Origin of the sequence: Streptococcus sp. 263_SSPC, from assembly GCF_001071995.1 — a bacterium.
Classification (GTDB): domain Bacteria; phylum Bacillota; class Bacilli; order Lactobacillales; family Aerococcaceae; genus Granulicatella.
The window spans coordinates 1-41,750 of sequence record NZ_JVNU01000060.1; the positions used below are offsets into that span (position 1 = coordinate 1).

Consider the following 41,750-nt stretch of genomic DNA (forward strand, 5'->3'; position numbering starts at 1 on the left):
CTCGATAACGGTTGGAGAAAAGTCTTTCTTTTTCCATCGGTAGTAAGTAGATATGGGTACATTAAGGCAAAAACAGATTAAATGAACTGTATATTTACCTTTCAATTCTTCTACTAATTTTACAACTGCTTGAGGCGACACTTCCTTTCCAATTCCTTGTATTTTTTTAATATTTCTAATTCAACTTCTTTTCTTTGTAATTCTAATTTTAATTGATCGATTTCTGAAAGTTCAGCTATTCCTTTATTATAGGAATATTGTTTCCCCACCTGTTGGTGGAAACGATGAGTTTCTCCATTTTTATACCATCTAAACCATGTTTTTACTTGAGTTTCATTTTTAATGTTTAACTCCTGCATCACTTGTTTTGTAGTATATCCCTGTAATTTCATTTCTACGGCTTTATTCTTTGTATCGACAGAATAAGCCACACGTTTTTTTGCCATAAAAATACACCTCCATGAGCATTTGATAATATTGTATCAAATCCAACTTGGAGGTGTTTTTATTTAATTCTCATTTACGGGGGTCAGTGCCAAAAAATGCGCTGTGTGATTTCAGTCCATTTAGCGCACCGCTAGGCAACGGGCAAAATGCTCTCCTCCTTGGAAAGGGAACAGTCTTGGCAAAGAAAAAAGTTCGCCACGACTGTAGCGAACTTCACATTGTTTTATAACGGGATAATGGCGTCATTATCACTAGTCGCGGGCTCGGTTGAGACAATCTCAATCATCAACCCATGTGGCAAGCAGATACTGGTCTGTCCCGGCTGGGAAATCCATCCCGTTTGTACTGCGATTTGGTCTGGACTATTATCTTCCTTGTCACGAATACGCGTTCCATCGACTTAAATAATATTATATTGGTCGTCGTGCGGGAAGTAGATGAACTCTTCATGTGGTGCATTTTCACTGAGTTCAAAGCGCTCGATTTCTTCTCCGTCAATTGTGAGAATCGCGTAAATTTTTGCTTCTTCTTTACTCGTTGCTTATTGATAAGCAAAGATGGCATTTGGTAAAAATGATAGCGCCAATAACACAAGCACAATAATAATGTCGAATGGCTTTATCAAATGGGAATACTTCTTAAATATCGTTCTCATCCTTTAACTCTAATAATGTTCTACGTACTTCTGAGGCAATTTTTGAACCAATCACGAGTAATTCATACAAAGTGAAAGTTTCAAATGGAGTTACACGGCCCACATAGCGAATAAAGAGCTCGCCGTCTGAATCCACGAGTAGCGTGTAGTATGCCACTAACTCTTGATTCAAGCGATTAATGGAATAGAGCACATCAAATAAATCTAAGCCTAAGTCTTTTCCATTGCCGATTCCTTCATAGGTAATTTGGTAATCGGTACGGTCCTCGCTATCATCGAATACGACGCTAAACGGAAACTCGGCTTCTCCTTCTGAATACAGACCAAGAAACGCCATTCCACCGTCGCCTAAATCCTTCTTATCCAGTTTCAAGTCACGGTTCTTTAAGACTGTTTCAAATGATTCACTAACCTTCATCTTGGCCACTCCTTTCGCCATTTGTATTCTCTATTTTACTAGATTACCTCCTATTTCACAACCTAATACCAAAATCCTAATTTTTCTTCTCTATTAGATACGAAAAAAATTTCAAATTGGATTTTTTAGCACAAAAAAAGAGACTGAAGTTTCCTTCAATCTCTTCTCTAATTTTAAAGATTAACCTAAACGTTGGCGAGAGTCCGCTGCACGTTGTAAGGCTTGACCAACATAGTTGATACATAACATCATGATTAAGATTAAGATTGTGGCTGGTAACCAAACCCATAATTTGTTTTCGATGATGTCCGCATTTTTCGCTGCAGAGATTAATGTACCAAGTGATGGTGTTGTAAATGGTAAACCGAACCCTAGGTAAGTTAACCCTGTTTCAATACCGATGTTCCCTGCTAAACGTAAGATTAAGTTAACGATAATTAATGAACTTAAGTTTGGCAAGATTTCACGGAACATGATACGGATATCACTTGAACCTAATGTCTTAGATGCATTTACATAGTCTAAGCTTGCTTCTTGAAGAGTACGTGTTCTGAATAAACGAGCAGAACCTACCCAATAGAAGGCTGTCATGATAAATACGAAGTGGAACATTGTGTAGTTTGGAATCACTGTTACGAACACGATGATGATCATCAATGTTGGTAAGATCATGATAAAGTCAACGACACGCATTAAAGTTGTGTCCACCCACTTACCGTAGTAACCAGAAATCAATCCAACGATGATACCAACGATACATGTCAAGATTGTAACTGAGAAGCCGATTAATACTGAGTTACGAGCCCCAATGATTAAGAGGGCTAAAACGTCACGACCACTTTCGTCAGTCCCTAAAATGTGCGCATTTGTTGGGGCTTTATAACGACCTAAGATATTTACTTTAAGAGCAGTTTCTTGGTCGATGAAGTATGGTCCAATAAAGATGATTAAGAAAATTAACGTTAGTAAGATTAACGCAAAAAGCGCTAATTTATCTTTTAAAAACTCCCGTACAATAACCTGAAAACCAGCAGGCGGTGTAGATACGGTGCTTTCTTCAACGACAGTTTCTTCAACTGTATTTACATTATTTTGCTCCATTTGCTACTCCTCCTTTTATTATTGTACACGAACACGTGGGTCTACAATACTCATGATAATATCAGATAATAGCGTACCTAGAAGAGTCGCTGTACCGAAGAGTAATAGTAACGCTAAGATTACTGAGTAGTCACGTCCTGTGATTGATGTTACGAATAAGTTCCCCATTCCAGGATATGAGAAGATGTTTTCAATGAACACTGAACCACCGATTAAACCAGTGAATTCATATCCTAAGAAGGCTGCGATTGGCAAGATTGAGTTACGGAAGATGTGGCGGTTGAACACAACATTTTCAGGAACCCCTTTCGCACGTGCTGTACGAACGTAGTCTTGGCTCTTCGCATCGATAACCCCAGTACGTAAGTATTGAATCGTACCAGTAGTTGAAAGAATCGCCATCGTAAACGCAGGTAAGATCATGTGATGGAATTTGTTTATATAATAGCCAAGTGTTCCAGCAACAACATCTGAATCGACAGATCCACGAGTTGGGAACCATCCTAATGTATAACCAAATAACCATAATAATACTAAGGCGAATACGAATACTGGGATTGAGTAAGTAATAAATGTATATACTACGATTGCTTTGTCAGCCCAAGTGTTTTGGTAACGACCTGCAATCATCCCTAATGGTAATGCAATTAAGTAAGTTAAAATCAATGTTAATAATGATAACCATACTGTGTTACCAATACGTTCACCAATTAATTTTGTTACTTCATATTTGTAAGTATAACTTTGACCGAAGTCTCCGCGGAATGCTTTTGAAATCCAGTTCCAATATTGAACAGGAAGTGGATCATAGAATCCGGCTTTCACACGTAGAGCTTCAATTGTATTTGGATCCGTTTCTGGAGTAATTAAACCTGTAAATGGATCCCCTGGCATCATCTTCGCGATTAAGAATGCTAGCACACTAAGGATGAAGATTTGTGGCAACATTAATAACACACGACGTAAAATGGTTTTCCACATAATTATTTTCCTCCTTTTGGATTTAATGCAACAAAGTGTGAGTCAGAGATTTTTTGTAAATCAAACACACGACCGTTTTCATCGTAGTAAAGTTGTTGATTTTCTTGGTAGAATTTCTCAGCTTCTTTACGACGTAGTTTGTTTGCTTCACGGTTTTCTGGATCGATTACCGGAATCGCAGACAATAGACGTTTTGTATAGATGTGTTGTGGGTTCGCGTAAATATCTTCCGCTTTCCCTGTTTCAACGAAACGTCCACGGTACATGATGAATAACTCATCACACATATGTTTCACAACCCCAAGGTCATGGGAAATGAATAAGTAACTTAAGTTGAACTCATCTTGGATGCGTTTCATGTAGTTTAACACTTGCGCTTGTACAGATAAGTCTAACGCTGATACTGGTTCGTCGGCGATGATTAAACGAGGGTTACTTGCTAAGGCACGAGCAACACCGATACGTTGTCTTTGGCCACCTGAGAACTGGTGTGGATATTTTAATAATGCTTCTTCAGATAATCCGATGATTTCCATTAATTCGATCACGCGTTTTCTCTCTTCATCTGGAGATAAACGTTCGAAGTTTCTTAATGGCTCAGCCACGATATCTAAGATACGTTTTTTAGGGTTAAAACTTGATAGTGAATCTTGGAAGATCATTTGTACGTTACGGTTATAGTCTGAAGTACGACGACGTGCTTTATTTGTTACGTCTTCACCTTCGTAAATTACTTTACCGCTTGTTACGTGTTCTAGACCAATAATCGATTTACCAATTGTTGATTTACCAGAACCTGATTCTCCAACAAGACCGTAAGTTTTACCTTCTTCAATTTCAAGTGATACTCCGTCTACCGCATAAACATGATCCGTTACTCGGTTAAAGAAGCCACTACGAATCGGATAGTGAACTTTTAAATCTTCAATGGTTACAAAACCGCTCATTATGCTTCCTCCCCTTCAAAATGGAAATGTTTATAACATGTACAACGAACGAAGTGGTTTGGACCGACTTCATGTAATGATGGATCCTCTTCGTGAGCGTCCGCTGAAATCCATGGAATACGTGGTGCGAAACGGCAACCTTTACGTGGTAATTTTGGTAACGGTGGCACTGTTCCTTGAATCACGTGTAACTCTTCGCCTTCAGATCCCGCTTGTGGGATTGATTGTAGTAATGAACGTGTATAAGGATGTTTAGGATTTGTGAATAGCTCTTCAACAGGTGCTACTTCCACAAATTGTCCAGCATACATCACGGCTACACGGTCCGCAGTTTCTGCTACTACCCCAAGGTCGTGAGTGATTAAGATGATACCTGATTCAGTTTCTTTTTGGATATCATTTAATAAGTCTAAGATTTGCGCTTGGATTGTTACGTCTAAGGCAGTTGTTGGTTCATCGGCAATGATGATTGGTGGTTTACATGATAAAGCAATCGCGATAACCACACGTTGACGCATCCCACCTGATAATTCGTGTGGATATTGTTTGTAAGTACGTTGTGGGTTTGGAATCCCTACTTGTCCTAACAATTCAAGTACGCGTTCAGTACGTTCTTTTTCATTTAATTCTGTATGATAATAAAGAGCTTCGTCGATTTGAGCACCAATTGTCATTAAAGGATTTAATGAAGCCAATGGATCTTGGAAGATCATACCGATATCATTTCCGCGAATTTTGTTATATAACGCTTCGTTTAAGTTTACTAAGTTCACATCGTTATAAATGATGTCCCCTGTAATCTTTGTATTATTTTTGTTATGCAAGCCCATGATGGTTGTCGCTAATGTAGATTTCCCACATCCTGATTCCCCAACGATGGCCAAAATTTCATTCTTTTCTAATGTTAATGACACATTATCTACTGCATCATAAAAATCATCTTTGATACGGAAACCAACGTGTAAGTTATTGATTTCTAATAGTGGCTTATCAATTGTCAAATCCGATTCCTCCTTATTTTCTTTGGTTAACTATTTCAATATATAAAATAATAAAACAACGTTTCTATTATACGTTGCATGCTCTCTGATTGCAAATTGTATGACAATTCGAGCGCAGATACAGCGTATTTTTAGTTTACCATGAATCCTGCGTGATTACCATTATTTATGAGCAAAAAATTAACTTTTCTCATGTTATTTTAATTTTGTTTTCAAATTCGTCTCTAATCGCGTCGTTAATGCGTTCTCATTTATTCTGTTAATATTGCGTAAACAAAAAGAGACGAGCCAAAGCTCATCTCCATTCAATTCTTATTTAGCAGCAGTGTCACTTGTTAATTCAACTTGGTAGAGCGCTGATTTTTGGCTACCCAAGTTAACATCGTAGTATTTCACACGTTTGTTTACTGCTGTAATAGATTCTCCGACTAACGTTGGGAAGATAAATGCTTTATCGTGAACGTATTGTTGCCATTCTTTATAGAACTCAACGTTTTTAGCTGAATCAAATGATTCTGTTGAACTAATTTTATCCATGATGGCAGTTCCTTCAGCATCCACATAACGTTCAAAGTTGAATTTCGCAGATTCTCCAAATAATCCTTCTGGATTTGGATCGTAACCTGTAGTCCAACCGCCCGCGAATACATCAATTTCTGGGTCATCCGCTTGAACTTTATCGTAGAATGAGTTCAATTCAATAGTACGTCCTGTATAAAGTTTTACATCTAACCCGATTTCTTTCCACCAGTTCAAGTATTGTTGAACAAGTGATTCATTGGCTTCATCACGAGTACGTGCTGCAAAGTTAATTTGTAGTTTTGAGCCATCTTTGTTCTCACGTAAACCGTCACCATCAACGTCTTTATATCCCGCTTCATCTAGCAATTGTTTTGCTTTTTCTGGGTTATAAGTGAATCCTTCTTGTTCTTTGTTATAGATATCGTTAAAGAACGGAATGATGATTGAGTTTGAAGAGTGTTGCAAGCCGTTATACAAGTTTTGACCTGCCGCATCAATATCGAGAGCGTATGCCATTGCTTGACGAAGTTTTACATCGGCCATTTTCGCATTTGGATCTGTTACGTTTTTACCAGCTTCTTTGTCATATTTTCCTAAGTGGAAACCTATATATTCATACGCTGACGCTTCAGAACTGATTAACGTTACATTAGTTAAATCTTTATAAGCTTCGTATTGTGAGTTTGGCATTGTTGCGATATCGTAGTTCCCAGCCTTCATTTCTGAAACGATGTTATCTGGAGATACAACTTCCATTACGACTTTATCAACTTTTGCTACACCTTTATAGTAGTGTTCATTTGGAACTAATGTCACAGATTCCCCTGCTACGATGGATTCAATCTTGAATTGTCCAAGACCGACAAATTTTGTACCACGTACATAATCACTTTGTTCCCATTCAGTTTCAGGAATATCTTTGAAGATATGTTTTGGCATAATGTATGCACAAACTGAACCACCTGCTAATTGCATGGATGGGCTCATTTCTTTGAAGTGAATTTTCACTGTATAATCATCCACTTTTTCAAGACCAGAAACACTATCTGCTTTTCCATCATGGTAATCTTCCATACCGACTACATTTTTATAATCATCATCGTAACGAACACCTGTATAATCTTTATTACCGATGGCTTGATAAGCAAAGATGTAGTCATCAATAGTTACGGGTTGTCCATCAGACCATTTATAGTCTTTTGAATTTAAAGTAACTGTTGCAGTTTTATTTTCAACATCAAATTTGATGCTTGCAAGACCTGTATTTGTTAACTTACGGTTTTCATCATATTCAAACATACTTTCATCAACCAAACCACCAATAGTTGAGTCATTTGTATCCGCAGATAACTCATCCGCAAAAATACCAGAGAAAGGTGACGAAGATACAATCGCGTATTTTAATGTTCCACCTTTAATTGGAGTTCCATCGTGAGTGACTTCAGAAGCGTATTTCGTTTTTGCGGCATTGCTACTTGTTGAAGATGATTGTTCTTTACTACCACATGCTGCTAACGTTAGCGCAACCGTTGCAGAAAACAGAATCATCACATTTCTCTTTTTCATCATAATCAGTCTCCATTCTTTTATTTTAAGGCTTTTGAGTGTATCCATAAATTTATGTTGAACTTATCATACTCCAACTTTTTAATAATTGCAATACTTTTTCTAATCTTTTTTTAATTTTCATAATTTATTTCTCATTTTTGGAAAGTTTTTTCATAATGAAAAAGCCTAGGAATCCTCCTAGGCTTTTTGAATTTATTATTTAGCTGGTGTATCAGAAGTTACTTCTAATTGGTATAATTGTGCTTTTGAATCTTTAGTTGCGATTGAAGTGTCATAGTATTTCACACGTTTGTTAACCGCTGTTACGCTGTCCCCTACTAAAGTTGGAATAATGAACGCTTTGTCTTTAGCGTATGCTTGCCATTCTTTGTAGAATTCTACGTTCTTAGCTTCATCAAATGCTTCTGTAGAAGCAATTTTCTTGATGATGTTAGTACCTTCTTCGTTAACATAACGAGAGAAGTTGAACTTAGCAGTTTCACCGAATAAGTTCGCTGGGTTTGGATCATAACCAACACTCCATCCAGCTGCGAATACATCGATTTCTGGATCATCCGATTGAACTTTTTCGTAGAAGTTATTAGATTCGATTGTACGACCTGTGTAAAGTTGTACGTCCAATCCAATTTCTTTCCACCATAATAAGTATTGTTGAACTAATGATTCATTGGCAGCATCACGAGTACGTGCAGCAAAGTTGATTTGTAATTTAGAACCATCTTTATTTTCACGAAGTCCGTCGCCATCTACGTCTTTATATCCAGCTTCATCTAATAATTGTTTAGCTTTTTCTGGGTTATATGTGAACCCTTCTTGTTCTTTGTTATATACGTCTTTGAAGAATGGTAAGATGATTGAGTTTGTACCATAGTTTAATCCGTTATATAAGTTTTCACCGGCTGCGTCGATATCTAATGCATAACCCATCGCTTGACGTAAGTTTACATCAGCCATTTTCGCATTTGGATCTGTAACGTTTTTACCTTGAGCCTTGTCGTATTTACCTAAGTGGAACGCGATATATTCATAAGAAGGCGCGAATGCACTTACGTAAGTTACGTTTGTTAAATCTTTAAATGCTTCGTATTGGGCACTTGGCATTGTAGCGATATCGTAGTTACCAGCTTTCATTTCTGAAACGATTGCATCTGGTGATACAACTTGCATTACTACTTTATCTAATTTTGGACGACCTTTGTAGTAGTTTTCGTTTGCTTTCAATGTTACAGATTCCCCTGCAACTACTGATTCGATTGTGAAGGCACCAAGACCTACTACTTTATTCCCACGAACATATTCACTTTGTTCCCATTCTTTTACAGGGATATCCTTAAAGATGTGTTTTGGCATTGTGTATGCTGGAATTGCACCACCTGCTAATTGCATTGATGGTAACATTTTTTCAAAGTGAAGTTTCACTGTGTAATCATCCACTTTTTCAACACCAGAGATTTTATCTGATTTACCTTCGTGGAAGTCTTTCATCCCTACGATGTTTGTGTAACGGTCATTGTAACGAGAACCAGTGTAGTCTTTGTTACCGATTGCTTCGATAGCGAAGATGTAGTCATCGATTGTAAATGGTTGTCCGTCTGACCATTTGTAGTCTTTAGCGTTTAAAGTAATTGTCGCTGTTTTGTTTTCAACATCTAATTCGATAGAAGCTAAACCAGTGTTTGTTAATTTACGGTTTTCATCGTACTCGAACATTGATTGGTCCACTTGGCTCGCGATTGTTGAGTCAGTTGAGTTTGATGCTAATTCATCAATGAAGATACCACTGAATGGTGAAGCCGCTACAAGTGCGTATTTTAATGTTCCGCCTTGGATTGGTGTCCCATCATGTGTCACTTCTGCGTTAAATTTTGATTTTGAAGAAGCTTTTGATGCTTCTGATGAAGTGTTGCTGTTATTTGCTGAACCACATGCTGCTAATGTTAGCGCTGCTGCAGCTGATAAGAATACTAAACTCTTCTTTTTCATTTTTCCTCCGCTCTCAGACACCCGATTCAACTTCCTCAGTATGTTGAATTGTCTGACAAATTAATTCTTGGTGTTAATTTTAACATAATTTTAATTTTTTGCAAGCAAAATCTCTAAAAATTTTAAGTTCATTTTAAGTACTTTGTTTAAACTATCTGAAACTAGTGATTTTATCGTGTTTTCTTACTCTTTCACCCAACAAAAAAGGCCTCGCAAATGCGAGACCTTATGATTGAATTCGATTCAATTATTTAGCAGATACACCTGTTTCAGATAGTAATTCTACTTCTTCCCATCCAGTATCTTGACCTTGAGCAATATCCATATGTTTGATACGTTTGTTTACTGCTGTTAATGAGTAAGAGTTGAAACGTGGGATTTCGAACGGATTTTCGAACACGAATTTTTGCCATTGTTTGAATAATTCAACACGTTTAGCTGCATCAAATGATTCTGAAGAAGCAATTTCACTAATTAATTTAGTGTGTTCATCGTTTACATAGTGACCAAAGTTGAAACGAGCTTTTGGTCCGTATAATCCATCTGGGTCAGGATTATAACCGATTGTGAATCCACCTAACCACATATCGAAGTCATCAGCGTATTTAGTTAATTTTTCAGCATATGAGTTAAATTCTAACGCACGACCGTTTAATAATTCAACGCGTAGACCTACATTTTTCCACCATTCGATGTACTGTTGAACAACAGCATCGTCTGTTTGGCTGCCTGCAGCTACTAATAATGTGATTGTTAATTGTTTACCATCTTTATCTTCAACATAACCATCACCATCAGTATCTTTGTATCCAGCATCTGCTAAGATTTTCTTAGATTCTTCTGGGTTGTATGTGAATCCTGGGATTTCTGATTTATCTGCATAGATTTCACCAAAGAATGGAGATAATAATGTGTTAGCAGAGATACGTAATCCTTCGTAAGTTTCTTTTGCTACTTGATCGTTATCTAAAGCATAAGCAATTGCTTTACGTAAAGCTGGATCACTCATCTTCTTACCTGGTTCGAATACGTGTTCACCTTTTTCTTTGTCAAAGTGACCCATGTTGAAACCAACATAAGAAATACTGTTTGTGATGTTACCGAGTAATGTGATGTTCGATAAATCTTTATAAGTATCGTATTGATCTGCAGGCATTGAAGCCATGTCATATTTACCAGCTTTCATTTCTTGAACGACTGAGTCTGGAGATACAACGTCCGCTTTTAAGCCATCCACTTTAGGTTCGCCTTTGTAGTAGTAAGGGTTTTTCTTGAATGTTACAGATTCACCAGGAACCACTTTGTCAACGACGAATGGTCCGTTACCTACAACATCTGTACGGCTTTTATCTGATTTAACAGCATCTTGATAAGACATATCTTTGAAGACGTGTTTTGGAATCATTTGTCCGAAGATTGCGCCACCACCCATTTCTAAGGCTGGGTAAACTTCTTCTAAGTGAATTTTAACAGTTTGGTCATCCACTTTTTCTAAACCAGAAATTTTATCTGCTTTACCTTCGTGGAAGTCTTTCATACCAACGATGTTTTCAGCATTTTCATCGTAACGAACTCCCTCGTAATCTTTACGTCCGATGAATTCATAAGTGAAAATGTAGTCGTCGATTGTTAAAGGTTGTCCGTCAGACCATTTGTAGTCTTTAGAGCGAAGTTTCAATGTCACAGTTTTATTTTCTCTGTCTAAAGTGAACTCCATCATACCGCCATCTTTTTTAATGCGTTGGTTTGCATCAAAGTCAAATAATTGTGCGAATGCTAAGTCAACTAAAGTACCGTCACCTGAATCCACATATAATAATGGGTTAATTAACCCTTTAAATGGTGAAGCTGATACGATAGCGTAGTTAACTGTTCCGCCTTTGATAGCAGTCCCTTCATTTGTTACTTCAGAAGCGAATTTACGTTCTTCGGTTTTAGCGTTTGATGAAGAATCTCCGCTAGCTTTGTTGTTATTACATGCAGCTAAAGTTACTAATGAAGCAGCACCTAATAAACCAGCAATTGCTTTTTTGTTCATGTGTTTCCCTCCAAATTGGATGATATTAGAATAACTTAAATAATACTCCCATTCCTTCATTACTGCAACCTTTATTTCTATTTCTCACCATTTTTTTACCGAAAATTCATTTACTTTTAATCATAAAAACCGCGTCATTATCGCAATTTCAGCACATTATGGCTCATTTGTCCACAAAGAAGGGACATTTCTTTCTTCTTTTTTCTCAACATTCGCATTCTATCAACGTTTCTAGCAGAAGCACAAAAAAGCCGGAAGTTTTTACTTCCGGCTTTCCCATTTTCTTATTGATGAGCTGCAATATAATTAACTGCGTCTCCAATTGTTGTAATGTTTTCTGCATCTTCGTCAGAAATTTGAACACCAAATTCGTCTTCTAATTCCATAACTAATTCCACAACATCTAGTGAATCTGCTCCTAAGTCTTGTTGGAATGTCATGCCTTCCGTTACTGTTTCTACGTCAACGCTAAAGCGGTTCGCAATTAGTTGAGCTACTTTATCAAAAACTTCTTGATTTGACATAACTCTCTCTCCCTTCTCATTAAGGTTCTATATTCGGTACTGCTCCATTTCGGGCAGATCCTCTTCTCCGCAACCATGTACGGGCTATCCTCTAAGTGGATAGTACTGTTATTTTACAGAATTCTTGTGAAAATGTCTATACCTTCAATAAAAAGTACGATTTTCTTAGCGATTTCTTATTACTTAACGAAGAACAAAATGCCCAGGTTCCACCTCTTGTAGGCTTGCTTTTTCGCTAAACTCTTCCCCTTTATACACCAAACGTTTGCGATTCTTTTCTTCGCGCGAATCTGGAAGAGGAATGGCTGAAAGCAGACTTTTCGTATACGGATGCTGCGGGTTATTATACACGCAGTCCGCAGAACCCATTTCCACAATACGACCACGATACATCACTGCGATACGGTCGCTAATGTATTTCACCATGGATAAGTCATGGGCGATAAATAAATACGTCAGTCCGATTTCTTTTTGTAATCTCTTGAGTAAGTTCACGATTTGCGCTTGAATCGATACGTCTAGCGCTGAAATGGCTTCATCACAGACGATGAATTTTGGATTCACAGCTAAAGCACGCGCAATCCCAATCCGTTGGCGTTGACCGCCTGAGAATTCATGTGGATAACGATTCGCATGTTCTTTATTCAATCCAACTGTTTCAAGCAGTTCATCCACCATGGCATCGCGTTCTTCTGCTGTTTTCGCAAGACCATGAATATCAATGCCTTCTGCAATAATATCACGTACTTTCATACGGCCATCAAGAGATGCATAAGGATCTTGGAAAATCATTTGCGCTTCTTTACGAAACTCGAGCAATTCTTTTCCTTTTTTTAAATTCGCGATGTCTTTTCCTTCGAAGAGAATTTCGCCATCGGTTGGTTTATATAAACGAAGTAAGGCACGTCCAGTCGTTGATTTTCCTGAACCAGACTCTCCAACGAGACCGAATGTTTCGCCTTCATAAATCTCAAAGGAAATATCATCGATGGCTTTCACTACATTTTTCTTTGAACCAAAATACTGTTTTAAGTGTTTTACTTCAACTAGTTTTTTTCTATTTTCTGTATTAGTCATGCGCCTGTCCTCCTTCTGTAAAGAAGAGGTTTCGTCTTCTCACGATTTCTTCAGGAACAGGTACTTTTGGAGCACGCGGATCCAGGAGCCATGTTGCTGCAAAATGTGTTGGACTCACTTCAAACATCGGTGGTTCCTTCACACGGTCAATCTCAAGCGCCACATCACTACGAAGCGCAAAAGCATCTCCGACTGGTGGGTCGAGTAAGTCTGGTGGACTTCCAGGAATCGCATAGAGCGTATCTCCTGTATGCAACGTTGGCATTGAACGAAGCAATCCCCAAGTATATGGATGTTGCGGATTGTAAAACACTTCATCCGCTGTTCCTACTTCAACGACTTTTCCGGCATACATGACGGCTACACGGTCTGCGACATTGGCCACCACACCGAGATCATGCGTGATAAAGATAATTGCCATTTGGAATTGTTGTTGCAGTTCTTTTAAAAGCTCTAAAATTTGTGCTTGAATCGTCACGTCAAGCGCTGTTGTCGGTTCATCGGCAATCAGCACATCTGGATTACATGCTAAGGCAATAGCGATGACAATCCGTTGACGTTGCCCACCAGAGAATTGGTGAGGATATTGTTTCATACGCTCTTTGGCATTTGGAATACCTACAAGCTCTAGTAATTCTTCAGCACGTTTATCGGCTTCTTCTTTTGAGGCTTTCTCGTGCTTCATAATTACTTCTGTAATTTGTTTTCCAATCTTCATCGTAGGGTCGAGTGACGTCATTGGGTCTTGGAAAATCATGGCGATTTTCTTCCCACGAATCGATTGCATATCACGTTCGCTCTTTTCGAGGATGTTTTCACCTTTAAAAGTGATAGTGCCCTCTTTAACGACCGCGTTATTCGATAATAGTTTCATGATACTTTTGGCAGTCACACTTTTCCCTGAGCCGGACTCACCGACAAGAGCAAGTGTTTCGCCTTTTTCTAACTTTAGATTCACTCCACGAATCGCTTGTACTTCTCCCGCAAATGTTTCGAAGTGGATTCGTAAGTTTTCAATCGATAAAATAGTTTCGCTCATTCGAATCCTCCTAGTCTTTCATTTTCGGGTCAAAGGCATCTCGTAAACCATCTGCCAATAAGTTAAAGCTAATCATTAGAACACAGAGCACTCCTGAAGGGAACCACATCAAGTGCGGATATAAACGGAATGTTTTGTACCCTCCATTAATAAGAGCTCCAAGAGACGCATCCGGACTCGGAATTCCGATTCCAAGGAAACTTAAGAAGGCTTCAAAGAAAATCGCTGATGGAATAGAGAACATTGTCTGAATGATGATTAAACCTGCCATATTTGGCAATAAGTGTTTAAAAGCAATCTTCCAGAAACTTTGTCCTAGTGCACGAGATGCTAAGATGTATTCTAAATTCTTTTGTTTCAAGGTTTGCGCACGAACGACACGCGCCATTGTTACCCAGCTAGTAAATCCAATCGCGATAATAATCGATACGAGACCTGGTTTTAACACGAGTAACATTAATACAAGAATGATTAAGTTTGGAATCGCTGAGATGATTTCTAAGAAACGTTGCATCACAGTATCCACACGTCCGCCGAACCATCCAGAAATAATTCCGTATGTCACACCAATCGTAATATCAAACAACGCTGCCACAAAAGCGATAATGAGCGATGTTTGTGTCCCGTAAAGCACACGTGAGAATAAGTCACGACCAAGGTTATCCGTTCCAAAGAAGAAGTTTACGCCTTCTGGAACTCCTTGTTGCGCATACACATCGACGCCGTTACGGTATCCGTTGAAGAGACCTGGAATACGCGCTGGTAAGTTCGCAAATTCGGTGTTTTGTTCCAATGGATCAAATGGTGCAATAACCGGCGCTAAGACCGCTAGTAATACAATCACTAGAATAATAAAGAGCGATACTAAGGCTCCTTTATTTTTCGTCAATCGTCTCCATGAATCTTGTAAGAAGTTGAGAGAAGGTGCAGCGATTTTTTCACGGTCAGCACTATGCGTTAAATCCACACGTTGGAATAACTCTTTTTCTGTTAATTCTGCCATTACGCTTCCCCTCCTTCATCAGTAATACGAATACGAGGATCAATCCATCCGTATAGCAAGTCTACAATTAAAATCACAAATACGAGTAATGCCGAATAAAGCATTGTTACTCCCATAATTGTTGGGTAGTCATTCGTTAAAATTGATTTGACAAATTGTTCCCCAATCCCAGGAATCGCGAAGATGTTTTCGATGACCATCGACCCTGTCATAAGTCCAACGAGCATTGGTCCAAGGATAGTCACCAGTGGAATAATCGCATTTCTAAATCCATGCTTGAACGCGACTTCGAAACGGCTTAAGCCCTTCGCACGTGCCAATTCAATATAGTCCGAATGCAATACTTCTACCATTTCCGTTCTTACAAAACGCGCAGAATCGGCAATTGGTGAAATCGCCAGCGCCATTGTTGGAAGAATCGAAGAGATAAATCCTTGATTCCATAGCGCAATTGGTAGAATTGGGAAAATCACTCCAAAGATTAATTGAAGCACAACGGCAAACACGAAACTTGGAACCGAACGTCCAATAATCGCAAAGAATGTTGCGAGTGTGTCCACCCATGTGTTTTGTTTCATGGCCGCAATCATACCGAGTAGTGAACCAACGATTGTCCCGAAGATTAAGGCTTGAAACCCTAATTGGAAACTTGGTCCTACACGCGAGAAAATCAAGTTTGCGACTGTTGAGTTATATTGGAACGATTCTCCAAAGTCTAAACGGAATAATCCAGTGATGTAAATCAAATATTGAACAAATACAGGCTTGTCGAGGCCATACTTAGCATTCATAATTTCTAGTTGTGCCTGCGTTAACTGTTCTTCATTGGCATATGGAGACCCAGGTAATAGTTTCATTAGAAAGAATGTAATCGTAGCAATCAGGAATAAGGTTAGAAACATGTAAAATACACGTTTCCCGATATATTTTAAATAGTTTTTCAACTCTGCACCTCCATCGATATCTTAATTCTGTTTCATCATACTATCTATAGAATTAAAGTTTCAACTAATTAGTTTCAGGCTAGCCATTGCGCATTGCCAAAAGTTCTGATACAGTGGAAAGAACGACACAAAAAGGAGGAAGCTTATGTCATTCGACTATAAAAAAATAGGACTCATCTCAGGAATCCTACTATTATTATGTATGGGCTATGTAACGCTGACGGGCCCCTTTAGTCTACTTGCCCTTAGCAACGCTCTTTTTATGTGCGCACTTGTTTGTTTAATGATTGGTATTTTTGCTTATTTAAGTCGCACCGACTTCTTCACCCTTTTCCTGAAGAGCTTCACTCCTAATAAGGAGCACAAGAAGCACACTCTCTTTACCGCATCATCGACACTCCTCTTTTTAGAAGTAGCTGCGGTTCTGGGAATTCTATCCATTTTATCCGGAATCTTCCTATTATAATTATAAAATGAAAAGCCGTGTCCTCGTCGAAGGGCACGGCTTCTTTTGTATTATAGTTCTGCAGCTTTTTTCTCTGCTTTTTCTTTTTCGATTTCCTCACGTAATTCTGGAAGAATCTGCGTGAAATCCATACGAAGTTCTTGTCGCAATGATGGCTCCACTTTACGAACGAAGTGGAATGTCGATAAGCGTTCCATTACGCTTTCGGCTTCATCTTTAGCAACATATAAATAGATGTATTTTAAGCGTTTCGAAATATAGTGAATATTCCCAAACTTCTTCAACTGTTTAATTGGTTTCAATGTATACAACCAAACAACGAGTGCTTGTCTTTCTTGTTGCTCCATTGTTTCTCCCTTCTACATAGCTTTTAATTCGATAATTTTTTCTTCTTCCTCTTCTGGAAGACCTTCTCTTGTTGGTGGTGGCGTTTGTTCGCGACTTTCTTTATCACGTCGGATAGCCCATAATACTAGACCGATTCCGGCACTGGATGCAAAGAAGCTCGACCCACCGTAACTGATAAGCGGTAATGGCACCCCTGTTAAAGGCGCTACCCCAACAAGCGCTCCGATATTAATTCCTGATTGAATCAAGAATAAAATCGCCACACCGTAGCATAAGTATTTTCCAAAAAGATTACGACATTTATTTCCTTTGCGGATAATCGCGATGATTAAACCAAAAATCGCAAGAAGGAGAATAAAGATTGTAATATATCCTAACTCTTCTCCGACAATCGCTAAAATAAAATCGGTATGGGCTTCTGGTAGGAACCCAGTTTTTTGAACAGAATTCGATAATCCTGTTCCAATCCAGCTACCTCTTGATAAACCAAGATAACCTTGAATCGATTGATAACCAGCACCTGCTGGATCACTCCATGGATTATGGAAGGATGTAAAACGGCTTAATTGGTACGCTTTTAATCCGAATTTCTCAAAAATCGAAGCGTCTAAATAAGTGAGGCCATACATTCCTGCAAACCCCACACCCCAAAACGCTAGCGCGCGGTTTGAGACACCTGTCATAAGACCGAGTAGTACAGCAACACCCGCAATAATGATAGACGTTCCTAAGTCCGGTTGAAGCATGACCATTCCAATGAAGAAAATCGTAATTCCCGCTGGAATAAGATAAAATCTCCAATCGCGTTTGCTACGCTCATTTTTACTATAAAAATAAGCCGATGTCCAAATCACAAATAGTTTTACTAGTTCAGATGGTTGTAAACTGAAGAGTTTCAAGTTAATCCAACTCTTCGCCCCGTTTACACTCGGAGTAAATAATACAATCACTAGCAGGATAAAGATAACTCCTGCGACTCCCATCATGACTTTTTCTTCCTTCAACAACTTCTCAGGAAGAACGGAAATCCCAAGTGCCATCACAATTCCGATGATGATAAAGACAAGTTGTTTCACCATAAACGCTTCTGAGTTCCCTTGATTGGCAAGAGCGTAATAACTACTTGCACTATAAATCATGACGAGTCCGAAAATCGAAAGTACCGAATACAACCCCATAATGAGTGGATCCACATTGAGAAGGTGCTTCATTTTTTCATGAAAGTTTAACACGTCAAGCCTCCTCTAATTTTGGCGCGACTCTTCGTACACTTGCGTATACATGTCGTTTAATGCGTATTCTAAATCAGCCATAATTTTGTGGCCTTCGTTCGCGTGAATTAATCCAAGTGACACTGCGAAATCCACTTGTTTCGATAAACCAAATAATTGTGTATCGATAATTTCTTCGAATGCTGGGCATTTTGCCAAGCAAAGATGTGTTTTTTGTTTTGAAATGAGTTGATAAATTTGGTTGGCATTTTCTGTCAACTGAACTAAAGCAGGATTTTGAGTCATCTCACACTCCCCTTTCTATATTCCATGCTCAAAGCATATACTCTTTTAGTATACTTGCATCCACAAAAAAATACCACTAATGCAAGTGGAATTTACTGAAAATTTAGAGTTCGCTGTGGTGCTCTTTATAAAAGAAATGATTCCGCCTTTCCTAACGGATGTCTTCATAATCACTGTAACGTTGCACCGGTTCGAGCCAATAGGTCTCTCACCTTCGAAGCTTCAAAAGCGGAGTACGGGACAAGTCCCTACTCCGCTTAATTCACTTTCGATGCGTATCACGTTACTGTGATTATAGAATCCGTTAGTCTTTGCGGAATCATCTTTATGCAGCAATAATTTTTCTGCTTTCCACTCTGTTAGTAGTTTTTTCTGTGCAAGTAACTAAAAGAGAATGCTACATTCCATCTAGCCAAAGCTGTGCACTCACTAAATCCTCTTTATGGTTGTACAGAAAATCTAATATGGAGTTCTTACTAGGAACTGCAATACTCGCTCGCCTTCCACTAAGGCATCTTTATGATTGTATAAAAAATGCTATTACGGAGTTCTGCACGGAATCTATAGTAGCAACAACAGCCCACCGATACAGCTATTGTCGCTACTATGAAGACTTCCTGCAGAACGCAGTAATAGCAGCGTAATTATTTATTTTCCGGTCCAATCATAGAGAGGCCGACACGACCTTTTTTGAGGTCAAGCTCCGTCACCCAAACCGTCACGATATCCCCAACCGCAACGACATCACTTGGATGTTTTACGAAGCCTTTTTTCAATTTCGAAATATGCACAAGTCCGTCTTGTTTCACACCGATATCGACGAATGCGCCGAAGTCCACTACGTTACGAACGGTTCCTTCGAGTTCCATTCCTACTTGTAGGTCTTCCATCTTCAAGACATCGCTACGTAAGATTGGTCCTGCGACTTCTTCACGAGGGTCACGTCCTGGTTTCAATAATCCATCCAGCACTAATTCCAGCGTTTCTTGTCCGATGCCAAATTCTTCTTTCAATTCTTTAGTATTCAGCCCTTTAAGAGCTTCTTCCAACTCTGGTGAACCAAGCGCTAGTTTTTCGGCATTGGCTTTTTTCAAAATGGCTTTAGCGACATCATAAGACTCTGGGTGAATGTCAGTGCCGTCAAATGGATTCGTTCCATCAATGATTCGTAAAAAACCAACGGCTTGCTCGTAAGCTTTTTGCCCTAAGCGAGGCACTTTCTTCAATTGCGTACGGTTTGTGAACTTACCATTTTCGTCACGGAAAGCAACCACATTAGCGGCTGTTGTTTTCGTTAATCCGGCAATGTGTTCTAAGAGAGCTGCACTAGCCGTATTCACGTTGACCCCAACCTTGTTCACGGCTGTTTCAACGACAAAGTCTAGCTGCTCATCTAATTGTTTTTCTGGGACGTCGTGTTGGTATTGTCCAACCCCAACTGCTTTTGGATCGATTTTTACAAGTTCCGCAAGTGGGTCTTGCAAACGACGAGCGATGCTAACTGCAGAACGTTCTTCGACTTGATAATCAGGGAACTCTTGACGCGCGATATCGCTGGCAGAATAAACAGAGGCCCCTGCTTCGCTGACGATAGTATAAACCACCTTGCGAGGGATTTGTCGTAACTGCTCTGCCACGAATTGTTCAGACTCACGGCTAGCCGTTCCGTTCCCAATCGCCACAAGTGTTACGCCATATTGTTCCACGATGCGACGGAATTGTCCGCCTGCTTGAGAACGTTTGGCTTCTGAAGCTCCTACGTGAGGGTAAATCACAGACTTGCCAAGCACTTTCCCTGTTTCATCGATTACCGCTAATTTACATCCTGTACGGTACGCTGGGTCGAGCCCTAAGATGACTTGACCTTTCATTGGCGCTTGTAATAATAAGTTCTTCAAGTTCTCACCGAAGATGGCGATGGCTTGCGTTTGCGCCTTTTCACTTAATTCATTTCGGATTTCGCGTTCGATGGCTGGTCCGATGAATCGTTTGTAGCTTTCTTCAATAGCGCCTTCGACAATCGGTGCAGATGGTGATGACGGATTTTTGATTTTCTCTTCTTTAATCTTTGTAAGAGGATTTGTCACGTCGACTTCAATCGTAACGCGGACTACATCTTCTTTTTCTGCACGGTTTAAGGCAAGCACGCGGTGAGGAACGATAGATTTCACTGGCTCTTCGTAGTCATAGTACATTTCGTAGACTTTCTTCTCGTCGAGCTCTTCCTTCTTCACGACAGATTTCACGACACCGTTCTTTTGCGTAAATTGACGTAATTGTTTACGGTATTTCGCTTCATCGGAAATCCATTCGGCAATAATTTCTACGGCACCGTTAATCGCATCTTCGATCGTTAGAATCGCTTTTTCTTCATTGATAAAAGTGGCCGCTTTTTCCTCTACAGAATCCTTCGTCGTCATGAGTAACCATAATGCGAACGGCTCTAGTCCAGCTTCTTTAGCAATCGTTGCCTTCGTGCGGCGTTTTTGTTTATACGGACGGTAAATATCTTCCAACGCTGTTAAAGTTGTTGCCTTGCTTAACGCAGCCGTAATCTCTGGCGTCAGTTTGCCTTGTTCGTCAATGAGACGGCTAATTTCTTCTTTGCGTTTTTCGAAGTTTTCCAAATAACGTTGGCGCTCTTCGATTTCACGGATTTGCACCTCATCTAAAGAACCGGTTTGGTCTTTACGATAACGCGCAATAAACGGTACCGTATTGCCATCTTGCAAGAGACCTAATACCGTATCGATTTGTTTTGGTTTATATTGAGTGAGTTCTGCCTTCACAAGCGCTACGGAACGCTCGTAAGCAGTGATTTCAGTTGTTTGTTCTGTCATAGTCAACTCCCTTTCTGTCTCCTCTATCCTATCATGAAATAAAAGGAAAAGCACCTAAGCAAAAATACTTAGGTGCCCTATTATGGCTAAAGTTTAAATAAGTGTGTTCACTATCAGCTGATGTTTACTCTTATAAAAGAGCTAAGATAATGAAGTTAAGGATGAATAATCCTGTAGCGACCCATAAAATTGGGTGAATGTCTTTTGCTTTACCAGTAATGACTTTCACTAAGCAGTAGAAGATGAATCCAGCTGCGATACCGTAAGAGATACTGTAGCAAAGTGCCATGAAGATTCCGGCAAAGAACGCTGGAATGGCTTCATCTAATTCGTCCCATTTCACATCAGCGAATGAAGAAAGCATCATCACCCCAACGATAATTAACGCTGGCGCTGTTGCTTCTGCAGGAACGATACCCACGAATGGTGCTAGTAATGTTGATAACAGGAAGAGACCTGCTGTAACGACTGCTGTTAAACCAGTACGTCCACCAGCACCGATTCCGGCTGCACTTTCAACATAAGTTGTAGTGTTAGAAGTCCCAAAGATAGCCCCGATAGAAGTACCGATGGCATCTGCGAATAAGGCTTTATCCATCTTAGAAGAGAACCCAGATCCGTTTTCAAGTTGACGTTCGTCTTCTTCAGAGAAGATTCCTGTTTTACGACCTGTCCCGATGAAGGTTCCAAGTGTGTCAAATGTATCTGATAAGCTGAATGCGAAAATCGTCATAAATACTAACGGTAAGCGCGCTGGGTCAGAGAAGAGTTTTACGATTCCTTCAGAACCAAAGGCGGCCATGAATGTTGTGCCTAAGTCATTGAACGCTGCTCCTAGTGAGTTGCTTTCAAAACTTACTTTTGATAAATCGACAACCCCCATTGGAATCGCTAAAAGTGTTGTTAAAACAATCCCAAGCAAGATAGCCCCACGAACTTTTTTCAATAATAAGACTACAGTAATGACTAAACCAATCACTGCAAGGAGTGCGCCTGGAGACGTGAAGTTTACAAGAGATGGAACGATTCCACCGTTTGAATTCACGCTGAACACGCCGCCTTTGTAAGCTTCTGTTGCGACATTATACGCAGCACCGTTGACTTGAGTAATCGTTTTTGAATCAGAAAGGAATTCTAATAGATTAGCATTTTTTAAACCGATATAAGCGATGAAAATCCCAATCCCGCCCCCGATGGCATGTTGCATACTGACCGGAATGGCTTTAATAATCATCTTACGAACTTTTGTTACAGTAATGAAAATGTTGAATAAACCACAAATAAATACCATTGCTAATGCTTCTTGCCAAGTGAATCCAAGGCCGAATACAACTGTAAATGTAAAGAACGCGTTTAACCCCATCCCTGGTGCTAATGCGTAAGGAACGTTTGCGAAAAGACCCATCACTAATGTACTGACAACTGTTGCAATAATCGTTGATAAGAAGACTGCTTGGAATGGCATCCCTGTTTTACTAAGAATGTTCGGATTGACAAAAATGATGTAGGACATCGCGAAGAATGTCGTTAATCCAGCCAAAAACTCTGTTGAAACGTTCGTGCCGTTCTCTTTCAGTTTAAAAAACTTATCCATTGAAATGATAACTCCTTTTTATTGGTTTATTTGATGATTTAAGTATACTAGAACTATTTTTGTTTCACAATATCAAACACGTATATTTTAACTTATAAAATTTATTTTTGTTCGTTTTATTTAACTTTATTTTGTTCCAAGATTGTCAAACAAGTGATTCTGTTTCTAAATACGAATATTAACAACAAAAAAAGAAGTGGTGTTCGCCACTCCTTTTTCTTTTAGTTATTCTTCTATTAATTTAATTCCTTTACGATCTTTTTCCACTGGTGTCATAAAATCATGATAATCCCCAGGTTCATCCTCTTCTAGCCCTGCTTCTGTGAGGCCTACATAATAAGAACCTTTGACTTCACTTGCATTTAAAGCAAAGAATCCTTCTCTCAAATATTTTTGAACCCTTACATTCATATACTCCATCGACTCTTCAGCAAGTTCTTGTACCTCAAATCTTACAATCAACTGCGTTTTGCCTTTTCTATACTCGTCTTTGTCGTATTTCCCAAAGGAGTAGCTGACTGGCGAAGGCTTTGGGCTTTCGTATTCAGCGAAATCTACTGCATTGAATTGTTCTCGTAAATCTTTAATTTTTTCATCTATCTTTTTCAATTTTTCTCGGACTTCCTTAGAATTTCCCTCCCACGATACTTTAATACCTTCCTTTCTCAGCGCCTCTAATTGGACTTCCAATTTTTCTCGAAGTTGTTGTTTATGGCGATAGAAATTTCGTTCAAATTGTTTTTGGGCTAGTTCTAAAATTTGTTTTTCATTCTTCCCTCCTAAATCCCCGAGGTCCAAATCCAATCCTGTATAGGCAAGCACGTTTCCTTTTCCATCAAAATGATAGACCGCCGTCACCGTGTTATGTGGATCTAACTCTGTTTTCTCTCCGTGATGCACATCCATCCAAATCCTATCTGACTGTAACGCATATGGTAGAGGGATTTTTTCCTTTTTTCCGCATGCTGCAAGCATAACAGCTACTACCGACAGCAACGCTAGTTTTATCCATGTCTTCATCATTCTTCCTCCAACGTTCGAACTTTCACTTTCATTATACTACACGCAATCAGAATCTGCTCCTATTCCAAACAAAAACGCCAGAGCACCATTGTACTCTGACGTCTAAAGGGATTATTTATCTGAATTCCACACTGGGAAGTATTGTCCTGGTGCGATTTCATTCATTTTTTTGGCTACATCGTCTGATTGATATAATTCAACGATTTTTTTGTATGTTGGGTTGTCAGCATCTGCTGCTTTAACAACGATGATGTTGTAACGATCTTTAGGAATTGTATCTAAGTGGTTTGCATCTGAGAAGATGTTGTCTTCGATTTTCAAACCAGCATCTTGTGCCATTGAACCATTGATTGAAGCTGCATCAACGTCTTGTAATAAACGTGGAGCTTGTGCTGATTCTGCTTCGATGATTTCTAAGTTACGTGGGTTGCTTGTGATGTCTGCTAATGAAGCTTTTGTTCCAACGCCATCTTTTAATGTGATTAAACCTTCTGTTTGTAAGGCTACTAATGCACGACCTTGGATCGCTACTTCTTTAGGAACTAATACTTTTGCTTTCTCTGGTAAATCTTTTAATGATTTATATTTTGTTGAGAAATAATATAATGGCGTGATAAATGTTGTACCGATTTCTTTTAAATCAGTTCCTTTATCTTTGTTCCATTGTGCTAAATACGCACGGTGTTGGAACGCGTTCATTTGAACAGAACCTTCTTCAAGAGCTGTATTTGGTAATACATAGTCGTTCATTTCTACAACTTCGATATTGATGTTTTCTTTTTTCGCTTTTTCAGCTACGTAATCCCAGATTTCGTGTGCTGCGCTACCTACTACGGCAACTTTAACTGTTTGCGCTGGAGCTTCAGTTGCTTTAGAAGCCTCGCTAGATTGTTGTGAACTTTGGGTTCCGCACGCTGCTAAAGTAATTGCTGCAACGGCTGTTAAAAATAAGTGTTTAATTTTCATTTTGTTTTTCCTCCATTTTTTACGTTTGTTGTGTTGGTTGCGAATTGATTTGAAACATTCCTCCTTAAACTGTCGAACACAATAAAAAAATCCTTTGCCCAAATAGGACAAAGGACGATCATTTCAAAAAATACCGTGTTACCACCTTTATTCGTTTATCCATCACTAGATAAACCTCACCCGATTCCACGTCTCTGCGTTGAAATCGTACCGCTATAACGGGCGCCCCGTACTTCCCTTACAACTGCTCAGAAAGTCCGCTCAATGGCCATCTTCCTCATTTCGTCACTACTTAGTTCCACCAACCCTAAGCTCTCTACTCAGTGCTCCGATGAGTACTTTCCATCTCAATGCGTTATGGATTCCATTATACGCCCATTCTTTTCGATGTCAACAAAACTCTTCCATTTATAGACATTTGTTTTTGAAATAGAAACAAAACCATTAAACTGACTCTAGCATAAAGAAAACCTCCACACGATAGGTTCGTGCAGAGGTTAAAACAGTCTTATTTAGCAACAGTTGTTGTTGTTTCTGAATCAGCTGCTTGTAAGAAATTCTTCAAAGCGTTTTGTAAGCTTTCATCTGTGATTTTCACGTCAGCAGCTTTCACTAAATCTACCATTGTTTGGTGTAAGTATGCAGAATCTTTCAATTTCGCATCTAACATTTCTTTTTCCATTTGTTCTTTCATTTCATCAAATGGTTTCTTCTCTTCTTTAGATACTAACTTAATGATGTGGTATCCAAATTGAGTTTGAACTGGGGTTTCAGTGATATCTCCAGCGTTCTTCAAGTCATAAGCTGCTGTTGAGAATTCAGTTACCATGTCTGAACGTTTGAATGGTCCAATTTGACCACCTTTTGCAGCAGTACCAGTATCTGCAGAGTTTGCTTTAGCTAATTCCGAAAAGTCAGCACCATCTTTTAATTGTTGGATTAATTCTTCTGCTTTTGTTTTAGCAGCTGCTTTTTCTTCGTCAGATGCATCAGATTTAGCAGCAATTAAGATATGTTGAACTGTAATTTGTGGTTCCCACGCATCATAGTATGCTTTGATGTCTTCTTCTGAGAAGTTCGCAGCTTTTTTAACCGCTTCTGTCATTAATTTGTTTAAGTAAAGTGTTTGACGATATGCGTCTACAGAAGTGATTCCGCTTTGTTGTAAAGCCGCTAATAATTTAGGTTCGCCACCGTATTGAGCTACTAATTTAGCCACTTCTTCATCTGCAGCTGTTTTAAGAGATTTTGCATCCTCAATAGAGCCTTCTAATACTTTCGTTAATACTAAACGTTGTAATGTTTGTTCCCCAACAGAATCTTTCATTGCTGTCACAAATTCATCTTTTGTAACGTTACCGTATTTAGTAGTTGCAACGTTTTCTGCTGAGCCATTTGAGCAAGCCGCTAATGCTAAAGTTGATGCAATCGCTAATGCTCCTACGAATTTTTTCTTCATAAAATTCCCTCTCCAATCGGTTTTCTTTTTAATCGATGTTATTAATATACCACAGTTTTAAGCACTTGCCTATTTTTCTAGCATTCTCTTACCTTTTCTTAACTTTCTGATAACAAAAAAAGAGCCAGGACGAATGCCTGACTCTTCGTAAAGTTAAGTTTAGTTCAAAAAATATTGTGATTATTGTAATACACGAATTGTAATTGTACGACGTCCGAAGTTATAAACGTCTGATAAGTTTACTAAGTGAACGTCAATTCTATTTCCATAAATTGCGCCACCTGTATCTGCAGCACGGAATACTCCATAACCTGGAATTTCAACATATGATCCTAATGGAATAACGCTTGGGTCAACCGCAATCACGTTTGGTTCACTGATAAGGTTTGTTCCATCAGCTGTATAGTTTGATAAACCAGCTTCGTTATATGAGTAAGCTGTTGCTTCAACTGTTAAGTAGTAACCACCTTGGTTTGATGAAGCTGCAGCTGCTTGAGTTGTTTCAGTTTCTTGGGCTGCTTGCGTTGTCGCTTCAGTCGTTTCTACTTCTTTTACTTCGTTGTTGTTTTGAACACGGTATGAGTGTTGTTCTGTTCCGTTATCAACGGTTACTTCTTTTTGGTCCGCTGAGAAACGTAACACTGTACCTGGGTAAATAAGATTTGCATCTTGAATTTCGTTCACTTGAACTAATGTATCTAATGATGCACCAGTTGCTTCAGAAATTACTGATAATGTATCTCCCCATTTGATTGTATACTCTTGTACACCTTTATCGTCTGTTTTAACATCTTGTTTTACTTGTTCTACAGTACGTGCTGTCCATTCTACTTCGTTTGCACTTGCTGTAGTTGCTGAAAATCCTGCAAAACTAAATAAAGCAAGTGATGCTGTCACCATCATCAATTGTTTCTTGATTGGTTTCATATTTTCCTTTCCGATTTCCGACTTTTTCTAAAGTCAAAAACCTCGTTCGCTTAGATTTTTGAGTTGCGAACTTATTTGATGCTAATAATGTTACCATGAAAAAAATCGAAAATGTTGATTTTATGCGCTTTGTTAAGGCTACTTAATTTTTTTGACTTTTTCTGATGTTGTTATTACAAACAGATGACAAGAACATACGTTTCCGTAACATTTGACACCAATCTGTAACACGTTCGTAGAATTTTCTTACAATCTCGGTCATACTTTCTTCATTTATTACACTGTTTTTCATTCCTTTTTGAGGCAAAAACCTATCAAATCGCACTTTTTTATGCATTCGACACATCAAAAAAGACCTCCCTATTCATCCATAGGAAGGTCACTAAACATTCGTTAAGCTTTTTGATTTAATTCACTCATTTGAATTGTTTGATCGATAGTTTCTTTTAACGCTTCAGGAAGATGGTGCGTTACCCATAGCACTGTCACGCTATTATCTTCTAAGATTGGTTTCAACACCTCAATGGTTGTCTTTTCGTCTAAGTTGGAGCTGACTTCATCCAGCAAGAAGACTTTTGGGTGTTTCATCAATCCACGTGCAAAGGCAATGCGTTGCAACTGCCCGCCGGATAGATTTGAATCACCATCGCCTAGAACTGTATCTAATCCCTGTGGTAAGTTTCGAACGATCGAAGCGAGTCCAACTTTTTCAAGAGACTCCCAAACTTCTTCATCCGAATACTCTTCAGTGAGCGTTACGTTTTCGCGAATGGTTGTCGCGAAGATATGCGGTTTTTGCGCGATATAGACCATTTGACGATATAACTCATCATAGGATTGTTTCTTCACATCGACTCCAGCGAGTTTCACTTCTCCTAAATACTCCGTTAATTTAGCAGCGATAATATTTAACAGCGTTGATTTTCCTGTTCCGCTCTCGCCAGTAATCGCATATTTTTGTCCTTCGTTAAAGCCAAGAGACACATGATTTAAAATCACCTTTTCTCCGTAGTTAAACGAAACATCACTCACTTCAATAAGAGTACGCGGTGCCTCTTCTGGCGCTTCCTCTACAAGGGCTGCTGGTTCTAATTGCTCATATTTGTTAAACAACGAATCTGCACTCTTAATTGAACCGATCTTTTGACTAATATTTCCTAACACGTTGAAGATGGTGCTACTTAACGCCATCGCTGCTAGAATACTCCCGATACTGACTTCGCCAATATAAGCTAAGTATCCCGTTAAGATGAATACGGAAATCTGGCTAAACACATTCCCAATCCCACCACTAACGGCAACTTTGGCCATCGACTTACTATAATCTCGATGCGTATCTCCTACTTCAACTGATTTTTCATGGATTTTTTCTTTTAAATACGCTAGCTTACGAAAAACAAATAGGGTATCATATCCGCTCAATAAATCCGAAATCGATTTCGCGAATTTTTCATTAGCTTCTGATACTTTGATGGTTTTTTCTGTCAGTTCTGCTGAGAATAAAGCCGGTAACACGGCCATGATGACAATACAGATAGCCGCTAGTAAGACGATAGACCAATGATACATAAACAATGCTACCGCAGAAATGACCGCAGAAATAATTCCTCCGATAACATCAAAGGTTGGATCAATCGCATGCCCTTTAATCTGTTCCAAGTCACTTGTAAACCACGAAATATACGTTTGACTATTCTTTTCATAGAAGCGTCCATAAGACGTTGCTTCAATCGAATGACTAATACGGTCCCTTAACCACGTCGCTACTTTTTGGTTAAAGTAGGCCTGATAGCGAATCAACATATACGTAAACAATAGATAAAATGCAAAAATAATGACTAAACAAATCGCTTTATAAAAGAAATTATGAATATCCATGTTCACTAAAGTATCTAAAGTCTGCGCATTTACAACACTCGATACAAGCTCCGCCCCTGCAATTAGGGTGAGCAATGTGATCATGATGAATACTTCTTTTTTAAACTGCTGAAAAACAACCCTCATACACACTCACTCCACTTCAACTTATTGTTATGCTCAAGTGTAACACTGTCTTAATCCATTGTATATAGGACTTTTGGCGGATAATAAAAGAAAAGTGAGAAAATTTAATTTCTCACTTCCTAATATTTTTTAATCTTATACCAATCAATAGAATAGAGAAAACAACTCCTACACAGGCTCCTATCACAAGTGGGACTCCCTGTTGTAAAGCTGGTAAGACACTAATCGGTATAATAGCCCCTAACGAATATCCTCCAACACTCAAATATCCAAGGATAAAGAGAACAATCGTCGACACCATCGTATCTTTAATCAAAGAAACGAGCAGCATCTGTGCAATGAATAATCCAACAATTGCTAATAATGGATATCCAATTGCCAGCAGGATTCCTTGAGTCGCTGAAATAAAGATTGTTTCCCCATTAGTCATATACGATACAGGAAACAGAAAAACATTCTCTTGAATTAGCATTCCATACGCCACTACAGGCAGAATCACCAGCAGACTAGGAAAAGCATAAAAGTATTTCAAAGAATAGAGCGTTTCTGTCAATAATTCTTCTTTATTAGAAATCGGCACTACTTCTAGCATCGTTCTGTGTCGTTGTTTTCTTTCTAAATAGCCCCCAACTTGCACAAGGAAAAGGAAGACAAGGATACCGTAGCCAAGAAGTTGGAAAATCGTCTGTGTAAAATCACCATACTGGTAATAGGTTTGGTAGGATATCTCTTTTCCAACTAAATAATGGAATAATTGGAGTTTAGCTTTAATTTGCATAGGACTCTCTAACGAATCCGCCCATTCTTGCGACCCACGTCCTAGAAGAAACTCAACCAATTCCAACCGCTTTTCATAAATCGGAATCAGCCGTTCCGTTTTCCCCTTCACTGTATAAATCCCATTTTCTTGTGCATAGGTTTGGTAAAGAGCCTGGAAAGTAGTATTCATCTCTTTTTTTGTATCTTCATCGATCGTCATTTGTTTCTCAAACGAATCTTTCAGATCATCTATCTGAGAAAATTGTCGTTCAATCACATCTCTTAAGGCCGGTTTTCCTGTAACGTGATGATATCCCATGACAAGCGCCGCAACTACTAAGATAAGAAGCGGTATCTTATAGAAAAATCCTCTTTTCTTTAAATGCATTCTATCTAATTGAACCCATCTACTCATACCGAACCTCCTCGTCTTTGACGCTCTTGACAGCATGAAGTTCCAACTGTCAACAAGAAGAACACGAATGCTCCTACAAGTAAACTGGCACATCCGTTTGAAATCGTGAACGTACCCGTCGCATAAAAATCATCTTTCATTCCTTGGATAACAGATCCAAAGTTCACATAGTACAGTGGCAACTTGTCTGCAAAAGAAGGATAAATCTTCATGGAACGGAGGATAGGCTCTGCCCAAATAACCATTAGCCCTACGATGAACCCTACCATCTTATTTCTACTCAACTGATTACACCATGCGACGAGATTGATTAAGAATAGGAGCACGCACGCTGCAAAGAGTAACGCGATTCCTATAAATTGTAACGGAAGCATGAGGGCCTCCTCTTCCCCACGAAATACAAGAAACGGCGTAGTGAAGTTGTCCCAGCCAAAAGATAAACTCTGTACTAAGAAAACTACAAATAAAGCCAGAATTACTAGGGCCATATTTACCAACCAGTAACTACTGATTTTTTGTAATAAATATTTCCACTCGCGAATCGGCTTCACAGCTAACATACTACGATGCTTCCAATCATCTAAAAGGATAGGACTGATAAATAGTAGTAAGATTGAAAATAGAACTGGCAACCAATACATCATTGGTTCATTATATTTTGTCCATTCCATCCAAAATATTCGATTGACCATTTGTAAAATATCGTCTAATTGATAGCGCCCCTGCGCCTCTAAAGAACGAAACTCCATTAAATGTTGTTTAACATTCTTATACTCTAACTGTTCCTGCTTACTAGGATTAAATCCAATTGTATTATAAATCGGAAGAGGCGATTGTTCTTTATCTCTTAATTCAAGTCGCAGCTCCCAAAAATGAATCTGTTCTTCTATATAAGTTTTATAATCTTGATTTTGAAACGCAGTTACTGAACGATGATAAGCAACTGAATCCTCTAACCATTTTCCCTCTGTTTCTGTTAAACTTCTGTTCTTCGCTTCCTCTTCATATTCATTGATTAGTATCAAATGAATTTTATCTCCTTGATTTAAAGTGCTATTCAAAAGTTCGTTGAGAGAAGATTTTTGTCGAAAGTTCATCACTAGAAACACAACCATCAGCAATACACAACCGATGAACTGAATTTTCATTAACCGATTTCGAACAATCAACAGTAATTGTGTTTTCATGCTAGCTTCTCCTCTCTTTTTCAACTTTCGATTGTACTATCCGTAGAGTTCTTTATAAAGTGCGTAGCAACCTTTTGCTCCAATCTTAATTTCACTACATTGATGGATATTTTCTAGTATCCAATTCCATTTTTCTTTTGGAAGCTCTCCATCCGTAAGGTGAATGCTAATCTGTCTTCCTTCAGGGTTCACCATTTCTACTTCTCTTGGAAATTGCTCTACAAACTTTTCGAAATACGCTTTTGAATTAAAGGTCAATTGAAGTGTATCAACGCCCTCTTTTTGCGGTGAATATTCCAGTGCGATTCGTTTCTCTTTCATAAAATAAATCTTGTCGGCAATCGAATCGAGATTATTCAGTAAATGAGAGGCCATCACGATCGTTTTCCCTTCATCCCGTAACTGTCTCAACACTTTAGAAATCAATTCCACATTATCAGGATCTAACCCGTTCATCACTTCATCCACAAGCATATAGTCTGCTTTTGTAACCAGCACTAATGCAAAACAAAGACGTTGCCGCATCCCTAGTGAATACCCACCCACTTTTTGATGAATATAGTCTTCCATTTTTAACTGCTCGATCACGGTTTGAACAGTTCCAGAAGCCACTTTCCACATCGAGGCATAGAAATTCAAATGCTCGATTCCATTTAATTCATCGTATAATTCAGATTGATCCGGCATTTTCACGATATGTTGTCTCATAAATAATGTATCAGTTGTATAATTTTTCCCTTGATAGCACACCGAAATACCGTTATTGCTTAAGTGTCCAGACAGTATTTGGATAAGCGTAGATTTTCCTACGCCATTCGGTGCTACTAGTCCAATAATTTGAGACGATGGAAGCTCTAAGTCAATCTGATTTAGAATCTCTTTTTTTCCATATGAAAAATTCTGAATATGAACTTCTAGCATTCGTTCGACTCCTTCCTATACTTGTATCTTAATTTAATCGCTTCTGTTACCGCTTCCTTTGCTAATATTATAACAAATTTTCTTTTAGAAAATAGTGTTCTTTTGTAAATTTCAATCAAAATCTTATAAAAATATCGACTTTCGTTTGATTTTTGCACACAAAAAACCACACCTCTATATTGAGGTGTGGTTCGTCTATTTATTTTATTAGTCTTTTGTTTTTTCAGCGCGGTCACGTTTCATTTGGCTTGAACGTAATTGTCCGCAGGCCGCTTCGATATCATGTCCGAATTCTTTACGAACGACACAGTTGATGTGGTTTTTCTTCAAAACATCGTAGAAGGCTACTACGCGTTCTTTTCCACTACGTTCGTATTGGTCATGTTCACGAACTTTGTTATACGGAATTAAGTTGACGTATGAAAGACGTTTTTTATCCGCAAGAAGGTCGGCCAATTGTTGCGCTTGTTCCACAGAGTCATTCACGTGATCGAGCATGATGTACTCGAAGGTTACACGACGATTAGTTTTTGCGATATATTCATTGATTGCATCCATCACAACTTCGATTGGATATTTACGGTTGATACGCATGATACGAGAACGTGTATCGTTATCTGGCGCATGAAGGGACAATGCAAGGTTGACTTGTAGTCCTTCGTCTGCGAACTCGCGAATTTTTGGAGCCAAACCACTTGTAGATACAGTGATATGGCGAGCCCCGATAGCAAGACCTTTATCAGAGTTAACAACTTTCAAGAACTTAATCACGTTATCATAGTTATCGAATGGTTCCCCAATCCCCATCACTACGATATGGCTGACGCGGTCCCCAGGAGACACTTCGTCTAAAGTACGCTGCACGTGCATCACTTGCGCTACGATTTCCCCAGCAACAAGGTCACGTTGTTTTGCGATAATCCCGCTGGCACAGAAAGTACATCCGATATTACATCCTACTTGTGTCGTTACACAGATAGATAAGCCGTATTCTTGTGGCATTAATACCGTTTCGATTAAGAGGCCGTCTGCTAATTCAAAGAGGAATTTACGTGTTCCGTCTGTTGATTGTTGTTTGATACGTTCGTTTAACACTGGGAATGTGAACTCTTCTTGTAACTCCTCAATCAATGATTTTGGCAAGTTTGTCATTTCTTCAAAACTAGTTACACGTTTGCGGTAAAGCCAGTCCCATAATTGCTCTGCTCTGAATTTCTTTTCGCCTTTTGCTTCAAACCAAGCTGTTAGCTCTTCTAGTGGCATGCCGTAAATAATCGGTTTCCCTTCATATTGACGAACCACTCGTCCAATTTTTCTAACCATATCTATTCCTCTTTCCTATACTTGAAATGCTCTAATGATTGTTTCTCTATTTGCATGAGCGCTTAATAACACCGATAATTTCACACGAGCCTTTTGTCCGCTAAGCCCTGTTGTGAAAATCACTCCTGCTTCATGAAGCTGTTTGCCTCCACCAAGATAATTATATACATCGTATGTCACACCGTTAAATGCACGAGATACAAGCACGACTGGAATTCCTTTATCCAAGCAACGTTGCAACCCAGGAAGCGTCGTTGGCGGTAAGTTACCTGCTCCAAGAGCTTCAATGACTAATCCATTCGCATCTGAATCGGCAATGGCATCAAATAACATCGAATCCATTCCAGCATATGCTTTTAATAAGTATACCTTGTCCACGAGTTCTTGGATTGGATAGTATTCATGATGTAAGAATTTTTGGAAGTAAATCACTTCACTCTTGGATACTAAGCCAAGTGGTCCAAAGGTGGGTGTTTGGAAAGTCGCTACGTTCGTTGTATGCGTCTTTGTCACATACGTTGCTGCATGAACTTCATCGTTCATCACGACAAGAACGCCTTTATCCACACTCTCTGGACTCGTTACCGTAATAATGGCACTGCGTAAGTTCGCTAACCCGTCCGCTCCGATTTCATTGCTTGAACGCATCGCTCCCGTTAAAACGATTGGGAATTTCCCATCTGTTGTTAGCTCTAGGAAATACGCTGTTTCTTCTAATGTATCGGTACCGTGAGTCACCACCGCTCCGTCAAAGCCTTCTTGTTGCGCTTGAACGATTCGCTTTTGAACTTCCCGCATTTTTTCCTCCGTCATATGCGGAGACGGAAGGTTAAATAGATCCTCTACGACGACGCTTGCAATTGGTGCAAAAATCGTGTCGGAGTTTGTTAATGGGTTGGTGCTTGTTGGGGTTACGTTACCGGTTGAGCGGTCTTCACTCATGGCAATCGTACCACCGGTATTGATAACGATAATTTTCTTCATGGCGCTACTACTTTCTTTCATTTTCTCTTTACATAGGATACCACAAAATAGCAAATGCTGACTATAAAATACGCACAAAAAGATGATACCTTCGAATCCTTGCGGATTAATTTTATAATCGCTGTTACAGGGCACCGGTGCAAGCCTCGGTCTTGCCCCTTCGAAGCTTCAAACACGGAGTACGGAACAAGTCCCTACTCCGTGTAATTCACATTCGATGCAATTCCCTGTTACTGCGATTATAAAATCCGCAATTTTCTTCGGTATCATCTTTTTATGCGTTTTGTTCAAATCCTTTATAAAAAAATGAAAAAAAGTGTTGCGCCACTCAGTTTGAAGAGGACGGTGCAGGGTGCTAGAAAGTGCATCCCAGCGGGGTTTTCGAGGCTTTTTGGTGATTTGAAGTGAGCTGTGACTGAAAAATTTTTTGATTTTCTCTCGGAAAATTTACTGCACTCTTCCGAATTTGTGCAAATGACCTGAAATGGTGTTGTTGAATATACCGCTAAAAACCGCATCATTTCAACGTTTATATTTTACTTTTAATTTTAAAATTCGAAATGTAGCATATATGCTACATTTTTATTTTTTGCATCTTCAGCAAAAAACCGCAGCCTTAGATTGGCTACGGTTATCATCTTATTTGATTGTGTATTGACGTTGGTGGTCAACAACGGCTGTTAATGTAATTGGACTGTTGTCTTCGCGTGTGAAGGTTTGTTCACCGCTTGCGTCCACCACTTCTGTGAAGATTTCTTCGTATTCTTCTACTGTCAACATTTTACGGTTTTCTAGTAACGCTTTATGTTCTGCGATATGCAATTGGTTTTCGAAGCCTTCGACTAACTCGCCGGCGAAGAATTCCCCAACGGCTCCTGATCCATAGCTGAAGAATCCGATGCGGTCTCCGGCTACTAATACAGAACTGTTTTCTAATAATGAGATAAAGCTTAAGAATAATGAACCTGTGTAGATGTTTCCGACTTGGCGGTTATACACGGCTGCTTCTTGGTAACGTGCTGTGAATCGTTCTTGTTCCTCTTCGCTCATTTCTTCTAAGAATGGCTTGAAGGCTTTCATCCCCATTTTTGTATATGGTAAATGGAAACAAATCGCGTCAAAGTCTGAGAACTGCGCATTTGTTTTTGCTTGATAATCATTCCAAACTTCTGCAAAGAAACGGATGTATTGCTCGTTTGAGAACTTACCGTCCACCATTGGATATGCTGAGTAGTTTGGTCTCCAGAAGTCCATCACGTCATCTGTGAATAAGCTAGTTTCGTTATCTAAAACGAGTAAACGTGGGTCACTAGAAACAATCATTGCGACCGCTCCGGCACCTTGTGTTGGTTCCCCGCCAGAGTTTAATCCGTATTTAGCGATGTCACTAGCGATGACTAATACTTTTGAAGTTGGGTTTAAAGCAATGTGGCCTTTCGCTAATTGTAAGGCAGCTGTTGCTCCGTAGCAGGCATGTTTTAATTCCACGCTACGAACACGGTTTGATAACCCAAGCATACGTTGCATATAGACGGCAGCTGATTTTGATTGATCGATTCCAGTTTCTGTCCCAAATAAAATCATTTCAATAGATTCGCGATCTTCATCATCGATAATGGATAACGCAGCATTTGCGGCTAAAGTCACGATATCTTGAGTCACTGGTGCTACTGCCATTGTAGACTGGCCAATTCCAATCGTGTATTTAGCTGGCTCTACTCCGCGCGCCTCTGCTAGTGTTTCCATATCTAGCGCAGTCGGAGGTACGAAGAAGCCAATCTTATCTATCCCTATATTCATTGTTTTATTGTTCTCCTTTACGAATGAAGCTCCAAACACACAAATTGAGCTTCCTGTTCTTTCTTAGCACACACTATAGTAGCAAAAATTCGCCGTTAGGACAATTGAATTCACTAAATGTTAGGGAATTTAAACAATTCTTTACTAATTATTTGTACTAAATTGATAGGTTTCTTATACGAAATCTTATAAAATAGAAACGAAATAGGAAATATAGACTGGAAAGGAATGAAAATATGAACGGAAATGATATCGTCATCGTAAGTGCCACACGTACTGCGATTGGTAAATTTGGCGGGCAATTTGCTACGACATCCGCAATCGAATTAGGAACAACGGTCGCAAAAGCTGCCATCCAAAAAGCGAATCTTTCACCTGAACAAATAGATACAGTCATCTTTGGAAATGTCTTACAAGCAGGTCTTGGACAAAATCCAGCTCGTCAAGTCGGACTCGGCGCTGGACTGAACCATGCAAGTACTGCTGTTACGATTAATGAAGTGTGTGGTTCTGGTTTAAAAGCTATTATTTCAGCCGCACAAGCCATTCGTCTAGGCGACGCCAAAATCGTCTTAGCCGGCGGTATGGAAAATATGAGCCTTGCACCGCATTTATTACAACAACGCTTTGCTCCAAAAAATGGCCCTGTGACATTAGTCGACTCTTTATTCAATGATGGGTTAACAGATGCCTACTCACAAGACGCAATGGGCATTACTGCAGAAAACATCGTTGAAAAATACGGATTTACCCGCGAAGAACAAGACGCTTTCGCTGTAGCTTCTCAACAAAAAGCCGCTAAAGCACAAGAAGAAGGACGTTTCGACAATGAAATCACTCCTGTAGCAGTCTTCAATCGTAAAACAAAATCCGACGACTTAAAAGCAACAGACGAATTTATCCGCCCAAACACGACGCTTGAGAGTCTTGCAGGCCTTAAACCAGCCTTCAAAAAAGACGGAACCGTGACAGCCGGAAACGCCTCTGGTATTAACGACGGTGCCGCTTGTGTCATTATGACGACACGCGAATACGCAACAGAATTAGGCCTTCCAATCCTTGCGACATTGAAAGGCTATGCCGAAGCCGGTGTCGATCCTTCGATTATGGGAATCGGACCTGTTCCAGCCATTCAAAAATTAGTGGCGCGTACACGTATTCCGCTTGAAAAAGTGGATGTCTTTGAACTGAACGAAGCCTTTGCCGCACAAAGTATGGCCGTCATCAAAGACTTGAAGATTCCAACTGAAAAAGTAAATCCATTCGGTGGCGCAATTGCACTCGGCCATCCAATCGGTGCTTCAGGTACCCGTATTGTGGTCACGCTGATTAACGCCCTCGAACAACTCGACGGTAAAATCGGGGTCGCTTCCCTCTGTGTAGGTGGCGGTATGGGTGTTGCCATCGCGATTGAACGCGAACAATAGTATAAATAATAAGAGTTGCCCAAAATTCACTTATAAGTGAATTTTGGACAACTCTCTTTTTATTTCTCTTCGTGTTTCTTTTGTTCGTGACGCTTTTGATAGTACGCACGAATCTCTTCGTTTTCTTCTGTTGGACGATAATGCACCTCGAACCCATTCTTCTTCCAACTTAAGGTCGTCATGAGTTCATCCCATGTTGGTAATTTTACCTCAGGCATCTCGAACTGCACTAACTCAGACATATCTAATGAGTCTCTCCAAACTTCAAAGCGAGTCGAAACGAGTAATAACGCAATACGTGTCAACACTTCACGTTTTTCTTCATCCATTTCCCCAGTTGCCTTCAAGAACTCTTGCACGTAATGCATAAATTGTCCGTATAAATCATTAACCGTATCAATTCCAGCTGCAAATAGTAATTCAAAGAACACATTCCAGAATAATTCCAGTTCTTCATCGCTAACCGATTCTGTCCATTTCTTGAATGTTTGATCATTCAACTGACTATTTTTGGTTAATTTTTCCATCTTAATAAATTGACCGTCTTCAATCTCCCAAGTCATCGCGCTATGTTGCATCGCACCGGTGGCATTACTTTTAACAATCACATACGGCACTTCGGATTCTAGCATTAATCCAACAAGTGAATCTTGTGGAATATAACGCATCGCTAATGGCACTATATTTTGATATCCTTTTGTTTCAAGTACAGAACGGTACAATCCAGGAGAATCAAAGCAGAAAATATCGACAATGCGCAGTTGCACGTCTTCTACTTGAGTGGCCGCAGCATAAATGGCTAAGTTACCACCTTTTGAATGTCCTGAGATCATTAAGTCCCCATCCCATAAACTAGCTTGTTTGGCTAAATACTCCTTAGCATCCGTCTGCGCCGCAACAAGTGGTGAATACGTCATTAGGAAGTCTTCCTTCCAACCAATCAGCGTATCATCCGTCCCTCTAAACACAACAAGTCTGACACTAGGTTCTACTTCCACCGTGATGGCTGCGAATTGTTTTGTTGTATCTTTATCCCATTCGCTCACCACACCGAAGAATTTCAACGATTGGAAACGAGGTGCATCCGCAATCACTTGCGATACTTCATGCCGCTCCTCTGTTATCATCATTGGATTCTCATCGAATAATTCTTGTTTATGTTCCTGCATATACTCGGCGATTTCTTTCACTGTGACAAAATCCTCACCATTTTCATCGCTTGGAACAACTTTTTCAAGTGGTAAATACTCTAATTCCGTCAAAACTAATGCGTCGATTTCAGAAAAGGCTCTTTCTTCAAACGAAACGTGCCCAAACTCTTTAATATAATCCAACATGTTTTTCATACGAAAATCCTCCGTTATTTTGAGTGAGTCCATTACTATTCTACTCTGTCATAATGGCGCTTGCAACTCTTTTTCCTACAGGGTAAAAAGCCGTCATTTTCTGTAGAATTCCCCTTTTTTTCGTGCTATACTACTGAAATGAAATTAAGGGGGTCGTTCTTATGAAATTAGGATTTGATAGCGAGAAATACCTTGAAGAACAAAGTCAATACATTCTTCAACGAGTGAACGCTTATGACAAACTATACTTAGAGTTCGGAGGCAAATTAATCGGTGATTTTCACGCGATGCGCGTATTGCCAGGATTCGATCCAGATGGAAAAATCAAATTACTTCATCGCCTACGCGACCAAGCAGAGATTATTATTTGCGTGTACGCTGGTGATATCGAACAAAATAAAGTTCGCAGTGACCTTGGGATTACTTATGACCAAGATGTTCTTCGCTTAATGGACGACCTTCACTATTGGGACCTTAAAATCAATAGTGTCCTCATTACTCGTTATACAGGCCAACCAGCCGCAACACAATTTAAAAACTCCCTCGAACGTCGCGGCGTTAAAGTGTATACGCATGGCTACACAGAAGGCTATCCGATGGACGTTGAAACCATCGTTAGTGACGCAGGATATGGCGCAAACGAATTTATCGAAACGACTCGCCCACTTGTCGTCGTAACCGCTCCTGGTGCCAACAGCGGAAAACTAGCGACTTGCTTAAGCCAGTTGTATCACGAAACAAAACGTGGACGTCGTGCCGGCTATTCTAAATTCGAAACATTCCCTGTATGGAATTTACCATTAAATCACCCAGTTAACGTGGCGTATGAAGCAGCCACTGCAGACTTAGAAGATGTCAACATGATTGATACCTTCCACCTTGCAAAATACGGTGAAACAACCGTGAACTACAACCGAGACATCGAAGCCTTCCCACTTCTCCGTCGTATTTTGACGAAGATTTACGGCGACGCTCCAATCCCTTACAACTCTCCAACAGATATGGGCGTGAACCGTGTCGGATTTGCTATCACTGATGATGAGGTCGTTCGCGAAGCTTCAAACCAAGAAATTATCCGCCGTTACTACGCAGGCCAATGCGACTACAAACGCGGTATCGGAACGCTTGAAGCAGCTCAACGTGGCAAGTACATCATGGAAGAAAGTGGACTCTCTCCACAAGACCGTCCAGTTGTAAAAGCCGCTCTTGAAAAAGAAGCCGAAGTGAAAGTTCCAGTCGTTGCCTTACAACTTCCAACCGGCAAAATCATTACAGGAAAACAATCAGATACCATGACAGCCAGCGCAGCCTGCCTACTCAACTGCATTAAAGAATTAGCAGAAATTGGTGACTCCATCCATTTATTACCACCAGTGATTTTAAATGCGATTGGCCAACTCGGAAGCGACGTTCTAAAACATCAACGCCGCTCACTCGATAGCAAAGAAGTGCTAATCGCACTCAGCATCTCAGCAGTCACTAACCCTGCCGCAGAAGCTGCCAAAAATCAATTACAAAACTTGCGCCACTTACAAGCGCACAGCACCGTCATCCTTCAAAAAGCCGACGAAGAAACCTTCCGAAGCCTAGGAGTGATGGCGACTTGCGAACCGCAGTTTGCTGGCACAAACCTTTACTACACAAACTAACCCAAAGCCCTCTCCAATCTGTACTGACCCCAAAAAGTTAGACAATTAATTTAAGCAAAGGATTTAGTTCTGTATTGTACAGGACTAAGTCCTTTTAATTTTACTTTGATTCGTTTGTTGTTGTAATAATCAATATAGTCGACGATTGCCCCCTCAAGTTCCTTTATAGACTTAAATGTCTGCTCATAGCCATAAAACATTTCTGATTTAAGAATGCCAAAGAAAGATTCCATCATGCCATTGTCAGTACTATTACCCTTGCGAGACATAGATGGCTGAATGCCCTTATCTTCTAAAAAACTATGATAAAACTCATGCTGGTATTGCCACCCCTGATCACTGTGGAGAATAGTATTCTTGTATTCTTCTTCTCTAAAAGCTTGTTCTAACATATCCTTTACTTGTTTTAAATTTGGCGAAGACGATAGAGTATACGCTATAATCTCGCTGTTATAACCATCTAAAATTGGTGATAAATATAGTTTTTGATTACTTGTTGGAATAGAAAACTCTGTAATGTCTGTATAGCACTTTTCCATCGGTTTT

The 41,750-nt window shown here is 39.5% G+C and carries 34 protein-coding genes, 2 pseudogenes and 1 other annotated feature; of the genes and pseudogenes, 3 read left to right on the plus strand and 33 right to left on the minus strand.

From position 1 onward, the window contains the following. From ADH02_RS09015 to opp3b, 15 genes and pseudogenes are all read right to left on the minus strand, one after another. Window positions 1-446: pseudogene (locus ADH02_RS09015) on the minus strand (IS3 family transposase); the annotation flags it as partial. A gap of 224 nt (window positions 447-670) precedes the next feature. Continuing rightward, a pseudogene (locus ADH02_RS09405) lies at window positions 671-1,102 on the minus strand (NusG domain II-containing protein). Further along, window positions 1,086-1,520 (minus strand): hypothetical protein, encoded by a 435-nt coding sequence (locus tag ADH02_RS09020; protein WP_152903918.1) that lies wholly within the window; start codon window positions 1,518-1,520, stop codon window positions 1,086-1,088. Before ADH02_RS09020 ends, ADH02_RS09405 begins: the two are co-directional and overlap by 17 nt. Window positions 1,521-1,700: 180 nt before the next feature. Beyond that, the gene (locus ADH02_RS09025; protein WP_048784334.1) at window positions 1,701-2,621 is read right to left on the minus strand and encodes an ABC transporter permease; all 921 of its coding nucleotides are present in this window, start codon (window positions 2,619-2,621) and stop codon (window positions 1,701-1,703) included. A gap of 18 nt (window positions 2,622-2,639) precedes the next feature. Further along, complete coding sequence (gene opp4B / locus ADH02_RS09030; protein WP_048784336.1) at window positions 2,640-3,602, minus strand: oligopeptide ABC transporter permease; 963 nt, start codon at window positions 3,600-3,602, stop codon at window positions 2,640-2,642. A gap of 2 nt (window positions 3,603-3,604) precedes the next feature. Next, a complete protein-coding gene (locus ADH02_RS09035; RefSeq protein WP_048784337.1) occupies window positions 3,605-4,549 on the minus strand; it encodes an ABC transporter ATP-binding protein in 945 nt (314 codons plus the stop codon). Next, window positions 4,549-5,550, minus strand: coding sequence for an ABC transporter ATP-binding protein (locus ADH02_RS09040; RefSeq protein ID WP_048784338.1), 1,002 nt, complete (start codon window positions 5,548-5,550; stop codon window positions 4,549-4,551). The genes ADH02_RS09035 and ADH02_RS09040 overlap by 1 nt, the downstream gene beginning before the upstream one ends. Before the next feature lie 312 nt (window positions 5,551-5,862). Beyond that, the gene (locus ADH02_RS09045) at window positions 5,863-7,638 is read right to left on the minus strand and encodes an oligopeptide ABC transporter substrate-binding protein (RefSeq protein WP_082161753.1); all 1,776 of its coding nucleotides are present in this window, start codon (window positions 7,636-7,638) and stop codon (window positions 5,863-5,865) included. A 198-nt stretch (window positions 7,639-7,836) separates the two neighbouring features. After that, entirely contained in the window at window positions 7,837-9,624 is a 1,788-nt protein-coding gene (locus ADH02_RS09050) for an oligopeptide ABC transporter substrate-binding protein (RefSeq protein WP_048784381.1), read from the minus strand. Window positions 9,625-9,871: 247 nt separating this feature from the next. Continuing rightward, window positions 9,872-11,662: an oligopeptide ABC transporter substrate-binding protein gene (locus ADH02_RS09055; RefSeq protein WP_048784340.1), complete on the minus strand. Its 1,791-nt coding sequence runs from the start codon at window positions 11,660-11,662 to the stop codon at window positions 9,872-9,874. A gap of 284 nt (window positions 11,663-11,946) precedes the next feature. Beyond that, entirely contained in the window at window positions 11,947-12,186 is a 240-nt protein-coding gene (gene acpP / locus ADH02_RS09060; protein WP_048712281.1) for an acyl carrier protein, read from the minus strand. A gap of 183 nt (window positions 12,187-12,369) precedes the next feature. Then, window positions 12,370-13,263, minus strand: a complete 894-nt coding sequence (locus tag ADH02_RS09065; RefSeq protein WP_048784342.1) for an ABC transporter ATP-binding protein — start codon at window positions 13,261-13,263, stop codon at window positions 12,370-12,372. After that, complete coding sequence (locus tag ADH02_RS09070; RefSeq protein WP_048784344.1) at window positions 13,256-14,302, minus strand: ABC transporter ATP-binding protein; 1,047 nt, start codon at window positions 14,300-14,302, stop codon at window positions 13,256-13,258. The genes ADH02_RS09065 and ADH02_RS09070 overlap by 8 nt, the downstream gene beginning before the upstream one ends. Window positions 14,303-14,312: 10 nt before the next feature. Then, window positions 14,313-15,305: an oligopeptide ABC transporter permease gene (opp3C, locus tag ADH02_RS09075; RefSeq protein ID WP_048712288.1), complete on the minus strand. Its 993-nt coding sequence runs from the start codon at window positions 15,303-15,305 to the stop codon at window positions 14,313-14,315. Next, entirely contained in the window at window positions 15,305-16,249 is a 945-nt protein-coding gene (gene opp3b / locus ADH02_RS09080; protein WP_048784346.1) for an oligopeptide ABC transporter permease, read from the minus strand. Before opp3b ends, opp3C begins: the two co-directional genes overlap by 1 nt. Window positions 16,250-16,394: 145 nt before the next feature. Between opp3b and ADH02_RS09085 the strand changes: the two genes are divergently transcribed. Continuing rightward, on the plus strand, window positions 16,395-16,715 hold the full coding sequence (locus ADH02_RS09085) for a DUF3899 domain-containing protein (protein WP_048784347.1): 321 nt from the start codon (window positions 16,395-16,397) through the stop codon (window positions 16,713-16,715). Between the two features lie 50 nt (window positions 16,716-16,765). On the opposite strand, the gene ADH02_RS09090 is transcribed toward ADH02_RS09085, so the two are convergent. The 16 genes from ADH02_RS09090 to ADH02_RS09170 all read right to left on the minus strand — a co-directional run bounded on the left by ADH02_RS09090 (window position 16,766) and on the right by ADH02_RS09170 (window position 36,782). Then, the gene (locus ADH02_RS09090) at window positions 16,766-17,062 is read right to left on the minus strand and encodes a YlbG family protein (protein WP_048712297.1); all 297 of its coding nucleotides are present in this window, start codon (window positions 17,060-17,062) and stop codon (window positions 16,766-16,768) included. A 12-nt stretch (window positions 17,063-17,074) separates the two neighbouring features. Beyond that, window positions 17,075-18,295, minus strand: coding sequence for an FtsW/RodA/SpoVE family cell cycle protein (locus tag ADH02_RS09095; protein WP_239681756.1), 1,221 nt, complete (start codon window positions 18,293-18,295; stop codon window positions 17,075-17,077). Window positions 18,296-18,307: 12 nt separating this feature from the next. Continuing rightward, window positions 18,308-18,580: a DUF1507 family protein gene (locus ADH02_RS09100; protein WP_048784348.1), complete on the minus strand. Its 273-nt coding sequence runs from the start codon at window positions 18,578-18,580 to the stop codon at window positions 18,308-18,310. A 644-nt stretch (window positions 18,581-19,224) separates the two neighbouring features. Beyond that, window positions 19,225-21,420 carry a Tex family protein gene (locus ADH02_RS09105; RefSeq protein ID WP_048784351.1) on the minus strand — a complete coding sequence of 732 codons (2,196 nt, stop codon included), beginning with the start codon at window positions 21,418-21,420 and terminating at the stop codon, window positions 19,225-19,227. A 130-nt stretch (window positions 21,421-21,550) separates the two neighbouring features. Further along, a complete protein-coding gene (locus ADH02_RS09110) occupies window positions 21,551-23,014 on the minus strand; it encodes an NCS2 family permease (protein WP_048784352.1) in 1,464 nt (487 codons plus the stop codon). A gap of 225 nt (window positions 23,015-23,239) precedes the next feature. Next, a complete protein-coding gene (locus ADH02_RS09115) occupies window positions 23,240-24,037 on the minus strand; it encodes a lipoprotein (RefSeq protein WP_160312876.1) in 798 nt (265 codons plus the stop codon). A gap of 111 nt (window positions 24,038-24,148) precedes the next feature. After that, window positions 24,149-25,003 (minus strand): MetQ/NlpA family ABC transporter substrate-binding protein, encoded by an 855-nt coding sequence (locus tag ADH02_RS09120; RefSeq protein WP_048784356.1) that lies wholly within the window; start codon window positions 25,001-25,003, stop codon window positions 24,149-24,151. 107 nt (window positions 25,004-25,110) lie between these two features. Beyond that, window positions 25,111-25,363: a binding site (T-box leader), on the minus strand. Between the two features lie 148 nt (window positions 25,364-25,511). Beyond that, the gene (locus ADH02_RS09125) at window positions 25,512-26,462 is read right to left on the minus strand and encodes a peptidylprolyl isomerase (protein WP_048784358.1); all 951 of its coding nucleotides are present in this window, start codon (window positions 26,460-26,462) and stop codon (window positions 25,512-25,514) included. A gap of 180 nt (window positions 26,463-26,642) precedes the next feature. Continuing rightward, complete coding sequence (locus ADH02_RS09130; RefSeq protein ID WP_048784360.1) at window positions 26,643-27,389, minus strand: 3D domain-containing protein; 747 nt, start codon at window positions 27,387-27,389, stop codon at window positions 26,643-26,645. A 393-nt stretch (window positions 27,390-27,782) separates the two neighbouring features. Then, the gene (locus ADH02_RS09140) at window positions 27,783-29,393 is read right to left on the minus strand and encodes an ABC transporter ATP-binding protein (RefSeq protein ID WP_048784367.1); all 1,611 of its coding nucleotides are present in this window, start codon (window positions 29,391-29,393) and stop codon (window positions 27,783-27,785) included. 112 nt (window positions 29,394-29,505) lie between these two features. Continuing rightward, window positions 29,506-30,567, minus strand: coding sequence for a hypothetical protein (locus ADH02_RS09145; RefSeq protein WP_048784368.1), 1,062 nt, complete (start codon window positions 30,565-30,567; stop codon window positions 29,506-29,508). Next, window positions 30,564-31,754 carry an ABC transporter permease gene (locus tag ADH02_RS09150; protein ID WP_048784369.1) on the minus strand — a complete coding sequence of 397 codons (1,191 nt, stop codon included), beginning with the start codon at window positions 31,752-31,754 and terminating at the stop codon, window positions 30,564-30,566. The genes ADH02_RS09145 and ADH02_RS09150 overlap by 4 nt, the downstream gene beginning before the upstream one ends. 36 nt (window positions 31,755-31,790) lie before the next feature. Beyond that, window positions 31,791-32,675: an ABC transporter ATP-binding protein gene (locus tag ADH02_RS09155; RefSeq protein ID WP_048784371.1), complete on the minus strand. Its 885-nt coding sequence runs from the start codon at window positions 32,673-32,675 to the stop codon at window positions 31,791-31,793. Between the two features lie 207 nt (window positions 32,676-32,882). Further along, complete coding sequence (gene rlmN / locus ADH02_RS09160; protein WP_048784373.1) at window positions 32,883-33,998, minus strand: 23S rRNA (adenine(2503)-C(2))-methyltransferase RlmN; 1,116 nt, start codon at window positions 33,996-33,998, stop codon at window positions 32,883-32,885. Window positions 33,999-34,013: 15 nt separating this feature from the next. Then, complete coding sequence (locus ADH02_RS09165; RefSeq protein ID WP_048784385.1) at window positions 34,014-34,982, minus strand: asparaginase; 969 nt, start codon at window positions 34,980-34,982, stop codon at window positions 34,014-34,016. A gap of 639 nt (window positions 34,983-35,621) precedes the next feature. After that, window positions 35,622-36,782: a hydroxymethylglutaryl-CoA synthase gene (locus ADH02_RS09170; protein WP_048784387.1), complete on the minus strand. Its 1,161-nt coding sequence runs from the start codon at window positions 36,780-36,782 to the stop codon at window positions 35,622-35,624. 236 nt (window positions 36,783-37,018) lie between these two features. On the opposite strand from ADH02_RS09170, the gene ADH02_RS09175 reads away from it, so the two are divergent. Further along, window positions 37,019-38,209 (plus strand): thiolase family protein, encoded by a 1,191-nt coding sequence (locus ADH02_RS09175; protein WP_048784374.1) that lies wholly within the window; start codon window positions 37,019-37,021, stop codon window positions 38,207-38,209. A 59-nt stretch (window positions 38,210-38,268) separates the two neighbouring features. Here the strand turns inward: ADH02_RS09175 and ADH02_RS09180 are convergent, their stop codons facing one another. Then, window positions 38,269-39,555 carry a DUF2974 domain-containing protein gene (locus ADH02_RS09180; RefSeq protein WP_239681757.1) on the minus strand — a complete coding sequence of 429 codons (1,287 nt, stop codon included), beginning with the start codon at window positions 39,553-39,555 and terminating at the stop codon, window positions 38,269-38,271. A 161-nt stretch (window positions 39,556-39,716) separates the two neighbouring features. Between ADH02_RS09180 and ADH02_RS09185 the strand changes: the two genes are divergently transcribed. Next, window positions 39,717-41,204, plus strand: coding sequence for a DUF1846 domain-containing protein (locus tag ADH02_RS09185; protein ID WP_048784379.1), 1,488 nt, complete (start codon window positions 39,717-39,719; stop codon window positions 41,202-41,204). Between the two features lie 50 nt (window positions 41,205-41,254). Here ADH02_RS09185 and ADH02_RS09190 read toward each other — a convergent pair. Next, a partial coding sequence (locus ADH02_RS09190; RefSeq protein ID WP_048781588.1) for an IS3 family transposase occupies window positions 41,255-41,750 on the minus strand: 496 nt, incomplete at its 5' end.

Coding starts and splice junctions, on each gene's coding strand:
- ADH02_RS09020 (WP_152903918.1), bottom strand. CDS start 1,520: ATGAAGGTTAGTGAATCATTTGAAACAGTCTTAAAGAACCGTGACTTG.
- ADH02_RS09025 (WP_048784334.1), bottom strand. CDS start 2,621: ATGGAGCAAAATAATGTAAATACAGTTGAAGAAACTGTCGTTGAAGAA.
- opp4B (WP_048784336.1), bottom strand. CDS start 3,602: ATGTGGAAAACCATTTTACGTCGTGTGTTATTAATGTTGCCACAAATC.
- ADH02_RS09035 (WP_048784337.1), bottom strand. CDS start 4,549: ATGAGCGGTTTTGTAACCATTGAAGATTTAAAAGTTCACTATCCGATT.
- ADH02_RS09045 (WP_082161753.1), bottom strand. CDS start 7,638: ATGAAAAAGAGAAATGTGATGATTCTGTTTTCTGCAACGGTTGCGCTA.
- ADH02_RS09050 (WP_048784381.1), bottom strand. CDS start 9,624: ATGAAAAAGAAGAGTTTAGTATTCTTATCAGCTGCAGCAGCGCTAACA.
- ADH02_RS09055 (WP_048784340.1), bottom strand. CDS start 11,662: ATGAACAAAAAAGCAATTGCTGGTTTATTAGGTGCTGCTTCATTAGTA.
- acpP (WP_048712281.1), bottom strand. CDS start 12,186: ATGTCAAATCAAGAAGTTTTTGATAAAGTAGCTCAACTAATTGCGAAC.
- ADH02_RS09065 (WP_048784342.1), bottom strand. CDS start 13,263: ATGACTAATACAGAAAATAGAAAAAAACTAGTTGAAGTAAAACACTTA.
- ADH02_RS09070 (WP_048784344.1), bottom strand. CDS start 14,302: ATGAGCGAAACTATTTTATCGATTGAAAACTTACGAATCCACTTCGAA.
- opp3C (WP_048712288.1), bottom strand. CDS start 15,305: ATGGCAGAATTAACAGAAAAAGAGTTATTCCAACGTGTGGATTTAACG.
- ADH02_RS09085 (WP_048784347.1), top strand. CDS start 16,395: ATGTCATTCGACTATAAAAAAATAGGACTCATCTCAGGAATCCTACTA.
- ADH02_RS09090 (WP_048712297.1), bottom strand. CDS start 17,062: ATGGAGCAACAAGAAAGACAAGCACTCGTTGTTTGGTTGTATACATTG.
- ADH02_RS09100 (WP_048784348.1), bottom strand. CDS start 18,580: ATGACTCAAAATCCTGCTTTAGTTCAGTTGACAGAAAATGCCAACCAA.
- ADH02_RS09105 (WP_048784351.1), bottom strand. CDS start 21,420: ATGACAGAACAAACAACTGAAATCACTGCTTACGAGCGTTCCGTAGCG.
- ADH02_RS09110 (WP_048784352.1), bottom strand. CDS start 23,014: ATGGATAAGTTTTTTAAACTGAAAGAGAACGGCACGAACGTTTCAACA.
- ADH02_RS09115 (WP_160312876.1), bottom strand. CDS start 24,037: ATGATGAAGACATGGATAAAACTAGCGTTGCTGTCGGTAGTAGCTGTT.
- ADH02_RS09120 (WP_048784356.1), bottom strand. CDS start 25,003: ATGAAAATTAAACACTTATTTTTAACAGCCGTTGCAGCAATTACTTTA.
- ADH02_RS09125 (WP_048784358.1), bottom strand. CDS start 26,462: ATGAAGAAAAAATTCGTAGGAGCATTAGCGATTGCATCAACTTTAGCA.
- ADH02_RS09130 (WP_048784360.1), bottom strand. CDS start 27,389: ATGAAACCAATCAAGAAACAATTGATGATGGTGACAGCATCACTTGCT.
- ADH02_RS09140 (WP_048784367.1), bottom strand. CDS start 29,393: ATGAGGGTTGTTTTTCAGCAGTTTAAAAAAGAAGTATTCATCATGATC.
- ADH02_RS09145 (WP_048784368.1), bottom strand. CDS start 30,567: ATGAGTAGATGGGTTCAATTAGATAGAATGCATTTAAAGAAAAGAGGA.
- ADH02_RS09150 (WP_048784369.1), bottom strand. CDS start 31,754: ATGAAAACACAATTACTGTTGATTGTTCGAAATCGGTTAATGAAAATT.
- ADH02_RS09155 (WP_048784371.1), bottom strand. CDS start 32,675: ATGCTAGAAGTTCATATTCAGAATTTTTCATATGGAAAAAAAGAGATT.
- rlmN (WP_048784373.1), bottom strand. CDS start 33,998: ATGGTTAGAAAAATTGGACGAGTGGTTCGTCAATATGAAGGGAAACCG.
- ADH02_RS09165 (WP_048784385.1), bottom strand. CDS start 34,982: ATGAAGAAAATTATCGTTATCAATACCGGTGGTACGATTGCCATGAGT.
- ADH02_RS09170 (WP_048784387.1), bottom strand. CDS start 36,782: ATGAATATAGGGATAGATAAGATTGGCTTCTTCGTACCTCCGACTGCG.
- ADH02_RS09175 (WP_048784374.1), top strand. CDS start 37,019: ATGAACGGAAATGATATCGTCATCGTAAGTGCCACACGTACTGCGATT.
- ADH02_RS09180 (WP_239681757.1), bottom strand. CDS start 39,555: ATGAAAAACATGTTGGATTATATTAAAGAGTTTGGGCACGTTTCGTTT.
- ADH02_RS09185 (WP_048784379.1), top strand. CDS start 39,717: ATGAAATTAGGATTTGATAGCGAGAAATACCTTGAAGAACAAAGTCAA.